A 55,626-nucleotide genomic window follows, 5' to 3' on the forward strand; every position below is an offset into this window, starting at 1 on the left:
AGGTTACCCACGTGTTACTCACCCGTCCGCCGCTAACATCCGGGAGCAAGCTCCCTTCTGTCCGCTCGACTTGCATGTATTAGGCACGCCGCCAGCGTTCGTCCTGAGCCAGGATCAAACTCTCCGAAAAAGTACAAAACCGAAGTTTTGTTTTTCGCCAGTTTGACTGACTACCTATGAAGTATCATAGGATTTTTTTATAAAAACTCGAATTAACAGGTACGTTTTGTCTTGTTTAGTTTTCAAAGATCATCTTCGTTATCGCTCGTAAGCGACTTTAATATCTTAACATTTTTCTTCGGTTGAAGTCAAGAACTTTTTTCATTTTCTTTTTTCAACCTCGTTGCTGTTTTGCGGCAACGAATAATAATATACCATCTGGATTCTTTTCTTGCAATAGTTTTTTTAAAAAAAGTTTCATTTTATGAAAAATAAAAAGCGCCACAGATCAAATGGCGCTTTTGTTGATGTATTAACGGTTTCTCATTTGCGGGAAAAGCAGTACATCTCTGATTGATGGAGAATTTGTTAGTAGCATGATTAATCGGTCGATACCGATTCCTAGTCCGCCTGTTGGCGGCATGCCATATTCTAATGCTTCAACAAAATCGTCATCCATGAGATGCGCTTCGTCATTTCCTTCTTCACGTTCTTTTAATTGAGCTTCAAAACGTTCTCTTTGGTCGATTGGATCATTCAGCTCGGTGAATGCATTTGCATGCTCGCGACGCACGATGAATAGCTCAAAGCGGTCCGTGAAGCGCGGGTCTTCAGGATTTTTCTTAGCTAATGGAGAAATCTCGACTGGGTGCCCGTAAATAAAAGTAGGCTGAACCAGTGTTTCTTCTACTTTTTGCTCGAAGAACTCATTGATAATATGACCTACTGTCATGTTTTTTGTGATTTCAACACCGTGATCAGCAGCATGCTGTTTTGCTTCTTCTACAGACATCTCTTGCCAGAAGTCTACACCTGTCGCTTCTTTGACTGCTTCAACCATATGGAGTCTCTTCCATTCAGGTTTTAGATCAATTTCATCTTCTCCATATTGAATCGTTGTTGTTCCTAGTACCTCTTGAGCAATATGAGCAATCAAGTTTTCCGTTAGGTTCATGATATCTTTATAGTCTGCATATGCTTCATACAGCTCAATCATAGTAAATTCCGGGTTATGACGAGTTGAGACTCCTTCATTACGGAATACGCGGCCAATCTCGTATACTTTCTCTAGACCACCGACAATTAGGCGTTTTAAGTGCAGCTCGATCGCAATACGCATATAAAGCGGCATATCAAGTGCATTGTGATGAGTAATGAAAGGACGAGCTGATGCACCACCAGGGATGCTATGCATTGTTGGTGTTTCAACTTCTAGGTATCCTTTTGAATCTAAGTATCTTCTCATTGATTGAATGATTTTGCTTCGCATGATGAACGTCTGCTTACTTTCTGGATTGACAATCAAGTCAAGGTAACGCTGACGATAGCGTTGTTCTACATCTTTTAGTCCGTGATATTTATCAGGGAGCGGGCGAAGTGCTTTTGTCAGAACCTCAAAGCTAGTCGCTTTAATTGAAAGTTCTCCTACATTCGTTTTAAATACGGTTCCCGTCACACCGATAATATCGCCTAGGTCCGAGCTTTTGAATAATTCGTAAGCTTCTTCTCCTACACTATCTTTACGCACATAGATTTGAATTTGTCCTTCTAAGTCTTGAATGTGTGCAAAGCCAGCTTTCCCTTTTCCGCGTTTTGTCATCATACGGCCAGCAATTGTTACTTGAGCTGCTTTTTCTTCTAAGTCTTCTTTTGAAAACTCGTCATATTCAGCAATAATTTGTGCAGATTGATGAGAACGGTCATATCGTTCACCGAATGGATCGATACCCTCTTCTCTCATTTTATTCATTTTGTCACGTCTTACTTGGAATTGATCATTTAATTCTTCGTTATTAAGCCCTTCATTACTCATTTATATCACTCCAATAATGTATTTTGCAGAGAAAAGCAGAAAAACTGCCAGTACGTGCACTAGCAGTGAGCTACAAAAAGAAAGATAGTCTTATCCTACTTTTATTCTTTGAAGCTCTTTTGCCTCGGCTTCGATCGTAAAGTCATCTAGAACTTTTACAAGCTCCGCTCTCGTTTCACTTTGATTGATTTGGTTTCTTACATCTGCATTGCCTCGGACACCTTTTAAGTACCATGCTGCATGTTTTCTCATTTCTCTGACAGCCACATGCTCGCCTTTCAGGTCTATGAGTCTGTCTAAGTGAAGTTTGCACACAGACATTTTCTCACGCACATTAGGCTCTTCTTTTAGTTCACCCGTTTCTAAATAATGAACCGTCCGGTAAATCATCCACGGGTTTCCTAGTGCGGCTCTTCCGATCATGACAGCATCTGCACCCGTTTCATCAAGCATACGTTTTGCATCCTGAGGGGTTTTGACATCTCCATTGCCGATGACTGGAATGGAAACAGATTGTTTGACCTCTTTTATAATATCCCAATTCGCTGTTCCTTCGTACATCTGTACACGTGTCCGTCCGTGAAGCGCAACCGCTTGTCCACCTGCTCGTTCAACAGCACGGGCATTTTCGATAGCGAAGATATGGTCTTCGTCCCAGCCCATTCTCATTTTCACCGTAACAGGTTTATCTACAGCATCTACAACAGCAGAGACCATTTCATAAATCTTGTTTGGATCAAGTAGCCATTTCGCTCCTGCATCACATTTCGTAATCTTCGGCACAGGACATCCCATATTAATATCAATAATGTCCGCCGTTGTATTCTGGTCTACAAACTTGGCCGCTTCTACGAGCGTGTCCTTTTCTCCCCCAAATATCTGAAGGCTCAACGGTTTTTCACGTTCATCAATGTACAGCATGCCCATCGTTCTGGCATTATTAATCAAGATCGCTTTGTCACTGACCATTTCAGCGCAGACTAAGCCCGCTCCAAACTCTTTCACCGTGAGTCTGAAAGCAGAGTTACACACACCAGCCATTGGTGCGAGCACTACTTTGTTTTTAATTTCGATATCTCCGATTTTAAACATCATGTCCCCTCCTTTCTTCTTCAAGAATTGGTGAAAGTTCTTCCACCGTTATATTTAAAGCATCTGCTATTTGACCAACCATTTGGTTTGTTGGTAATCGATTGCCTCGCTCAATTTCCCCTAAGACAGAGACAGAGATGCCCAGTCTTTTGGCGAACCCTTCCTGAGTATACCCTTTTAGCTTTCGGTATGCACGAATTCTTCTACCCCACATGTCTTTTTCCATATGCTTACACCTTCTTGGTCTGTTACGGCGTTTATCTGGGCTTCGCCGATTTCTGGGCAAATCTCACTCATCGGAACAAGAACGAATAAACGTTCGTACATTCTAGGATGCGGCACTACAAGTTGTTCTGTTTCAATATTTTCACGATTATAAAGTAAAATGTCAAGGTCAGCTGTCCGAGGACCCCACCTCACTTCTCTTGTTCTGCCTAACTCCTTCTCAATGTTCTGAGTCAGTGATAGAAGTTCTTCAGGACGAAGCGAGGTGGAAATCTTCACAGCCATGTTCAAGAAGTCATCCTGATTCTCGTAGCCTACAGGTGTTGTCTCATATATAGATGAAATGGATTCAACTTGAACACCTGGATATTCGTGAAGTTTTTTGACAGCTTCTTTTAAGTAGGTTTCCTTTTTTCCTATGTTTGAGCCTAAAGCGATATAAGCTGTATTGTTCATGCGCGTGATCTCGTCATTTCAATGGCAACGGACTGATAGTGTCCTGGAATTGGCGGATCTGGTTTGATTACTTTTACTGTACATTCTTGAACTGTCGGAAAGTCCTTTAACACTTGATTTGCAATTCTTTCTGTCAGCGTTTCAACGAGGTTCACTGGGGCCCCTTCTACAATATTTTTGCAGATGTTGTAGAGCTCAGCATAGTTGATGGTCTCATTTAGGTCATCCGTTTGTCCTGCCTTACTTAAATCCAGTGAAGCTGTTAGGTCCACACGAAAGCGCTGGCCTAGTTTATTCTCTTCTGCAAATACACCGTGATAGCCGTAAAATTCCATTCCGTTTACATATACTTTATCGATGATAAGCGCCTCCTTTATTCAGCATGGCATCCATCATTTTTGCCATTCTTGCGATTTCTTTTACATCGTGCACTCGGACCATCGCGCTGCCCTTTTGAATCCCAAGACAGACCGTCGCACCCGTTCCTTCAGTACGTTCTTCAGGCGGCAGGTCTAAAACTGCACCGATGAATCGTTTGCGGGATGTTGCTAGAAGCAGCGGATACCCTAGGTGGCAAAAATGTTCAAGTTCATTCATGACCATGAGGTTGTCAGTTTTATTTTTCGCAAATCCTACACCAGGATCTAATATGATCATGTCATCACGGACACCCGCTTGTTTCACAATGTGAACACTTTCTTTCAGATCTGCAATCATATCTGAAATCAGATGGGTGTAATTCCGCTCTGGTCGATTGTGCATTAAGATGATTGGCACGTTGTGCTTCGCTGCCACATGCGCCATTTGAGGATCAGCTTTCGCCCCCCATACATCATTAATGATTGAGGCTCCCGCTTTCACTGCCTCATCTGCGACATGGGCTTTATACGTATCAATAGAAATAGGTATGTCCAATTCTTTTGTGATCTTCTCAATGACAGGAATGACCCTTGAAAGCTCCTCTTGCTCTGAGACAAGTGCCGCTCCCGGCCGAGTCGATTCACCGCCAATATCAATAATATGCGCCCCATCTTCTATGAGCTGCGTTGCATGAGCTAGCGCTTTATCAATTTGATTGAATTTTCCTCCATCTGAAAAAGAGTCCGGTGTGACATTTAAAATGCCCATGACCAATGTCTTTTCTTCATAACTAAGGGTATGGTGCTTGGCTTGTATGATTTTAGGCTGCTTTATCAATTGTTGTGTCATTGTGTCCACCTACTCTTTATGTTCTAGACGTTCTTTTGTATATTCTGTTCTCAGCTTGGTCGAAATCGTTCGGTTGTGGTTTTGCAGGACGGTGTCTCCGATATTTTTAAAAGGCACAATTCCCTGAACCGAATTGGTCATCCACGCCTCATCAGCTGAGAGCAAGTGTGAGAGTGGATATCTTCCTTCTATTAGTGGAATCCCCGAAGCTTGCAGCGTTTCGATACAATATCGACGGGTAACCCCGTTTAAAATGCCGGTATCAAGTGAAGGTGTATAGATCACATCTTTTTTTCGCCAAAATAGATTTGACGTAATTCCTTCTGCCACATCGTCTTCTTTTGTTAAAAAGATCCCTTCTACAGACGGATCGTTCCCTACTTCTCTTTTCGCCAGCAGGTTGTTCATGTAATGATGCGACTTGAGCCGTCTTGGACCTTCCGGTGTGTTTCTTCTTGTATCAAGAATGATTCCCTGTTTTTCATCTACTATTGATTCTGGCCGGAATGGGGAGATCATCACAAAAACAACAGGCTCCTCATAAGGGTCTGCAGAAAATCCATTGCCTCTGCCCGCAGAAACATTGAAGCGGATCCTCGCATGACCGTCCGTTATTTGGTTTTGATTGAATAATGTTTGAATGATGTCGAGTACAAATGGTTTCTCTATTGTGGATTCGATGCAAAGGTCACGCAATGATTGATTGAGCCTTTCAAGATGCCAGTCTAACAAGAAGACTTGTCCTGCTAGAGAGGTAAATGTTTCGAATACACCGATGCCATATAGAAAACCATGATCAAAAGGAGAAAGAGTCGCGTCTTTCTCCTCTATATACTGACCGTTCAGGTAAATGATCATGCGTTTACTTCATTCCCCTTTTTACGATAGGTTTCAATGAAATTTCTGAGCATTTCTTTACCGAAGGACGTCATAATCGATTCTGGATGGAATTGAACACTTTCAATCGGAAGTTCTTTATGGCGAATGGCCATGAGTTCGCCTTCCTTTGTGCTCGCTGTTCTGACAAAGCACTCCGGTAGCGTCTCGTCTTTAACAATTAATGAATGATATCTCGTTGCGACGAGCGGATTTTGGAGTCCCGTGAAGACACCTTTGCCGTCATGTTCAATCTCTGATGTTTTCCCATGCATTAACCGCTCCGCACGAATGACATCTCCACCAAATACTTGTGCAATGGATTGATGACCTAGACAGACACCGAAGATCGGAATCTTCCCAGCAAAATGTTTGATCGCTTCCATACTAATTCCTGCTTCATCCGGACTGCAAGGTCCTGGAGAAATCATCAGAAAGTCTGGCTTGAGCTCTTCGATTTCTTGAATAGTGACTTGATCGTTTCGTTTTACAATCAGTTCTTCCCCAAGCTCACCTAAATACTGAACCAGGTTGTACGTAAATGAATCGTAATTATCAATCATTAATATCATACTCTGCTCACCTCTAACTCAAAATAGTCTCTTCTTTGCTCAACTGTAATGCTTTTTTCACTGCATAGGCTTTTTTAATCGATTCTTTGTATTCGTGCTTTGGTACAGAATCGATGACAATGCCTGCACCTGACTGCATGAAGGCTCTGCCCCCTGTACAATAAGCCGTGCGAATGACGATATTAAAATGCATATCTTGATTGAATCCAAACCAGCCTATAGATCCAGTATAAAGCCCACGCCTTGTCGGCTCAAGCTCTTCTATGATTTCCATTGTTCTCACTTTTGGCGCACCTGTAATTGTGCCGCCTGGGAATACAGCTCTCATGACATCTACTGCATCACAATCATCACGCAGCTCCCCTTGGACATTTGATACAATGTGCATCACGTGTGAATATTTCTCAATGGCCATAAACTCGTTCACCTTGACTGAGCCATAAGTAGACACTCGTCCAAGATCATTCCGCTCAAGATCAACGAGCATCACATGTTCTGCGCGTTCTTTTTCATCTTCAATGAGTTCTTTTGCCAGCGCTTGATCTTCCGCATCATCCTTGCCTCTTGATCTTGTGCCAGCGATCGGTCTTGTTTCGAGCTGAATGCCTTTTTTCTTAATAAGCAGTTCTGGAGATCCACAGACAATTTGGAAATCTGGCGTGTGCAGATATGACATATATGGAGATGGATTCACGTGACGTAATGTTTTGTATAAATGATATGGGTGGGTATGAAGCTGTTCATCTTGTCTAATCGATAGGTTCACTTGGAACACGTCACCGCTGGCGATATATTGTTTAATCGTTTCTACAGCTTCCCCGAAAGCTTCTTCAGTAAAAGGTGCAGCAGGTACACATTCCGAAGAAGACACATTGACAGGTGAATGTGCTGATTCTTCTGATGTGCTTGTCCAGCTTTGCTTTAATTTTTCGAGTCTTTGATGAACTTCACTGACAGGTTCGTCTCCTTCTGTATGAGTCATCAGCCAGAGGACGTCTTTATTATGATCAAAGACAGCGACATCATTGAATACGAGGAAATACAAATCAGGCGTCTTCAAATCATCGATGGACAGCATTTTAAAATGCTCGATATATCTTGCGTAATCATAGCTTAAAAATCCAATCGCTCCACCTTGGAAGTCAGGATATTCATCGTTCGTTTCGGTTTGTAGGGTTTGAAACCAATCAGCAAATGCCCTAAAAGGATCTCCCTCTTTGAACAACACCTCATTCTGATAATGGATGGTGGTCATCCCGTCCTTCCCTTTCGCTTTAGCGATCGGATGAATGCCGGCAATACTGTATTCTCCGCCACGTGCACTTTCAAGAAGGACGTGATGTGATTCATGAGCCGTTAATTGTTCGTATCGTTTCAAGAATGCATCTTTCGTAAAAGGAATTTTGATGCCCATCGGCCTACGTTGTGTCATGTTATCATCCTTTTTCATTTTCATTAATCTTATTGTAATGCAATCCAATTTATTTAGAAAATAGTATTTGCTTTCCATCTTCAGAATTCATAAAAAAACCCCAGCAAATGCTGGGGTGTATTGTTTAATCAAATTGATAAAGCGGCGTACTAAGGTAACGTTCACCGTTACTTGGAATAATCGCTAGAACTTTTTTCCCTTTACCAAGCTTCTTCGCTGTTTGAAGCGCTGCATAAATGGCTGCTCCTGAAGATATACCACCAAGGATTCCTTCTTCTTTCGCTGCCTTTCTTGCAAGTTCAAATGCATCTTCGTTTTTCACTTGGATAATGCCGTCATATACTTCTGTGTTCAAGATAGATGGAACAAAGCCTGCTCCGATGCCTTGAATTTTATGCGGACCTGGTTTCCCGCCTGATAGTACAGGAGAATCTGTTGGTTCTACCGCATAAAGCTGAATAGATGGAATGGCTTCTTTCAGGACTTCACCAGCACCTGTAATCGTACCACCCGTACCAACTCCTGCAATAAATGCATCAAGTTCGCCGTCAAACTGTTCAAGAATCTCTTTCCCTGTTGTGCGGCGGTGAATCTCAGCGTTGGCTTCATTGCTGAACTGCTGAGGCATGAAGTATCCGTGCTCTTCCGCTAATTCTTCTGCTTTTTTGATGGCACCTTTCATTCCTTCTGCACCCGGTGTTAAGACAAGCTCTGCACCGTAAGCGCGTAAAAGGTTGCGGCGCTCCTGACTCATTGTATCCGGCATAACTAAAATCGCATTGATTCCTTTTGCAGCCGCGACCATCGCAAGACCGATTCCTGTGTTTCCGCTTGTTGGCTCAATGAGTGTGTCACCAGCTTTTAATGTACCTTTTGCTTCAGCATCTTCGATCATCGCTAACGCAATACGATCTTTTACACTGCTGCCTGGGTTCATATATTCAAGTTTCAAGTAGACATCCGCACTGTCTTCATCTACTAAACGGTTTAATTTAACGACTGGTGTATTTCCTATTAGTTCAAAAACTGAATTTGCAATACGAGCCATCACTAACACCTCTATCTCCGAGTAATTTTATTGTATTAATATTAAATTATCAATTTCGAAAAATTTTGTCAATGCTTTTAGTCCTGCTCTCCATCGTAAAACCATGTGACTTTTGCTTCTTTCCACAGGGTTTTGACATTCGCCTTTTCACCCAGATCTTCCATGGCGATCTGCCTTTTGATCTGATCTTTGACTTCTTCATAAGAGAAGGAGCGGCCATTTAATTTTTCTTTTAATTGTATGATGGCATAACCATTTTTAATCTCGATCGGCTCTTTCGTCCATTCATCTGGCTTAAGCTTTTGGGCTTCTTGTATGTATAGGGCTGGAATGCTTTCTTGCTCTTCTGTGACAAATCCAAGATCTCCGCCGTAAGGAGAGGTATATCGATCGGTGGATCGTTCAGCTGCTACAGCTTCGAAACTAGATCCGCCCTTTAAATCTTTTAATACACTTTGTGCCTCGTCTTTTGTTTTCACAACAATGTGGCGAATTCGGTATGAGTCATCATATTGATACAAGTCTTTGTTTTTTTCATAAAAGGATTTGGCTTCTTTTTCAGAAACGACCGCATCTCTCGTTAGAAGCTGTTCTAATAAAATTTGATAACGAATCTGCTCTTTCCATTCCTTTTCGCTTGTATGACCGTCTTCGTAGAAATTATTAGATACCGCTTTCAGCATCAGCAGCTCACGATTGATCTCTTTTGAAGATACCTCCAGTTTGTTTTCTTTCGCAAGCTGATTGACTACCTTCTGATTGATCATTTGTTCAAGTGTTGCCTTTCCGTAGCGGTCTTCCATTTTCTTTAACCATTCTTGACGTGTGACTTTCTCTTTCCCAATAGAAGCAATTTCTTCACCGCTCTTCCCATTTGAAGAAGCCTGCGACATTTGTGATTTTGTTAATACATATGCAATGACAACGGCATTAATCATGAGCAGAACGAGGATAAATGTCCATACCACTCTTGCTTTCAGTCTCATCTTTCGTCTCCTTTCCATTCTAAAAAGAAAACCCGCTGCTTAGAGCTTAGCGGGTTATTTCTTCACGTAGCTCTTCTAGCTCTTCTTTTGTAAATACATACGTTTCGTTACAAAAATGGCATTGAGCTTCTGCTTGTCCGTCTTGTTCAATCATATCCTCAATTTCGGCTTTCCCTAGGCTGATAATACCGTTGGCAAACCGTTCTTTTGAGCAGTTACAAGAAAATTCGACAGGTACAGTTTCTAAAATTTGAGGTTTTTCACCGAGCACTTCTTCTAAAATTTCTTCAGGAGTCATCCCTTTTTCAATCAGTTTAGAGATTGGTTCAATGGTTGATAATCTCTTTTCGAGTCTTTCGATGACTGCATCTTCTGTTCCAGGCAGCAATTGAATGATGAAACCGCCTGCTGCAAGGATCGAGTTATCTGGATTGACAAGAACACCCACACCTACAGAGGATGGCACTTGTTCAGAGGAGACGAGGTAATAAGTAAAGTCATCTCCAATTTCACCTGAGACAATTTCTGTTTGCCCTGTAAAGTGGTCTTTCAGTCCGATATCTTTGACAACACTTAACGTTCCAGATGTTCCAACAGCACGTCTAACGTCCAGCTTCCCATGTTCATTTAAATCAAAGTGAACTTGTGGGTTTGAGACATATCCGCGCACCTGACCTTTTGCGTTTCCATCCGCAATGATGGCTCCGATCGGCCCACCGCCTTCAATTTTGACAGTTAATTTATTCTCGCCTTTCAGCATGGCTCCCATCATGACAGTCGCTGTCATGGTTCTGCCGATTGCAGCTGAAGCAGTTGGCCACGTATGGTGTCTTCTCTGCGCTTCGTTGATTGTATCTGTTGTGTTCGCAGCATACGCACGGACTTTCCCGTCATATGCTAACGCTTTAACTAAATAATCCATTTTGATTAAACCCTCCTATAATACACCGACACGATTGCGTTCATAAATTAATTGAAGTCCTTTTAATGTGAGGAACGGATCGACAATATCAATACAGTCTGATTCATTTCCAATCAATGTAGACAAACCGCCTGTTGCAATGACTTTCGGTGTTTGTTTGGCTTGCTGCTTCATCCGTTTCACTATGCCCTCGACTTGACCAACATATCCATAAAGGATGCCGGATTGCATCGCACTGATGGTATTTTTTCCAACAATGTGATCTGGACGGACAATTTCAATTCTCGGCAGTTTTGCCGCTCTTGTATATAAAGCCTCTGTTGAGATGGTAATACCAGGTGCAATCGCCCCACCCATGTATTGTTTCTGTTCATTGATATAGCAGTAGGTTGTGGCCGTTCCAAAGTCTACCACAATGAGAGGCGCCCCATACAGGTGAATGGCCGCCACTGCGTTCACAATTCGATCAGCGCCGACTTCCTTTGGATTATCACACATAATGTTTAATCCAGTCTTCATGCCAGGCCCAACGATTTGAGGAGTAATGTGAAAATACTTTTCGCACATTCTTTCCAGAGCAAACATCATTGGCGGGACAACAGAAGAAATGATAATCCCTTCTATCTGGTCAAACATCAGCCCTACATAGTCAAATAAGGATCGGATTGCCATACCAAATTCATCTTCTGTTTTATGACGGCTTGTTTCAATCCGCCAATGGTAGTTCAAATCGCCATTATGATAAACACCTAAAACGGTATTTGTGTTTCCTACATCTATCACGAGTAACAACTTCATCACCACTTTGAATAGTGTCTCAAAAAGAGCATTTTTCGACTTTCTATCATACCATACACGAATTGAGTTCCATTTGTAAACAATTCGAAACCGATCCATTCATGAATCGAAATAAAAAAAGCTGCCGGTGAGCCCGACAGCTTTTTATAGAAGGAGATTAAATCTCCTCGTCTTCTTCTTTTTTCTTGATGTTCACTTTCACATCATCGTTTTTCTCTTCGTCATCTGCGTATACACGCTCTGGAAGCTTTCCAGTATCGTAAAGAGATTTAATTTGTTCAGCATCTAATGTTTCCACTTCTAGAAGAGCTTGTGCGATGATTTCTAGCTTATCTTTATTCTCAGTGAGAATTTGTTTTGCACGTTCGTAGCTTTCTTTGATGAAGCGCTGAACTTCTTGGTCAATTTCATAAGCGATCGCTTCACTATAATTCGGCTCGTTGTTGAAATCACGGCCAAGGAATACTTGACCTCCTTGTGCTTGACCGAATTGTAGAGGACCAAGTTTATCAGACATACCGAACTCTGTGACCATTCTTCTTGCAATGCCTGTTGCACGCTGGAAGTCGTTGTGAGCGCCTGTACTTACTTCACCAAACGTAATTTCCTCTGCAACACGACCGCCGAGCAAGCCGACGATTTTATCAAGAAGCTCTGGCTTCGTTTGGAAATAACGGTCTTCTCTTGGAAGCATGACCGCATATCCGCCTGCCTGACCACGAGGAACGATCGTTACTTTATGCACCATGTCAGCTTCGTCAAGGACAAGTCCAATGACGGTATGACCTGCTTCGTGGTACGCCACGATATTGCGTTCTTTCTTCGAAATGACACGGCTTTTCTTAGCCGGTCCAGCAATGACACGGTCAGTTGCTTCGTCGATATCACGCATATCAATTTTCTTTTTGTTTTGACGGGCAGCAACAAGTGCTGCTTCGTTTAGTAAGTTCTCAAGATCTGCCCCAGAGAACCCTGGTGTTCTGCTTGCAATGGCTTTCAAGTTGACTGTATCATCAAGCGGTTTGTTTTTCGCATGAACCTTCAGTACTTCTTCACGGCCAATGACATCTGGGCGGTCAACCGTAATTTGACGGTCAAAACGTCCCGGACGTAGCAATGCAGGATCTAGGATATCTGCACGGTTCGTTGCAGCAATGATAATAATCCCTTCGTTGGCACTAAAACCATCCATTTCAACAAGAAGCTGGTTAAGCGTTTGTTCACGCTCATCATGACCACCACCAAGACCTGCTCCACGCTGACGACCCACTGCATCAATCTCATCAATAAAGATTAAGCAAGGTGCATTCTTTTTCGCATTTTCAAACAAATCACGTACACGTGATGCACCGACACCGACGAACATCTCGACGAAGTCAGAACCACTGATGCTGAAGAAAGGAACGCCTGCTTCTCCTGCAGATGCTCTCGCAAGCAATGTTTTACCTGTACCTGGAGGTCCTACTAGTAAAACCCCTTTAGGGATTCTTGCGCCAAGCTCCGCAAATTTACGTGGATCTTTTAAGAATTCAACCACTTCTACGAGCTCTTGTTTTTCTTCATCCGCACCGGCAACATCTTTAAATTTCACACGTTTCTTCTCTTCTGTGTAAAGCTTCGCCTTACTCTTACCAAAGTTCATGACACGGCTTCCACCGCCTTGAGCTTGGTTCAATAAGAAGAAGAACAGGATAAAGATGATGATGAATGGAATGATGGTTGTCAGAACTTGCAGCCATCCATTTGTTTCAGGTGCTGGTTCTACTTTTACATCTGTATTCTTCAGTGCACTGTAAATCTGGTCAACACCTTGACCATCTGGAACATGGGTAATGAAGTATTCATCTTTCTTCGCGCCATCTAATTGACCACGAATTTCATAAACCCCTCTTACAGGCTGGATGGAGATACTCTCCACTTTTCCCGCACTTAAATTTTGCGAAAATTTGCTGTAAGACATGTTCTCAGGCTTTTGATTAGGGGATCCTAACCAACTGACAACCCCTATCACAAGTAATAAAATAAGTATATAAAAAATCGTATTACGAAAAACCCGATTCATTCCTTACCTCCTCCCACAGTAAGCACAACTATGTTCAATAGTATCATAGAAAATCATTCCAACACAACCAATAACCTCATGTAAACGTGTGCTCATTAGCCTTCGTAAACAGATGGTTTTAACACTCCAATATACGGGAGGTTTCGGTAACGTTCGGCAAAATCCAATCCATAGCCAACAACAAATGCATCTGGTACTTCAAACCCAACATAATCTGCTTTGATGTCTGCTTTGCGGCCGCTTGGTTTATCAAGCAATGTCACAATTTTAATGGAGTTTGCTTTACGGTATCGGAAAAGCTCTACCAGATAACTCAAAGTTAACCCACTGTCGATGATATCTTCCATAATTAGAATATCTCTTCCTTCAACAGAAGTATCTAGATCTTTGATGATCTTCACTTCTCCAGAAGATACGGTAGACTTTCCGTAGCTAGATACATCCATAAAATCAAGCTCTAAATATGTATCAATGTGTTTGATCAGGTCTGCCATGAATGGAAGAGCCCCTTTCAAAACACCAATAGCCAGGGGAAATTTACCATCATAATCGCTGGTTAATGTTGCACCCAGTTCTTTCACTTTTAGCTGGATCTCTTCTTCTGAGATCAAAATCTTTTCAATATCTTGTTTCATGCTTTTGCTTGCCCCCTACAAATTTTCGTGCTGTCTATATTGTAATACAATGAGATCGCTGTTTGTCATATCAATTTCTTCAAAAACGGATTTTTTCAGACCTGGGATCCAGATGATTTGATGATCCGAGTCAGTGACGATCGGCCAGCTGTCTCTTTCTGCAAGAGGCACTTTTTTATCAATAAATATATCTTTCACCTTTTTTGATCCATTCATCCCTTTAAGTTTGATTCGATCACCGTTTTTTCGTGAGCGAATGATCAAAGGAAGACGAACATGATCTTTTTGAAGCAAGAAAAAATGGTTTCCGTTCCGTGCATCCTTCGGAACATGATTTGATACCAAGATAGACTGTCCATTCGGGAGAAAAAGTTCCTCGCCTAGCTCACCTTTTAAATGATGAGTATATGACTGATCTATGACAAGCGATCGTTCAAAGGTAAACATACAGTGATCATAAGATTTGACAGCTTGTAAACCTTTTGGCAAATCTAATGATCCAGACGGTTGATCAGTATGAGATAACCAGTCCAAAGTCCCTAGAATATGCTGGTTTGAAAACGCTGATTGAGTGTTTTCATAAAGATAGTTTAATATTAGTTGAATGCCTCTTCTTTGTAAAGGCAAAGGCAGGTCAAGCAAAGGCTTCGTTTTGATCTCAATTTGCTTAGGCGTTTGATTCGTAATGACTTGATGCATTTGATCCTTTGTTAATGCCTGCAAGTACTGCTCATCCTCAGTCAGCATGTCACTTACAAACTGAAAGCTTTCATGCACATGAGGTGCCTCTTCTTTTAACACGGGAAGAACGTGTCTTCTGATCCGGTTTCTCAAGTAGTCATCGGTGTGATTGCTTTGATCAATGACATAAGGAACTTGTTCTTTTTCGCAAGCAGTGAGTACATCATCCTTAGAATATCCAATCAGCGGACGAATCAGCCACCCTTCTTGAAAAGGGCGCTTTGCTTGCATACCTGCGAGTCCTATTCCAACAGTACCCCTTGTCAGCCTCATCACCATTGTTTCTACTTGATCGTCTCCATGATGTGCAAGCGCTATAAATTGAGCGTTGTACTGTTCCATCAATTGACGAAAGAAAGCATATCTGCACTCTCTTGCAGCTGCCTGTTTGTTTAAGCGGTTTTCTTTTGCATATTGGGTGACCTGTATACGAGCCGATTCAAAAAGGATCTCATGCTCTTTACAGTACGCTTCAACAAATGCCAAATCAGCAAAGGATTCTTCTCCTCTGAACATGTGATCTACATGGGCTGCAATCAGCTGAAAGGAACCTTTTCGACGTTTGTTTAGTTCATGCAGCAAGAGCATAGAATCTGGTCCGCCAGAAACCCCGACAATGACTGTCGTATTTTCAAGGAAAACATCATGTTTTTTCAAAAAAGATTCAATTCTATTCACAACTTCCTCCTCACAAAGAGCAGGTAATTTAAAGATATACATATCCTATCACTTTCATTAGCTCCAAGCAAAGAAGAAGCCTGCTTTTTTACAGCTCTATAATAGGAATAAAACCACATAGGCACAGTAAAGAGCGAGCACACTGCATAAGATGAAAATGGTTTCAAAAAGCCCGCCTGATTTTTTGCGTACTGATGTTCTTTTCGCAGCAGCAACTCTTGATCGTGAAGGTGCGACCTGTTGATGTTGGGGAACAGCTGGCTTTTGCCTATTTTGCTGTGATGGCTTCTTTTGTCGTGATTTTCTTGAAGCAAGTAATTGTCCTTCTTTCAGCATCGCCCTTTTCATGTCTGCGGCTGATTGATATTTGCCTTGGAGAGCCGCTTTCAACACCCTCTCATATCGCTTTAATAAAGGATGTCCTTCAATCGCTCGATAAAGCTGCTTTTCTGGTTCTGCCCCTTTTTTAAATTCTTTTTTATAGGCACAGTTCACCATGACCATACTTAAAGCAAATAAATCATAAGAAGGTTCTGCTTTTCTTGTACCGAAGCCCCAGTAGCCGCGGTCAAAAAACTCGGTGTATTCCTTAATCGCCCTTCCTGCCTTCGTTGTTCCTCCAACATCAATACATCGAATCGTAGCTGGGGGGCCTGAAACGATGAGATTATCAGGCTTCAAGTCACCGAAGATCCAGCCTTCCTTATGTAAGTGAGCAAGGTTAGACAACAGTTGAATCATGAGAACGACGATCCATTCATCGCCTTTTTGTTTCACAAATTCAAGCAGCAATGGCCCTCTGACATACTCCATGACATAAAACGACCGTTTCTCTGACATTCCAGGATAAAGAGCATCATCCATATCATAAAAAGAAGGCCCCATGGTTTTCACAGGAGCCTTTGAAAAGGATTTTAATACATTGACTTCAGATGCAATGAGCATACTGTCATCACTCACTTTAAGGGCCACTTGCCCCTTTGACGATTCGGCCAGATAAACCACACCGTTCGCCCCTTTTCCCAGCTCTTTTACAATGCGGTAATGTTGGTGATGCCACTTTCCTTTTATCATTGTACCTAATGGGATGTTAGAAGCCGAATTCATCATGTTCTTCCTTCGCTTCAAGCAGCCCTTTTCGTGAACGAACTGATTTGAAATGCTGGAGTGCTTCTCGAATTGCTGGTCCTGTCGGTGTAATTCCTCCTGTTGTCAGCTTCGGGAAAATCGATGATAACGAATCGAACCGAGGCGTCCAGTTCAACACAATTTCTGCATCTGAGTTTTTCCCGGGAAATACACACATCCCAAACTTATTTTCACCAATTCTCGAATTTAGACTAATAGAGAGATCGATGAGTGCTTCTTTGACCGTTGGCAACTTCGGTTTCATACTTGCACTCGTATCCACAAGCACAAGCACTTGAAGATGAACCGTCTCACCGAGCTCGTCCACAACCTCCATCACTTCTCCACGCTTATCTGGGGGAAGTTCTTCAATTTCAGTATCTTTGCCAAGAATTTGCTGCAATTCTTTATTCACAACACCTTGTAACGTTTGCGTCATCGCCTTTTTTGTCACCATTTGTACGGTTTGAGACAATTGCTGAACGTAGACAACCTGATGAATGCCTCCGCCTGCTAGAGCAATCCCCTCTACTTCTTTCATCGCTTCATGATCGTGTCTGTTCTCTTCCATAATGCCAATGACATTGACTGTGATCCCTTGCTCCTTTGCCAATGCGGCAATCGCAAGTGGGTCTTCCCCATGATTTGAGCAGCCATCTGTAATCAGTAAGATTTGGTTTACGTGACCTTTTCGCATCTTCATTCCTCCTGGGATTGTAACTGAATGCTTATAACCCCATCATCGCCAGAAGAAATTCATATTATACGATATTTCAAGAAATCTCTTGTTTCTGAAGATAGAATGTACCTGTCGGAATGGATGCCCATTTTGGTGTATTGTGGTCGATCCTAATGACGACAACCGTCATATCGTCATCAATTTGACCTGCTCTTGTGCGAATGACCTCCTCCATTAATAAATCAGCAATCTCTTGCGGATCTTCTGTTTTAAAGCTCTTCATTTTTCGTTTGACCCACAAATCATGATTTTCGATATGCTTTGGTCCTTCAAAGATACCGTCGCTCATCATGATAAGGAGATCTCCTGCCTTCATCTGTTCACTCACCACTTCTACTTCAAATTCATCAATAATGCCAATAGGCAAGTTGCTGGCCTGTACCTTCATCACTTGATCACCACGTTTAATAAAACTTGGAGTGGAGCCAATCTTGAGGAACTTACAGCTCGCATCCTGTAAATCAATGATGGATAAGTCTAATGTGGAATAGATTTCATCTGTTGTCCGTAAAGATAAAATGCTATTAATTGTTTTAATCGCTACTTTTTCATCAATACCAGACGCCAAAATTTTTTCTAACAGCTTGATCGTTTCATTGCTTTCAAAATGGGCTCTTGCTCCATTTCCCATCCCATCACTAATAGCTGCGGCATATTTACCTGCACCCAGCTCCATCATGCTGTAGCTGTCTCCAGATACTAATCCTCCGCCTTTCGCTGCATGTGCTACACCTGTAGACACTCGATACGATTTTGCAGAACCGAATACAACATGACAATAACCTGTTGGATGCTCCGCACACTGCTCTGCTTTGACTAAAACTTGTTCTTCTAAAATATCCGAGAGCATTGGAGCGATGATTTTTTCGCATTCCCCATGACCTTGGCAATAGGGAATTCTCATCTCTATATCAACATTTCCCTGTTCTAAGCTATAAATTTCAACTTGCTGAATTTCAATTCCAAAGTTCTGAAGTGCTTCTATCATCTGCTCTTCCTGAATAAAATGCTGCTCTCTTTCTCGTTTTATTTCCCGGGAAAAATCCTCCATGACTTGTGAGACACCCATAAGTTGTTCGGCCACAAGGCGCCTGCTGTCTTGGACCTTTTTCTTTAAGGTCTGATTTGCTTTATAGTAAGCTATCTCCTCTTCAATCAATTCTTCTACATGCTTTGATTTTGAGCAGTGCTGACTGAATTTCTTTTTCAACTTCCGGTTATGCTCGTACGTTTTTTCATCAGATTCATGCATAACTTGTTTCATGAGTTCATAGGTTGTATCAAAGTTCTGCACCCAGCATTTATTTTTCTTATAGCACGTTTGACAGGAACGTTCTGTGATCGTACTTAAAAAAAGATCTACATCCTCTTCCTGCTTCTTTTCCTCAGGAATGGATTCGTAAAATGTCGCAAAACTCTCAGACAGCGCATGAAATACATTAGAGAATTGATCTACCTTTTTTGCTGTCACGTCTCGTACTTTTCTGGCATATTGCTGCTGTTCCTGTACATGCTCTACCGTACCAGGAATATATTTTGCCACCTTGGACGTTACTGACTGTGGCGTGAGCAAAAACAGTGCAACTGCGATGAGTGATTCATATAGCGTGGTCATTAGCCCTGCTGACCCTTCACCGTAGAGGGAGATTAGTAAAGAACCCACAATCAAGCCGATGGCGGCTCCTGCTTTTTTCCCCTCTTTTAGTAATCCGCCTAATAAGCCTGAAAAGGCAAGCAGACTCATCTGATAAAGGTTGCCGATGTTGGCGAGACCAAGAATTAATCCAGTTACAACACCCACTGTACAACCAATACTCGCTCCTCCAATAAAGGCAAAGCTCAGCACTACATATCGTGACAAAATATGCTCTGCCTGCATTCCTTGAAATGTGATCCCAGCCAGACCTGTTAAAACTGAAGCGATTAATATCATAAAGCAAATAATTTCTTCAACCTTTAAAGAGTGTTTGATTTTCCTGACTGTAAAAATCGGCAAACTTTGAAGAAATATCAGTGTCAGAATGAAGGCAAGTCCAGCTTCAACCCCTGCCATCACATAGTCATAGCTTTGAACCGCACCCTGCTCGAGGTATACAAAAGCTCCCCTGGTTATCAGCATTGAGAGCACAATTACAACCGGTAATGTTTTCACCGGGTCTTTGATGATGAATGAAACGACCTTTGACATGAGAAGGAACACGATCAATGACGCAAACACGAATAATGCATTTTGAGGTGATATCGTCATCGCCCCAGCGAGTAAAGCAAGACAAGCAAGCATCGCTTTATCCCTTTTAATGAGCAGCATGGACCCAAAGAAAGGCAATGCAAACGGCATAATTTCAGATAAGATAAAGGCTCGTCCCAATAAAAAGCCCAGAACAACATAAATAAACCCTTTATAGAAAAAAAGAGAATGCGTATGATGAAGAAACAGGTTTTTCATCTTTTTTAACCCTGCACTGATTCTTTCAAACCCGGCTCCCGTTAAATCAGTTCTTCTTTCTAGTTTTTCCATCTTTTCATCCCCCACCTGATATTCGTTGCTTGTCATTATAGCGAAGGTGAAAAAGAAATTTTGTCAAAAGAAGTTGTCGTTTCCATAAAACGTTCGACGCTTTATTTGCCAAAAAGGCATACTTTCTTGAAAGTCGATGTCTTTCATCAGAATTTTACGAAAGCACAAAAAAACAGCTTTCCTATAGAAAGCTGTTTTGAAGATGACCCGTACGGGATTCGAACCCGTGTTACCGCCGTGAAAGGGCGGTGTCTTAACCGCTTGACCAACGGGCCTTGCTTATTGTTCTTTTTAAAAGGATAGCGGCGGAGGGGATCGAACCCCCGACCTCACGGGTATGAACCGTACGCTCTAGCCAGCTGAGCTACACCGCCATAATGTAAAATGCGCTAAGAAGCACAAGAACTATAATACAAAGGATTCGCTTGTCCGTCAATAGAAAGTTTTAAATTAAATGGCAAATGCACAAAAAACGTTGAATTTGTATTAAAAAAAGCACCCGCTAAACAGCAGATGCTTTGTTGTGAAAAATATATAGAAAGCAGCAACAAGTTAACCTCTTCTTGCTCCGCGCCCCCCACGTTTTGATTCCGTGTTACGTTTTAAAGATGTTAAGCGATCTTCGCTATCTTTTAAGAATTTGTTCATTTTTTGCTCAAACGATTCCTTCGGACGGAAATCATTTCTGCTCGGTCTTGATTGTTGTTGTTGAGGACGATCTTTTGCTTTTTTAATGGACAAGCCGATTTTACCGTCTTTTTCAACGTTAATCACTTTCACTTCAACTTGTTCACCGACTTTTAAATGCTCATTAATATCTTTTACATAGTTATCGGCTACCTCACTGATATGAACGAGACCAGTTGAACCGCCTGGCAACTCCACAAAAGCTCCAAAATTTGTAATGCCCGTAACTTTCCCTTGTAACTTGCTGCCAACTTCAATCGACATAAAAAAAGTGCTCCTCCTTAGACTTATAAAAAAATCTCATTTGTTCAATTATACATAAACTGAATTTTAAGTGTCAACAAGGCTAATCGCTCTTATTGCCCACATCAAAGATTTTTTCGCCTTTTTTAGACATATAATAGTCCCGTCGTGCCAGTTCGAGTACGTATTCTTTGCTTTTCAGCTTTTTGATTTCATCAGAAATATCTTCCTGCTTTGTTTGTAATTGCTTCAATTCTTTTTCAAGCGCAACCTTCTTCTCTTCTTTTTCTTTCAATGCAGACGATTGCGACCAGAGGGCACTTGTTACCAAAACAGCAAACATGAGCACAATGACTCCAAACACGGTAAGCCTTCTAAGGAGTCCCCGGCGTTTGCGTTTTAGGCGCTGCGCTTGCTGTTCCATTTGTTTTTGATAATCATTTTGAATTTGTGCGATATTTCTTTTTCTCTCGTTCAAGGATGAAGGCCTCCTCTCTTACTTTGTCCAGAATTGTTTCCATTTCGTTTTCATGGTACGAGATAATTTCTTGATCCCTTGTAAAATTCCTGCTCCTTTTGAGAAAAACAACCTCATTGATGTTCGCCATTTTTCGGGAATTCGATGAATAATGGTTACATTGAGTAACCAAATAAGCGGATAACAAACAATATACAGCACCTTCCACACGAGTCGAAACGCAAAACGAACAAGGCGTAAGAGCGAGTGGAACAAGAACAGAAGAGCACTTATGATCAAACCGACGATCCAGCGAATGGGCTGGAAAACCATCGACATGATCAGCCTTTTCAGGAAGAGAACAGTCTGATAAATACACCTCATCACAAACTTGAGGATGTTCATATACAGCTGTTTCATCAATGCCTGGTACATCGAGAAACCTAAAGCAACAGCTAGAAAAATATAAAGTCTGAATTCTCCCTCATTGGTTAGCAGCAGGACATAAAAGAATAACAGACCCTGCACCACCCAAAAAAGGAGGTCGTGAATGACCAGCAGCCATTTTGCTGTTTTTTCCCGGTTCACAAACAGCTTGTACGTATCCAGCGATGCGCCCAGCCAGATGCCCATCGCCGCCATCGAAAGCATCGTATAAAACTGGACCGTCAGTGTCATTTAAACAGCTTGCTAAAAAATCCTTTAGCTTTCTCCCCGTGCTGCTCATCTACATAGATTAAGTCAAAGACACGCCCTTTAATGGACACAACGCCCTTTTCTACATCTAAGTTTTTCATTTGCAGATTTTCTCCGCGAATGGCAAGGACTCCCATGACAGTCTCAAGCAGAAATTCTTCATTATCAAAGCTCTCGACTTGTTTGACCCCGGTAATATCTAAATGCTTTCTGTTGCGCATTGTGACATGATGCTCGGCTTCTGATGACAACTTCGTGCCTTGAGGTTGATTATAATATTGATTCATTTATACATCCCCCATATCTCATACTTGCATTGTTACTGCATTGTATGTGACAGGCGGGACATTTAGAACAAGCCCTATTCTGCTGTTTTCTCTTCTTTTAGCACAGTATACATGCCAGCAGCTTCTTCTTTTTTCGTTGTGTCTTTTAACTCGTTGACTTGAACAGTCACAAGCTTTTGGCCAAAGCGAATTTGAAGCTCGTCCCCTTCTTTCACGTCAGAGCTGGCTTTCGCCTGCGTGCCATTAATGGAAATTCTCCCTTGATCGGCTACTTCTTTTGCCAATGTTCTTCTTTTGATTAAACGAGACACTTTTAAGAATTTATCTAGTCTCATGTATGTTCACCTCTTTCTATGCGTTTAGCATCGTTCCACAGATCGTCCATTTCTTCTAGGGTCAAGTCCTCTAGTGAACGCCCTATGTCCTTTGCTTTTTGTTCAATATGCTGAAAGCGCCGCATGAATTTTGTGTTTGCGGAAGAGAGGGCGGTTTCAGGCTCTAGGTGATAAAATCTGCCGATGTTGACGAGAACAAATAAAAGATCCCCAAATTCATCCTTCATCTGCTTTGTTGCACCTTCATCCGTCTTATCTGCCACTTCCACAAGGAATTCCTGCTTTTCTTCTTCATATTTGTTCCAAATATCTTCTACTTCTGTCCAGTCGAAGCCCACTTTCGCTGCTTTCTTTTGGAGCTTATAAGCTTTTGTTAAAGCTGGAAGAGTCGTTGGAATGGATTGCAAAATAGAAGCTGCACGCTCCGGTTTTTCCTGCTGCTTGATTTTTTCCCAGTTGGCGACGACATCTGATGCTTCAGACACATCCGTATCACCAAACACATGCGGATGTCGTCGAATCATTTTTTCTGTGACATGCTGGATGACGTCATCCATTGAGAAGTAACCATCATCTTCACCAATTTGGGCATGGAGTAAAACTTGCAGCAGTACATCTCCGAGTTCTTCAACCATATGATCTGGATCGTCTTCATCTATGGCTTCCAGCAGCTCATAACATTCTTCAATTAAATATGGTTTGAGCGACTCATTCGTTTGTTTTTGATCCCAAGGACAGCCGCCAGGACCTCTTAATGTACGAATGACTTCACGGAAAGTGTCAAATTGTTGATAGAGTAGCTTTTCATCTTGGATTGGAGGCACATAAACACTCGTTAAGTTATTTATCGACACATCTCGATCAAGTTCAAATAAAGGAACACCTGTAATCTGTTCCTGACTGCTTCCAGCTGCCGTTACGATAAAGACTTCATAATCGTCAGGTAGCTTTTCCATGAGGGTCAGCTTCACATTCGAGGCTGTCATCTGATCATATACCTGACAGATCAGCACATGCTGGGTCAACTTCAGATCATCCGCTCTCATATCCCCTGCGTCAACGAATTGCAGCCCTTCAATTGGGTCAATCTGTAAGGAATTAAACGTCGCATCCAAAAAGCTTTGTCCACCAGCGACGTACACCTCAACCCCGCGCTCCTTCTGTTGTGAAACAAGAAGCTGCACTGTCTTTTCCGCTACAAACGGGTGACCTGGTACTGCATACACAATATCTTTCCCCTCAGCCTCTTGGAAGAGAATGTCTGTGATTTCCTCATACACTGCATCAAACTGATCATGCTTTTCATATATCTCATCAAAAAAGGTCAGAGACGGGACCTCCTGCATCAATTCTGCGGTGAGTGGATGATCCTGCGTTCTCATGTATACTTCTTTCGCCTGCTTCAGCTGCTTATATACACCGAGCGTTAGCTGATCCATGTCGCCTGCCCCAAGACCAACGACTGTAATCTTACCTACCATTTCGATTCCCTCTCATCTGTTTAAAATATAAAATCTTTTCTCCTAATGGAATGAGTCTCCATTCCTCTTCCGTAAATACGTCTAGCTTAAGAATACTATATAAAAAGGCGAAACCACCAATAAAAACTGAAGTCAGGCTCTCTAAAACAGAAAACGGTCGTTTCTCAAAGGGAATGATCCAAGAAAACAATGCCTGATATCCAATTAAAACGACAGCCATGAATGCTGCTGATAAAAGAATTTTCACTGGGAATAGCTCTCTTATTGAAATCCACCCTTTATGCTTCAAATACACCGCATTGAGCGCAGCGGCGGCGAGAAACCCACAAACAGTCGACCATGCGGCTCCATAAATGCCGAATAACGGGACAAGAGCCAGCGTCAGACCCCATTTCACCAGTACACTGATCAGGACCACAACAGCCGGGTACACGGTATGTCCCAGACCCTGAAGTAAAGCGGTTTGCGTAATCGCCATTGATGTGAAGGCAATGGATATGCAAAATATTTGCAGCGCATCTGTCCCTAAGTCATTACGAAAAAGCATAATGTTCACAGACGATAAAATACATATAAGACCGACAGCTGAACCAATCCCCAGCACCGATGTTGCCTTAAACGATGTACGTACTTTTTCACGAATTGCTTCATGCTGCCCTTTTCTTAAGGCCGACGACAAAAACGGAACAAGAGACGTCCCAATACTAATTGCAAACACCGTCCCGAGCTGCAGGAACGGCTGACCTCGGTCATATACGCCTTTTGCCGCCTTTGCAGCTGCTTCACTCAGTCCCTCACTGCGCAGTAGCGCATACAAGTGAAAAGCATCGATCATTTGCATCCATAGGATCAGCAATCCACTCACACAAATCGTCAATGTATAAAGCACCAAACTCTTCAGCACATCTTTTTTCCGCAGTGTAGCCTGTTTTAATGTCTTGCTCGCTGACGACCGCTTCCGATAGGTCAGCCAAAGGAAAAGAAGCAAAATGAGTGAAGCCGCACTTCCAGCTATAGAAGAGAACACCGCACCCGCTCCTGTTTCATAAAGCGAATAGCCATGTCTCACAAAATAGAAAGATAAAACAAGCAGGACGCCTACTCTGATGAGCTGCTCAGCCAATTGAGAGACCGCAGTGGGGAGCATCAGCCCATCACTCTGAAAAACACCCCTCAGAATCACGGTAAGCGGCAGAAACAAAAACACAAACGAACTCATCTGGATGAGCAACATTAATTGACTGTCCGCCATGAGATTCGCAATTGTGCCTGCTCCTATGTATAAACAAAGAAATAAGACCGAGCTCAGCAAAGTGATATACACCAAGGATACCTTTGTAATGATTCGGCGATTCTCCTCACCATGCTCGCTCAGGAGCTTGGACACCATCACAGGAAAACCAGTGGTGCCGAGCATGATCGCAATGCCAAGAAAGGGATAGACCTGCTGATAAATATAAAAACCTGTGTCTCCTACGATATTTTGAAAAGGGACACGATATACGGCACTCAGTACCTTTGATAACAAGCCTGCGATGGTTAAAATCACCGCACCTTGGAAAAGCCAATGCGGCTGATTTACAGCATTTTTCATGGATGACTCCTTTATGTTCAATCAAAAAATATACCTGCATTTAAACGCACTCATTATATCATACGTGACTGGCAAGCCGTTTCTTTCTAAGGAGTAGACGATACATTCATTGTTTTGTTTCATCCCATATAAAAAACGCCGACAAAATCAGATGATTTCATCGGCATTCTTTCGTTTTATCAAAATGATATAGATTTATTAGACCTAATGTTCCATTTGACGGGCTAAGAAGCCAGCTGCCGTTTCTGCCGCTTTATGCTCCACTTCTCCCATTGAACGCTCTTTAGAAAATAAGACGACGGCGCCAATTGGATCTCCGTTTGCAACAATAGGTGCAATGGTATAAGCTGATACATCATCATCAATACCATCCACAAGCTGAATTTCTTTCTTGCTGTCCTCTAATACAGAATTACGCTGATCCATTGTTCGTTCAAGTAAATCACTAATGGATTTGTTTAAATACTCTTTTTTTGAACTACCGGATACAGCAATATACGTATCACGATCACAGATGAGGATAGAATGACCCAAACTGTCGAATAATGCATCAGCATATTCCTTCGCAAAGTCTCCTAGCTCACTAATCGGTGAATACTTCTTCAAAATGACTTCTCCATCGCGGTCGACAAAAATCTCAAGTGGATCTCCTTCCCGGATGCGCAATGTTCTGCGAATCTCCTTCGGTATAACCACTCTACCTAGATCATCGATGCGGCGTACAATTCCAGTTGCTTTCATTCACTGCTGCCTCTCTTTCGTTTGATGATGTGTTGGGTGAATGGAACAAAAGCGTCCACTTTATGCAACATTCACCACTTGACCCTGAGATTAGTATCCGTCACATCAAACGTAATATACACGAGAGACCAACAAAATTTTATGAAGATGGAATGGTTTCTTTTTTCACATCTTGAAGACCTCGAAGCATACGAAGAATGACTTCAAGCCACTCCTCCGTTTTCTTGCCTTTTGTTTGGACAGAAATAATCAGCTTGCTGCCTTCCATGCCAAGACCGATATCACGTCCATATTGACTGCCAAGCTCAAATAATTTTTGACCATCGATGTCGCTGCTTGCTTTTTCATCGAGAGTGAGTCTAACAATGCCTTTCTCCATCTTGATCAACTCGACACGTTCCTGCACAGCGTACACCTTCATCGTCGCAATCGTGAACAAATCAGCCACTTCTTGCGGATATTCTCCGAATCGGTCAATCATTTCATCTTGAAGCTCTTTCCGCTCTTCTATTGATCCAATCGCTCTAAACTGTTTATACATCTCGATCTTTTGTTTGCCATCAGAAATATAGCTATCTGGAATGTAGGCATCAATTTGGAGATCAATTTCCGGCTCAAATTTTTCTTGAGCAGTCGTATCGCCTCTTCTTTCTTCAATGGCTTCTTTCAGCATTTGAGAGTAAAGGTCGAATCCAACAGAATCAATAAATCCATGCTGCTGTGCACCAAGTAAGTTCCCTGCTCCTCGAATTGTTAAATCACGCATCGCAATTTTAAAGCCTGATCCAAGCTCAGTGAATTCTTTAATGGCTTGAAGTCTTTTCTCAGCTACTTCAGAAAGCACTTTATCTTTTCGATAAGTGAAATAAGCATAGGCCACACGATTCGAGCGCCCAACTCGTCCTCTTAACTGGTACAGCTGCGAAAGCCCCATTTTATCAGCATCATGAACAATGAGCGTGTTCACATTTGGTATGTCTACGCCCGTTTCGATAATGGTTGTACTAACGAGTACATCCGATTCACCTTCTAGGAAATTAATCATCACGGATTCCAGCTCGTTCTCACTCATTTTCCCGTGTGCGTAGCTTACTTTTGCGTCTGGAACAAGCATCGAGATTTCATCTGCTTTTCGTTCAATATCCTCCACTCGGTTATAAAGGAAGTACACTTGACCGCCTCTTGCCAATTCTCGCTCAATAGCTTCTCTAACTAACGCACCATTGTACTCGACAACATAGGTTTGAACTGGGAAACGGTTCTCAGGTGGCGTTTCAATAACAGATAAGTCACGTACGCCAAGCATCGACATATGAAGCGTACGAGGAATTGGCGTTGCCGTTAACGTCAGCACATCAATATTGGCTTTCATTTGCTTAATTTTCTCTTTATGCGTCACACCAAAGCGCTGCTCTTCATCGATAATTAACAGTCCTAAATCCTTGTACACAATGTCTTTTGAAAGAAGACGATGCGTCCCAATGACCATATCAATGGTTCCGTTTTTCAGCCCTTTTAAGGTTTCTGTTGTTTCTTTTCGTGTACGGAAGCGGCTAAGCTGAGCGATTTTAACAGGATAGTCTTGGAATCTGTCCATAATCGTGTCAAAATGCTGCTGCGCTAAGATCGTTGTTGGTACAAGCAGTGCCACCTGCTTCCCGTCAGCAATAGCTTTGAAGGCCGCTCGAATCGCCACCTCTGTTTTTCCATAGCCCACATCTCCACAAAGCAGACGATCCATCGGGCGCTCCCGCTCCATGTCTTGCTTGATTTCATGAATCGAGCGAATTTGATCATCTGTTTCTTGGTAAGGGAATGCAGATTCAAACTGGCGCTGCATCTCATGGTCAGGCGAGAAGGCATACCCTTTGCTTGCTTCACGTTCTGCGTACAGCTTAATCAGATCATCTGCAATGTCCTGCACAGATGATTCTACTTTTTTCTTCACGCGTTTCCAGTCGCTGCCGCCTAATTTGTATAGCTTTGGTTCTTTTCCTTCTGACCCTACATACTTCTGCACCTGATCAATTTGTTCAACAGGGACATAAAGCTTGTCGCTTCCTTGATAATGAATATTTAAATAATCTTTATGAATGCCGCCAATTTCAAGCGTTTCAATTCCTAAATACTTACCGATCCCGTGGTTAATGTGCACCACATAATCGCCCACTTGCAGCTCTGAATAGCTTTTGATTCGCTCTGCGTTTGTCAGCTTTTGCTTACGTGCCTGCTTCTTCACACGTTTCTTGAAAAGTTCACCCTCTGTAATGACAGCAATTTTGGATAAAGGTAGTTCAAAACCGGTTTGAAGCTCACCTTGTAAAATATATACTTGCCCGCTGACAAGCTCAGCATCAGGTTTAGCAAGAGCTGCTTCAATGTCATAATCATGCAAGACAGATGACAACTTCTCTGTCCGCTCTTCATCCGCACCTAAAAAGACAACCGTATAATTCTGCTTTTTGTAGCGTTCAATTTCACTTGCAAGCACATTCATCTGGCCGTGGAAATTCTGCATTTGCTTACTAGATACATTGACGATATTTTGCGGATTGGTCTGCTGAACATGTCTCAAAAATAAGGAATAGTACAGAATCGATCTCGATTGCTGATTGAACAGCTCTTGAAATGGGAAGGAAAGGGCTAGATCATGCAGAATATTCCCTTCTTCCAGCAGACTAATTGTCCAATCTGCTTCTTCCTGTTCAAGCTGTTCTTCCATCTCCTGAATTCTGCTGATTTCATCTAGAATGATAATCGTATCCTGCGATGTATAATCTAGCAAACTAGCAGGCTTTTCATAGAAATAGGACAGATACTTCGTCATTTCTTGTGTCACAATACCTTCTAGCAGCTTCTCACGATCAGCAGAAATATTCTGATGGAGCAGTTCTTTTTGTTTATCCGAGTTGAATTTCTTTAAGCTACTGGCAAGACCTTCGTCAAGCTGTTCAATCGCTCTCACTCGTTCAGGCCCTCTTACAATCAGCTCTTTCGCCGGGCCAATCTTGATTTCTTGAAGTGTTTCCAATGAACGCTGCGTGTCAGAGTGGAAGGACCGAATAGAATCCACTTCTGTATCAAACAGCTCTATACGGATCGGGTGGTCTTCCGTTAACGCATAAATGTCAATGATTCCTCCGCGCACACTAAAGTCTCCGGGCGCAGCGACCATGGACGTCCGGTCATAACCGATTTGCACGAGTTGTTTTGAAAACGCCTCCAAATCAATTTCTTCACCAACCTTTAAATGGATCTGACTCTCCTTCCAGAGCTCAACAGGAGGAAGCATTCTACGCACTGCAGCTGCTGGGGTCACGACAATCGGATTTTCTCCATTCGCGAGACGATTCAATACATCAAGACGCTGCGCTCTAAGCTCAGGGCTTGCCACAGCAATTTCAGATGCAATGAGTTCATTGACAGGATAAAGAAGGACCGAACGATCTGGCATCACACTTGCTAGATCATCTGTGACCTTCTGCGCTTGATATAAGTTATGTGTCACAATAAACATCGGCCGCTTTAATTCGTCTGATATGGCGGCTGTAAATAAAGATCTGACGGAGCCTGATAGTCCGGCGAGCAGCTGTTCTTTTAACCCTTCTTTTAGTCCGTTAAAAATGGACTGAAAATCATCACTTTGTTTGATAAATGATTGTATATTTTTCATTTGGCTCCTCCTCCCTGCTTGTTTAAAACAGAAAAACGCTTTGGTCTATTATCTACACCAAAGCTTTTTATTGAATAAAGGTATGATACTGATGGTAATCAGGATTTCTTTCGAGCGCCTCTTGGCAATCCTCACAAATGGTTTGTACATGTAAATCACCATTTTCCCTATAAGAAATCATATCGTTTCTTTCCTCATTTGTTAAGTGATGAAATCCAAGTGCTTCACTTTGGACAGCGGATTCATCTAGACTGCCAACCTTTACACCACAGTGCCGGCAGTAATAGTGCAAAGCCATACGTGATCCTCCCATGCTGAGATTTTATGATCAGTATGTGCTTTGCTTATCATTCTTATACCTTCTTGTTAAAATCATTCATCACTTCTAAAAATGGCTTTGTTAAAGCCGCTTCACAAGCTTCAACAGATGCTTGAATAGCAGATGAGATATCAGGCTGTTCTTCCTCTGAGAAGCGTCCTAGTACGTAATCGACGACCTTCATGCCGTTTTGTGGACGGCCGATGCCGATACGGAATCGGTCAAACTCAGGTGAACCTAAATGCTGAATCAACGATTTGATTCCGTTATGTCCGCCTGCACTTCCTTTAGTACGCAAACGAATCCGGCCCGTTGGCAAATCAAGATCATCATAAATGACCTTCAAATGTTCAAGGGGAATATCATAGTAATCCATCAGCGGACGCACACATTCCCCTGATAAGTTCATATATGTAAGAGGCTTCACAAGTAGAACCTTTTGCCCCGAAACAAACCCAGTTCCATATTGTCCATGGAATTTTGATTGATTTAATGGGATGTCCCATTTTTTTGATAGTTCATCTATTGTCATAAACCCGACGTTATGTCTTGTTTTTTCATATTCTTTTCCTGGATTACCCAATCCAACGAACGCAATCATGAAACCAATAACCTCCTTTGTCGCACATGCACACGCCTAAAAAATGAGCCAATGTGATTGCCTCATGCAAAACGTATGAATTCTTTTCATTCTAGCACAAAAGACGTAACCGCGGGAGGGTTACGTCTCTAATTGACCAGTTATTCTTCGCTGTCATCTTTTTCTTTAATGGCCTCAGGCTCTTGCGTTTCCTCTTCACTATCTGGCTCTGGAACCTCTGATTGCTGAGGCGGTAAGATCGAAGCAACAACTTCTTCTGGATCATTATTAATTTGATACGTAGACTGAACAGACAGATCACCAACTGTTAGTACGTCATTTACTTCTAAGTTTGTAATATCAGCTTCAATATTTTGCGGGATATCCTTTGGTTTCGCTGTAATGGATAGCTCAAATAGTGGCTGCTGAAGCACACCGCCATCCTTTACACCTTTGGATTCGCCAATGAGTTGTACAGGTACATCTGCGTCAATTTCTCGCTGTAAGTCGACCACTTGGAAATCAGCGTGGACTAGCTCATTTTTCAACGGATCTGTTTGCAGTTCTGTTACCATCACAGATTTTGTTTCACCGCCAACGTCTAATGTGATGATTGTGTTTTTTCCTTCATCACGTAATGTCTTTAATAAATCAATACTGTCTAATGAAACAGCAAGGTTGTCTGTATTTTTTCCGTATATGACACCAGGAACGTGTCCTGAATGACGGATTTTTTGCAGTGTGGAACGTTTGAAATCAGTTCTTTTATTTGCTTTTAAAGTTGCCATATTCAGCACCATCCTATTTCTTTTTTGTCACTACTTTCATAAATACCCATAACTGAATCATTTTAAACATGTTTGCCTTTCATTTATCACAGCAAAAAGACCCCAAGCTGATGCCTAGGGCCTTTTCCAATTAGCTGAAAAGGTAGCTCACAGATTCTTCTTCATGTACACGGATGATGGCTTCTGCAAGCAAAGGCCCAACTGAAAGCGGAATGAATTTTCCAACTTTCTTGTCATCTGTTAAGTGAATACTGTTTGTCACAACTAATTCTTTAATTTTAGAGTTTGTAATACGTTCTACTGCTGGTCCAGACAATACTGGGTGAGTACAACAAGCATAGACTTCAGCCGCCCCATTTTCCACAAGTGCATTTGCAGCAAGTGTAATCGTACCAGCTGTATCAATGATATCATCGATGAGAATCGCCGTTTTGCCTTCAATGTTCCCAATGATGTTCATCACTTCAGCCACGTTCGGCTTCGGACGACGTTTGTCGATAATTGCGATTGGTGCTTTCAGGCGGTCCGCCATTTTGCGCGCACGCGTAACACCACCGTGGTCAGGAGACACAACAACGATATCATTCAAGTTTTTCTGTTCGAAATAGTTTGTTAAGATTGGCACAGCCATTAAGTTATCGATTGGAATATCAAAGAAACCTTGGATTTGCGGCGCATGAAGATCAAGTGCAATGACACGTGTAGCACCTGCTGTTTCAAGTAAGTTCGCAAACAGCTTCGCTGTGATTGGCTCACGAGGTTTCGCCTTACGATCTTGACGTGCATATCCGTAATAAGGGATGACAATATTGACCGTTTTCGCAGAAGCGCGTTTTAGTGCATCTACCATAATGAGTAGCTCCATAATGTGCTCATTGACTGGCGCACTAGTAGATTGAATGACATAACAATCACAGCCGCGGATACTTTCTTCAATATTGATTTGGACTTCACCGTCACTAAAACGTTTAACAGAGCTCTTTCCTACATCAACTCCGATACGATCGGCAATTTCTTTGGCAAGTTCAGGGTTTGAATTCAAAGAGAATATCTTTAAATTCGCATCAGCATAACGATTAGACATGGTAAACCTCCGGGTATTTGGATTATTTTTTATGAATATTTTTCACATAATCTTCTTTATTGACTTGTCTTGCTCTAGCAATAGACAATGCATCCTGCGGTACATCTTCTGTAACCGTTGAACCGGCTGCAACATATGCCCCTTTTCCGACAGTGACTGGTGCAACGAGATTTGAATTACAGCCAATAAATGCGCCATCTTCAATCTTCGTTAAGAATTTGTTCTTCCCATCATAATTAACTGTAATAGATCCACAACCAAGGTTTACATCCGCTCCGACCTCTGCATCTCCAATATAGCTGAGATGAGACGCTTTGCTTCGGTCACCGAAAACTGTTTTCTTGATTTCGACAAAATTCCCGATCTTCACTTCATCGCCAATTTTCGACAATGGGCGAATATGAGCAAACGGTCCAATTGTCACATCTACCCCAACTTCACTATCGCAGACAACAGACTGCTTAATGACTGTCCGATCTCCAATTACGCTATCAACAATTTCAGTGTTCGGACCGATTGTGGCATCTGCACCAATCTTTACATTCCCTTTGATGACCGTCCCAGGATAAATCATTGTATCTTCACCGATGACTGCATCGGGCGAGATATACGTGTTCTCAGGATCAATCAAGGTTACACCATTCTTCATATGCTGATGATTAATACGTCGCTTCATGAATTGCTCTGCTTGTGATAGAGCGATACGATCATTGACTCCAAGTGTTTCTTCAAAATGTGGTGTTTGATACGCTGCAACCGTCTGTCCTTCATTCTTTAGAATTTCAATGACATCCGGCAAATAGTATTCACCTTGTGCATTTTCATTTGACACTTGCTCAATCACACGGAAGAGATCTTCATTTGAAAAGCAATAGGTTCCAGTATTAATTTCATTCACTTGACGTTCAGCATCATTTGCATCTTTATGCTCGACGATTTTTACTACAGCACCTGTTTCATCACGAAGAATACGTCCATAACCTGTTGGATCATCCGCATGTGCTGTCAAAATCGTCACTTTCGCTTGTTGTTTTTGATGCTCGCTTAACATGGCTTCCATTGTTTCCGCTGTCAATAATGGTGTATCTCCACAAATGACAATGGTTGTTCCCTTTTCCTGCGCGAGGAACGATTTAGCTTGTTTGACGGCATGTGCTGTTCCCAGCTGTTCTTCTTGAAGTGCATATTCACTTCTGTCCCCAAGCTGCTCCTTGACGTCCTCAGCTCCATGACCGACAATCGTCACAAGCTTGGCTAAAGATAGCTTTAACGCTTGATCTGCCACATGCTCGACCATTGGCTTTCCGCAAACTGGATGAAGTACTTTGTATAACTTTGACTTCATTCTTGTTCCTTTTCCCGCTGCTAAAATCACTGCGAACCGCTTATCCATTGATTGGCCTCCAATATCCCTATTATCCATAGAAAAATATATCCTAAATAAGGACTGATTTCAAGGATACAAGAGGAAGTACATTAATTTTCTAATGGTTGAAACTTAAAAGAATCATGAGGAAAAACGCAAAAAAGACAGCATTTAAAAGAAAACATTCATTTTCTCTTAAAGCTGTCTTTTTAGGTTCACATATCTTTAAGAAGCTCCAGCTTCTTCATATTCAATTGTCTCTTCCTCTTCGCCTAAGCGATGATACTCATTTAAAACAGCATCTTGGATTTTACCCCGAGTGCTTGAATTAATTGGATGTGCAATGTCGCGAAACTCTCCATCAGGCGTACGTTTGCTAGGCATTGCAACAAACAAGCCATTGTTTCCATCAATCACACGAATATCATGAACAACAAATTCGTGGTCCAGCGTGATGGATGCAATCGCCCTCATGCGACCATCGGTATTCACGCGGCGTAATCTTACGTCAGTAACTTCCACAGTAGTTCACCACCTTTTCCCAATATAAAAGCATTAATTAGGTATTCAACGATTGTGGTGATTCTCCTGCTCTTTTTTTAAACTTTTTTTGAAATATCGGGATATTTATACATTTTTTGTCATTTTAATGACGGCGCTTACATCGGTTGCGTGAAAAAAGACATCATGACGATGCCTTTTCATACATATAATGAAACCAAACGGCCTCCAAAGAGATGGTCTGTTTATTTCACTAATGCCACAACTTCAATTTCTACAAGTGCATCTTTTGGAAGTCTGGCTACTTCTACACATGAACGAGCTGGCTTATGTGTATGGAAGTATTCACCGTACACTTCATTCACTTCAGCGAATTGTTCCATATCTTTAATGAAAACCGTTGCTTTCACGACTGTTTCAAAGGAAGCACCCGCTGCTTCAAGGACGGCTTTAAGATTATGAAACACTTGATGTGTTTGTTCTTTAATATCTCCATTCACAAAATCTCCAGCTGGCGTTAATGGAATCTGCCCTGAGCTGTAAAACATGTTATTGACGATAATCCCTTGAGAGTAAGGTCCAATGGCTGCTGGCGCGTTTTTGGTTTGAACAACTTTTGTCATATCAATCTCTCCCATTCAAATACATGTTTGATCAAAGCTTAAGCTTTCGAATGAAAAAATTCGTGGAAATTGCCTTCATTGATCTCAATGATTTTCTGTTTCATATCAATGGTTGAAAGCTTTAAAAGCGATACATATTCATCGACAAGGCGTTCATCTACGCCTTCATCTTCTAATAAAACACCGATCCCTGCAACATTTGCATTAAATTCCTCTAGAAGATTCATCATGCCATTAATGGTTCCGCCTGCTTTCATAAAGTCATCAATAATCAACACATTGGATCCTTTATCTAAGCTCCGCTTTGCAAGTGACATGGTTTGAATTCGGTTAGAAGAACCTGATGCATAATTAATACTCACAGTTGATCCTTCTGTTACCTTATTATCTTTTCTAACGATTACAACAGGCACATTTAAATATCCTGCAACAGAATAGGCAATCGGAATACCTTTCGTCGCAACAGTCATGACAACATCAATCGGTCGATCCGCAAAAATGGTCGCAAAAAGCTTACCGATTTTCGCAAGAATCGATGGATTGCCTAAAACATCAGTTAAATATAAATAGCCGCCAGGAAGCACACGTTCAGGAGTTGATAATGCCTCTCCGATATCGTTTACGACTTCGTCTGCTTCTTTTAGATGAATCTTTGGAATATATTTCACTCCGCCAGCAGCGCCAGGTACAGTAAGTAAAGTCCCTATTCCCTGCTGTTCGAAGGTCTGTTTGATAATCGTTAAGTCTTCACTAATAGAGGACTTCGCAGATTGATATCGCTCTGCAAAAAAAGTTAAAGGTACTAGTACGTGCGGGTGGGTTAACAAATAATTTGTTAAGTCCACCAATCTGCCGCTTCGACGAAACTTCATGAACTTACCCCCAGAACCCGAATAATTTATGAATAATATAACTTAATATACGGATTTAATCAAGGGCATTTTGTTCGCCGATCATGCGGACAGCGTAAACCTGATCACAAAATCCTCTCAGTCCGTTATATATTCTTTGTACCTTCGATTCATATTGAATCAAGCCAAATACAGTTGGCCCGCTGCCGCTCATTAATACAGCATCTGCTCCGAAACGCTTCATCTGTCTCTTAATCATATCGACTTCTGGATACATCTTTAATGTCACAGATTCCAACACGTTACCGAGTGAGCCGCACATCTCTTTATAATCTTTCGCTTCAATTGCTTCAATCATACGCTGTACATTTGGGTGTTCTACTTTGCTTGCGTCATATTGTCTGTAGACCTCAGCTGTAGATACCCCAATCACCGGCTTCGCTAAAATCACCCAGCAATGCGGCGGTGTCGCAATGTGCTTTAGTTTCTCTCCACGTCCTGTCGCTAGCGCTGTCCCTCCGTGTACACAAAAAGAGACATCTGAGCCGATCTCCGCTCCAAGCTCAGCTAGTTCATCTAACGTGAGATTTAACTTCCACAAACGGTTTAAGCCGCGAAGCGCTGCTGCGGCATCACTGCTGCCTCCAGCTAAACCTGCTGCGACGGGAATTGCTTTTGTGATGACAATCGATACGCCTTTTTGAATACCGAATCTTGTTTTTAATAATTTAGCTGCCTGATAAGCCAAATTCCGTTGATCATCTGGCACAAAACGATTATGAGATGATACACGGATTTCGTCTTTGTCCAGCTCCGTCAGCTCTAGTCGATCTGCAAGATCTATTGTTGTCATCACCATCTCCACTTCGTGATATCCATCCGGTCTTTTTCCATGAACATCAAGTGAGAGATTAATTTTTGCCGGTGCTTTTTCTAAAATACGCAAACATTTCACCTACTTCTCCATCTAAACATAAGTATCAATATTGTATCACATTTGATGGATCTGATGAATATTGGCTTTTGCCCCCAGCACACTCACTTTTTCAAGCAAAAAAGACCAGAGACACGCGAGGTATCCCTGATCATTTCTTTATCGTTGATTCTCTTCTTGAGCCATGTGCTGTTGAGCTAATTCAATGGCACGCTTGACCATATTTCCTGCGTCACGCGCACGAATCTCTCCCCAGCCTCCATTTTTGACGGTATCATAAAATCCAAGATCCTTCGCCAGCTCGTATTTGAACTCATCTGACATAATGCCTCGGCGTCTACCCAAACGAAACAGCCCCTTTGGTCGAGAATTCGAATCATCGCCACTCATTTGTGGCTTTCTTATTTTGCATCGATTCCCGCCTTTTACCCCTTTCAAATAATGGACAGCCTCCCATACAGAAAAAAAGGCAAAACAAAAAGCAGTAAACAAAAAGTTCACTGCCCATTAATAGGCGACTGAGCTAGCGGTATCATCGAACGTTAATTCGACCGTCTCAGTCAGTATATCTGCATAACTGTAAGAAACTCTTTCAAACGAATTCTCATCTTGATCTAATTGAATCACAAAAACAGAAGGGTACGTTTCAGCTAAAATGCCCGAACGCTCAATTGTTTTTCGGCGGCCTCCGTTAGCCTTTAACGTCAAACGTTTACCTAAGTTACCATCAAGCGATCTTTTGATGTCGGACAAAGTCTTCGCCATTGCATCCACCTCACTGAGATAATTATACAACAACGGCCCATTTTTGTCAAATAAAAATTAAATTATATCAACCAACACGAGCCATTGTCAACAAAATAATTTTGACAAACTTCTACCTTTTCCCCTCCCTATTTTTCTCAAATTCCGGTGAATTATGTATTCATATGAAATTTCTTTTTGAGCATAAAAAAAACCAGACTGAAATCAGTCGGGTTATGTCGATTCATGGTCTCTTTTATATGGCATACCTACCCTTAAAACACCCCTTGTTTCAATTCCTCCGAGACCTTTTTCTCTCGTCAGCGTATTTCGGAGCACATCCCACACGTTGATTCGATCTACAAATGGAGTGAAACTAATTTTGGCAACAATATAGACGGGGTCAAGTGCATGAATGTTGACACGTGAGGGTGAGCTTGCAAAATTAGCACCTGCTTGAATTAATGATTCAAAATGAGATTGGCAGGCACCTGCAAAGATCACGAGCTGATCTAAATGCGGAACCTTCCTTCTTGCCTTTTGAACCGTTTCAACGAAATGACGAGAATGACGATATGCACCGATATCGTGTACACCGCCCTTTTGTTTAGAATACGCATCATGTCCTGTGATGACCAAAATATCAGGCCGATATTGATCAATTAATGAATCAATCATGCTTGGCATTTTCTTCTCGTGGCAATGCACACCATACACAGGTACACCGATTCTTTCATATACATCTAAGCATTTCTTTAAGTATGAAGCATCTCCATCTAAATGCAGAACCTTTCCGGGCATATGAAAATACTGCTCCTGATGCTGATATTGTCCAGACGTATAATACTCTTGTTTTTCACGAAGCAGCTGATAATCTTGCCTGAGTAAGTCGAGCGATTCGTTAATTTTCCGTTCATCGTCCTTCTCTCTTGTCAGCTGCTCCTCTTTTTGAATCAAGACCAAATCTGACATCTTCGCATCGGCAATCAGCCTCACTTCATTCCCATGCAAAATGGCGGTGGCTTCGTGCTGGTCTGTCTCATCAATTCGAATGATACGAAACATAATATCCATCTGATAGGATGCCCTCGTCACCATATCTCCTATTTGAAATTGCATGCTTTTCACTCCACAATCAGGCTCTTATCCTGTTGGTATCGTCTTACGCTACACTTGTTCTTCTTTCAGGTGTGTTGTTCTTTCTAGCCTATGCCTGAACAGGTGAAGTGGTGAAAACCAAAAGAAAAAAGCCCTTATGAGAGGGCTTTGCAGTCTAGGAAGAACGAGCACTGGCACGGAGTGAATTTGACATTCGTGAGCACCGGAGCGCAGGACTGACACCGAATGCGAGGGTTTGTCTACACGCTGAAAAGCCCTTATGAAAGGGCTTTGTGTAAGACATTGGACAAACGGGCAAATTCATCGATTGACAATGATTCACCACGGCGTTTCCCATCAATCTCAGCTGTTACAAGGGCTTCTTCAATGATGGCTTTATGTTTCTTGCCATCTGGCAGATTGTTCATCAAATTATTCATCAATGTCTTCCGGCGCTGGCCAAAACTCGCACGAATCAGTTGAAAGAAAAACGTATCATTGTCTACTGAGACCGCAGGCGTTTCACGAACAGTTAGTTTGATTACCGCTGAATCCACATTTGGTTGTGGGACGAAAACCGTTTTCGGCACAACCATGACCGTCTTCGCTTCTGTATAAAATTGCACTGCAATCGACAAAGAGTTGTATTCTTTTGATGAAGGAACAGCAGCCATGCGATCTGCTACTTCTTTTTGCAGCATGACAACGATTCCTTTCAATGGAAGGTTTTCTTCAAGCAATTTCATAATAATTGGTGTCGTCACATAATAAGGAAGGTTTGCTACGACCATTACTTCTTTACAGTCAGCAAACTGTTCTTCAATCACCTTTCTTACATCTGCCTTCAATACGTCTTGATGAATAATGGTGACATTATCATATGGAGAAAGCGTATCGTTTAAAATCGGCAATAGGCGCTGGTCGATTTCAAAAGCCGTGACTTTCTTTGCCCGTTTAGCGAGCTGTTCAGTCAACGCACCGATACCAGGGCCAATTTCAATCACACCGGTCTCATCCGTAATCTCTGCATGATCGACAATGCGATCTAAAATATTCGTATCAATTAAAAAGTTTTGCCCTAAGCTCTTTTTAAAAGAGAAACCGTACTTCTTCAGTATTTCCTTCGTTCTGATGGGCGTCGCAATATCTTTATTCATCGGCTTCCTCCTGCATAACGGTCTTTAAGGCCGCAATAAAATCCTCTTTCGTTATTTGGAACATGTGAAGACGCTTTTGCAGCTGCTTCGCATTTGTATATCCTATATTTAAAAGCACACCTAATCGTTCGCGGCGGCGTTTTGAAGCTTCGCCTCCGATAAGGCCTGCGTCAAATAAATCGTCTAACGTAATCTCGCTTTCTGATTCTTCCATTTCCTCATGGACATGTGCAAGGCATTCTCGAATACTATCCAAGGAAGCATGCTCGACACCAATTCCTTTGTCCCGCTTCGCTTTCGCAAGGTGTTTTGGTAAAAAGGCGTGCTTACAGCCAGGGACAGCCTCTGCGATGGTTTTACGGATCTTTTCCCCAGGGAAATCAGGATCAGTTAAAATGATAACCCCCCTCGTCTCCTGAGCAAGACGCACTTGTTGAATGACTGTATCGCCAATGGCAGATCCATTCGTTTCAATCGTATCTGCATCAACTGCCATCTTTACTCTAGCAGTGTCGTCACGACCCTCCACCACAATGATTTCTTTTATTTTCATGTATTCCTCCGCTTGCAAAAACAATCTACATTTTTTTGTCAAAAAATGAAACCTTCCATGCTGTTTTTGCGTCTAATTAATTAGAAAACAGTGCTTCTATTATAACCAAAAAAACAGAGGGTGCGCAAAGCCCTCTGTTCATATAAATGATTTGATGTGTTTATTTGAGCACTCTAATTTTCACTCGTTTATTTCCCCATTGATAAGCTGCCGACTTACTTGGGACGAACACATCAATTTTATTCCCTTTTATAGCAGATCCAGTGTCTGATGCAACGGCATACCCATAGCCTTCCACATACACTTTAGAGCCCAGCGGAATGACACTCGGGTCAACTGCTATGACCTTCGCACCTGGATTTGCTTTTAAATTAAAGCCTGTAGACGTTCTGCCCGTACATCCAGCACAGCTCGCTGTATAGGCTGTAGACGTCACATAGAACTCTTTTCCTGAAGATTCATTACTTCTTGAAACCGCAGGTGACGCTTTAGGTTCCTTCTTGGACACTTGTGTACCAACGGCCACTAAACGATCCTTACTGTCTTTTGCAGTAACCTCTTTAATTAATTCTTTAGACACCACTTTGCCGTTTTCTTTCACAATGGCATAGTGCTTCTTTAATTTACCTTCTTCACCTTTTTCAAGCACCTTCTCTTTTCCTTTTTCAAGAGATCGATCCTTTTTATGTTTGGTATCAAAAGCAATTTTCTCTTCCACTACATCGGTGACTTTTTCCACCCGAGTGATCTTCACATCTGCGCTTTTTTTAGAAAGGTGACTATGTAACGCAGGTTTGATCTTATCGTGCTTCTTGAGCTTCAGCTCTTGTTGCTTTAAAAAGTCAGCGACCGTAGTCGAAGTGGTCCACACTTTCTTATCCTTTCCTCCATCGTTTAAGCTGACCTGGAAGGCCTGCTGAACCACAAGATCCATATTCTTTTTAATCTTGTCATTCTTTCCTGGAGTGACTTGGTCGTGCTTCCCAATATCTATCTTCTCATTCTTCAATAATGCTCCAACCGTCTGATCTGTTGTCCATATCGTTTTCTCTTTCCCATCTAGGGTGAGATGAACCGGTATAGCCGCATCATACACAATGTTCATGTTGTCTTGAATCTTTGTATTTAGACTTGGAGAGATATGATCCTCCGCCTTGGTCCTTATTCCAAGGTCTGAAAGCAGCTGTGCTACTGTCTCTTCATGTGTACGAATTGTCTTCTCTTTGCCATTGATTGAAATGGTAATAGACTGCTTAGTGAGCTCATGCGCACCGTAAGCCGTCCCAGTTCCAGCTAAAAGCAAGCAAGCGACTAGAAATAAAACCTTGCCTTTTCCTAGCTTGACAGAAAACAGATTTTTCATTTTTTGTACGATGAAAAACGCCTCCTTCTCCTCGGAGAGATTATATAGAGTATCTCAAAACCTGTCAACCCTTCCACCCACTGTACAAAAATGCTCGATTGTAAACCTATTATGGGAGATTTTTGGAAGGAAGGGAAGAAAGACTTATCGACAACTTATCCTATGAGGAGGCGCAAACGTGTAGAACTTTTTCGTTATGTTTCACAATTGGACAAGCTTAAACAAGGATTGACATCATATACTGTCAGTTTATACGGAAAACTTTTTTCGCATTTTCTGTTGTCAATGCAGCAAGCTCTTCAAAGCTTATTTCTCGCAATTCAGCAATTTGTTCTGCGATATATTTCACATAGCTCGGCTCATTTCGTTTCCCTCTAAATGGCGCTGGAGTTAAATACGGGCAGTCTGTCTCAATCAGAAGACGATCACTTGGAATATCCTTTACAACTTCTTTCGGTTTTTTCGCATTTTTAAATGTCACAGGTCCACCGAATGAGATATAAAAGTTCATTTCCATACACGCTTTTGCAATTTCGAGGCTGCCAGTAAAGCAGTGCATAATTCCTCCGACTTCTGCCGCTCCTTCTTCTTTTAAGATCGTCACTACATCTTCCGTAGCGTCACGGTTATGAATGATAATTGGCAGATTCACTTCTTTTGCAAGAGCAATTTGACGTCTAAAGACTTCTTTTTGCACATCTTTTGGCGACTTGTCCCAATAGTAATCTAGACCCATTTCTCCAATGGCAACAACCTTTTCATGCTGAGATAATTCTTTGATCCAAGCCAAATCTTCATCTGTCATATCAATGGCATCAACAGGATGCCAGCCGATGGCTGCATACATAAAATCATATGCTTCAATTAGCTCCATCGCTCTCGTAATGGTTGGACGATCAAACCCGACCACTACAATCTTCTCTACCTTTTCACTTTTGGCTCTTTCAATCACCTGCTCTAAGTCTTCATTATATTGTTCAGCATTTAAGTGGGCATGTGTATCAAATAACATGGTTGATTGCTCCTTTCGACAATTCTTCTGAAAAACAAAAGGTGTTCGACGAAATGTTACACGTGGAACACCTTTGTTAAATTATAAAATTTTCGTTCCATTTGCTAGAGATTGATCTACTTCAAGAACCTGCAATTTACCACCAGTTTCTCCAGTTAAAATCATTCCCTGGGAAATTTCCCCTCTTAGTTTAACTGGTGTGAGATTCGCTACGCAGACGAGCTTCTTCCCTACCAATTCTTCTGGTTGATAATGCTTGGCAATCCCTGAGACAATTTGTCTCTTTTCAAATCCAAAATCAAGCTGAAGCTTTAACAGACGGTCAGCTTTTTTCACTGGTGCTGCTTCCAATACTTGTGCTACACGAAGGTCAACTTTCGAAAAATCATCGAAGGCAATTTCGGCACCCAGCTCAGGTAATTCAGTTTCTTCTATTTCAACTGTCTCTTCTTCTACCTTAGGCGCACTTCCCTGCATCTTCTCTTTAATGTATGCCACTTCTTCTTCAACCTCTAAACGAGGGAACAATGGCTCACCTTTTTGTACCGTCGCTTTTTGGATCGCACCGAAAGAAAGAATGCTTTCCCAACTTTTGAGTTTCTCTTCTTCAATTCCAAGCTGGAAGAAGATTTTCTCAGGTGTTTTTGTTAAGAATGGTGTTAACAATACAGCTGTGATTCGAAGTGATTCTGCTAAATGGTACATCACAGAATGCAGTTCTTTTCGTTTTGTTTCATCCTTCGCTAATACCCAAGGAGCTGTTTGATCAATATATTTATTCGTTCTGCTGATTAATGTCCAAACATTTGAAAGAGCCACCGAGAATTCGAGGTTTTCCATCGCTTCTTCATAGGCTTTCACCGTTTGTTCAGCTACAGCTTTTAGTTCCTCATCAAACTCATTGACTGGTCCCTTATAGCTGCTTAATGTACCGTCGAAGTATTTTTGCACCATCGCCACTGTACGATTAAGCAAGTTTCCTAAATCATTGGCAAGGTCATAGTTTACACGTTCCACGAATCCTTCTGGTGTAAACACACCGTCTGCACCAAATGGTACTTCGCGTAGCAGATAATAACGAAGAGCATCAAGACCATAGCGATCAATTAACGTAACAGGATCTACTACGTTCCCTTTTGATTTAGACATTTTGCCATCTTTCATGAGCAGCCAGCCATGTGCAAAAATTTGTTTTGGCAACGGCAGATCAAGTGCCATCAGCATAATTGGCCAGTAAATTGTATGGAATCGTACAATTTCTTTCCCGACTAGGTGTACGTTGGCAGGCCAATATTTTTTATATTTTTCATCTTGATCGGTTCCGTAGCCAATCGCTGTTAAGTAGTTGAATAACGCATCAATCCATACATAGATGACGTGCTTCGGATTATTAGGTACTTTAATGCCCCAATCAAAGGTTGTTCTTGATACAGCTAAATCCTCTAACCCCGGTTTAATGAAGTTATTAATCATTTCATTCTTTCTTGATTCAGGCTGAATGAACGACGGGTTCTTTTCGTAATAGTCTAGTAAGCGATCTGCATACTTACTCATACGGAAGAAATATGATTCCTCTTTAATCAATTCAACAGGGTGTCCACTGTCTGGGCTTTTCCCTCCAATGACTTCCCCTTTCTCATTTCGCTCAACATCAACAAGCTGTGTTTCCGTATAGAATGTTTCATCAGGAATACTGTACCAGCCCTCATATTGATCTAAATAAATATCTCCTTGATCAAGCAGCTTTTGAAAGACTTGCTCAATGATTTTCGTATGTCTTTTTTCCGTTGTACGAATGAAATCATCGTTTGAAATGTCGAGTTTCTTCCATAATGATTTAATGTCAGCAACGACCGGATCTAAATACTCAATCGGTGTAATATTTTGTTCTTCAGCTTTTTGCTGAATTTTTTGTCCGTGCTCATCAGTACCCGTTAAATACATCACATCATAGCCTTGCAGACGTTTATAACGAGCCATGGCATCCCCTGCCACTGTCGTATAAGCATGTCCAATATGTAATTTTCCGCTCGGATAGTAAATTGGTGTAGTCAGATAAAACGTTTTTTTCTTTTCCGGCATGTCGGAACCTCCTGCTTGTGTGTAAATGTCAAAAACTCCCGCCCAATGGACGAGAGCGGTCATCATACTTCATTAAAATGTGTCAGATCATTTCATTATGTTTTGCACTTGTGCTTTCTCTATGATACCATCTTAGCCTTTAAGATCAAGCATATATACATAGAACAGATTGAAATGAACGAAAAAGATGAGTTTTTCGAAAAAAACGACAAACCCGTCGACATTTTGTCGAATATTGTCGTATGAAATCTATTTCCAGATTTACAATTGGCTAAATTAGGGCAAAAGTCTTGTTAATCTGTTATCGTCATTTTTCATATTTTTATAGATAAATTCTGAAAAATCCTTATACACCGGTAGTTTCAAGGTCCTTTGACTTTAAGAGTCATATTTTACAAACAATAGTAAACAAAATGATTGACGATTTATGGAAACCTTGTTATGCTAGGAATGTAAGGAATTTGTCGAATAATGACGAAGATAATATTATATTAAGAATAAGAACTTTTTGGGAGGAGAATGAAGATGAAATCTACAGGTATTGTACGTAAAGTTGACGAATTAGGACGCGTGGTGATTCCAATCGAGCTTCGCCGTACGTTAGGAATCGCAGAAAAAGACGCTTTGGAAATTTATGTTGATGATGAAAAAATTATCCTAAAAAAATATAAACCAAACATGACTTGCCAAGTAACAGGTGAAGTATCAGACGATAACCTTAAACTTGCTAATGGTAAATTAGTTCTTAGCCGTGAAGGTGCAGAGCAAATCATTAACGAAATCCAAAACCAACTTCAATCACAAAAATAAGTTTTATATAAAAAGGTTCTTGCACCGTTTGCAAGAACCTTTCTTTATTGTTCAATATGATACGCATCATAGATCGTCCGCTTTGGCACACCACGTTCGACCGCAGTACGTTTAATGGCCTCTTTTGACGTTAACCCTTCCTCTATGTAATGGATCACGTGCTCTTTTTCAGATAAAGAATTCCACCAAGCTTCTTCATTCAGTTCTTCTTCATCCTGATCATTTCCTTGTACGACGAGACAGAACTCACCACGGATTTGTTGTTCTGTCACCCAAGTCAGCGCGTATTCTAAATCTCCACGAATAAACTCTTCAAATTTCTTTGTCAGTTCTCTCGTAATGGCAATATTCCGGTTCCCCCACACTTCTTTCATCACAGTCAGCGTTTCTTTTAACCGATGGGGCGCTTCATAGAAAATAATTGTTTCTTGGCGTTTCTTCAATGCTTCCAGCTGTTTTTTCTTTTCCTTTTTTTGACGATCAAGAAAACCGTAAAAGAAAAATGGCTGTGGTGCGATTCCTGACGCAATGAGCGCCGTAAGTGCTGCGTTTGCACCAGGTAACGGAATGACATAGCCTCCGATGTTCGTAAAGTCTCGAACCACTTCGGCTCCTGGATCAGAGATCGTCGGTAAACCGGCATCGCTCACGAGTGCAATGTTCTTTCCTTCTTTTAACCATTCGATTAACTTGTGCCCACTGCTATCTTTGTTATGTTCATGATAACTCGTTAATGGGGTATCAATTTCATAGACATGACAAAGCTTTTTCGTTTGTCTCGTATCTTCTGCGGCAATATAGTCTACATCTTTTAACGTTTGTATCGCTCGAAATGTCATATCTTCTAAGTTTCCAATCGGGGTTGGTACGAGATAAAGAATACCCATTTCTGATTGACCATCAAAGCTTTTCTGTGTCTTTTTCATGTGCCGCCTCCTTTTTGATTCGCTTTTCTTCTATATACATGTCCTTTTTTCGACGTGTCCACGTTTTGAAACGATATTCTTGTTGCATGGCTTCTCTTTTGGTTAAAAAGCATTCGTGGTAATAGAGTTCCACTGGCCGTCTAGCTCTCGTATACTTTGCACCCTTCCCACTATTATGGGCAGTCACCCTTTTTTGTAAGTCATTTGTATACCCAGCGTACAAACTGCCATCTGCACATTTCAATACATAGAAATAATGACTATGCTTCTCCATACAGTATCGTCCTGATTTCTTTTGTATACTCTTGGTCTTCTCCATAAACAAAAAGCGGCGGGAGGATTTTCAAATCCGGCTTTCCATCTTTCATCCCTTCCACTAAAATGGTATTCGCTTCTTTTCCCTGTTTGGGATATACAAATTGAATTCGTTTTGGCTCAATTCGGTATTTCTTCATCATTTCAACAATCTCAAGCAGCCGTCCAGGGCGGTGAACCATTGCCAGTTTGCCTCCTTGCTTTAACAAAGTGGAAGAAACACGAATGACATCTTCTAATGTACAATGAATCTCATGACGTGCAATCGCCAAATACTCATTTTCATTGATTTCATCCTTAGAAGGAGTCTTAAAATATGGCGGATTACAAGTAATCACGTCTACTTTGTGGTTTCCGTACCGTTTAGGCATATCATTTAAATCACCATGGATCAACTCAATCTGCTGCTCCAGTTGATTATGCGCCACACTTCTCTTTGCCATATCAAACAGACGTTCTTGAATTTCAACCCCTGTAATAGAGGCTTTAGATCTCGTCGAAAGCAGCAATGGAACGATGCCATTTCCCGTACAAAGATCAATAATCTCCCCTTTTTGAATCGGCACATACGCAAATTTTGCTAATAACACTGCATCCAATGAAAAGGCGAACACCGTTTTACTTTGAATAATTTTCATATCTTCTGCAAGCAAGTAGTCTAAACGTTCATCTTCTCTTAACGAAACCATGATGTATCCTTTCTTTTCCTGTGAAAAAGGCTCCCGATTCAGCGGAAGCCTTTTCTCATTTTTTATTTAAAAATGACAGACAGAACAAACAGTCTCCCTCTTTCCGAATGCTCCCATAATGTACATTACAAATATGGAAGCCCTCCTGATATAAACGAGCTAGGTTATCATGACCTTCTCCTATATCAGAATGACTTGGCTTCTGGGCAGAATCATGCTCTGCCTCAGACGATTTATCTCGATCGGATTGATCCAGACGTTCACGCAAGTGCTGATTCTCCATCTGCAGCTGATGATTTTCTTCAATCACTTCACCGATATGATTTTTCAAATCACCTAGCTGGCGATAAAGAGAACCGATTTGTTCTTCTAAATTAATCACCGTATCAAATAGTTCCTTTTTATCCAAGGTGGCACACCTCGTTACTCAGTTGTTTGTGCAGATACAACGCCTTCTTGTATTAATTCTTCCCAAGTATATTCTATCACTTTTTCTTGCCCGGTTAATTCAACTTGCAAAATTCGTTCTAAAATATTAAGCCCTACTACCTTTGCAGAGCCATTAGACGTCTGAATCGTTTCACCGATGTCCGGTAATTGTTCTTTTGCTGTTTCGTACTCATCATTCTCATATTTCAAGCAGCACATTAAACGGCCGCAAAGCCCTGAAATTTTGGTAGGGTTTAACGAGAGGTTTTGATCTTTTGCCATTTTAATGGACACAGGTTCAAAATCTCCTAAGAAAGTTGAACAGCAAAGCATACGTCCACACGGACCAATGCCGCCTAGCATTTTCGCCTCGTCTCTTACACCGATTTGACGAAGTTCAATTCTCGTCTTGAAGATAGATGCAAGATCCTTGACCAGCTCACGGAAATCTACTCTGCCATCCGCTGTAAAATAGAAGATGACCTTGTTGCGGTCGAATGTAAATTCGACATCGACCAGTTTCATTTCCAGGCCGTGTTCACTTACTTTCTGAAGACATGTGTCAAAGGCTGCCATCGCTGCTTCTTTGTTCTCCTCAACGATGAGCCGGTCACGTTCATCTGCGACGCGAATCACCTTACGTAAAGGGAGAACCACATCGTGTTCATCTACTTTTTTATTGGCGATGACCACTTGCCCGTACTCAACACCTCTAACCGTTTCTACAATGACACAACTATCATTTTCTATATGAAATCCATTAGGATCGAAATAATAGATTTTGCCCGCTTTTTTAAAGCGAACACCAATTACGTTGTACAAGCTTATCCCTCCTGCAACATCAACACCAATTGCTCCATTAGCCCTTGGGCATTCACGTTGGATTGAAGTCTCTTTTTCGCTTCTAATACAGCAAGGATCTGATTCGTCACCATTTGCTGTGTGGAATGCAGCGCGTGCTGCTTCATTGTCTGGAATAAGTCTTGATAAATGACTTTATCTTCATTTCCTATTTGAATCGACAATACATCACGATATATAAATAAAAGCATATCAAGACCAGTTTCTTGAAGGTCTTTCTCTTTGAAAAAAGGCATCCATTGATCTTGTATATAAAAAAATGCATGTTCTTTTCGCTGGTGTAAGACTTCATACAATTTTATCACTTTCGCTCTAGACTCTGCAAACTGATCATTTCGACTTAATTCGAGTGCTTCTGCTAAATTATTGGTTAAATTCGACAAAAGCCTTGCGAGATCCTGAGACACGCCTTCTTGTAAAAGCTGCTGCTCCAAAGATTGCGGCTGCAGCGGCTGAAAGCTAAGCATCTGACATCTTGAAATAATCGTATCCAGCATTTTATGCGATTGTTCAGTGATTAAAACTGCCATCGTTTCCCGGTTGGGCTCCTCTAGGAACTTTAATAAACTGTTCGCAGCATTGACCGTCATTTTGTCCGCATGGAGAATGATATACATTTTCCGATGCGATTCTACGCCTGCTTTTGTAAATTCCTCCTGCAAAGCCTGCACTTGCGCCTTCTTAATTGATTGACCGTCAGGTTGCACTAGATGTAAATCTGGATGGTTGCCAGACTGAATTCTTTTGCAGTTTTGACAGGACTCGCATGGTTTCACTCCTGCTTCCAAACAAAAAAAGCTCTTCGCTAAAAGCATCGCAGCATCTAGCTTTCCTGTCCCTTTTTTTCCTTCAAATAAGTAAGCATGAGCCAGTCGGTCTTTATCAATACTATTAAAAATCAGCCGCATGACGCGCGGCTGTAGATCATTCATGTCATCCCAGCTAATTGCCATGTTATCACTCTCTATGTGTAAAGGTTAATCAATAAACCTTTTATTTCTCCAATACGTTCAAGCAAATCAATCGAGGGTTTCTCTTGATTCATCATATCCTCTGTTAACTCAATCAGTTTTTCATCTAATGCTTTGACTAAAGCGAGTGTTCGCGTGTTGCCATAAATGTCAAAGCTCCTTGATGTCTCTATATTTAATCCATTATCGACTGTTTCTTTTACAAAGCGTTTCACAAGTCCTTTAAACCTAGCCAAATCTTTAAGGTTTCGTGACTTTGTCAGTTTCTTGCCGAAGACTTCGATATCGCTCAGCATGACTGTCAGCTGCTCTAAACGCATTTTACCGCTTTGTGTCTCCATCGATGATTTAAACGATGCTGAAGTTTGGCTTCCTTTCATCGCTTGAAGTTCACGCTTTTCTAAAAGCAGCCGCATATCTTGATTAATTTTCACAGCAACCCATCCTTAAAATTGATGAAATTGTTCAACTGGCAGAATAAAGACGGTAGCTCCACCAACTTCAACCTCAACAGGGTATGGTACATATGAATCTGCATTTCCACCCATTGGTGATACAGGCGCGATCATTTGATCACGTTTACGGCAATTTTCCTTGATTAGCTGTAACGCTTTATCCACTCGGACATCATCGCAACCAATGATAAAAGTCGTATTCCCAGACTTTAGAAATCCACCAGTCGAAGCTAATTTTGTCACGCCGAATTGATGTTCGGTCAATATTTTCAATAACTTGCTGCTATCTTGATCCTGTACAACGGCAACAATTAATTTCATTTGATTGGCCTCCTTCATTTTAGGCACAGGTGACATGCCGATGTCTTCCTCTATATTATAACAACGATTGGGAATGAGGTCATATTTGATTTTTCTTTAATGTGTCCTGAATCAGCTGAAACACTTCATTAAAGACATCCTGAACAGGCTGAGACGCATCTACTACACGGAATCGTTCTGGTGATTGCGCAATCAGCAGCTCATATCCTTCTCTGACCATTTGATGAAAATTCAGTGTTTCCATGTCTAATCGATTTTTTTCTCTTCCTTGATTGGCATCAATTCGCTTTAGACCTTCCTCTGGTGTAATGGAAAAGTAAATGGTCATTTGCGGCATCGTGCCATCAATGGCAAAATCATTAATGGATTTGACTTCTTCAATCCCAAGCCCTCTCGCATAGCCCTGATAAGCAAGGGAGCTGTCGACAAAACGATCACATAAAACAGTTTCCCCCCGCTTCAATGCCGGTTCTACTTTTTCAGCCAAATGCTGCCTTCTAGCTGCTGCATAAAGCAATGCCTCTGTTTTTGCGTCCATTTTTGTATTTTTTTCATTTAAAATGACTTCACGAATTTGCTCTGCAATGTCGATGCCTCCAGGCTCACGTGTCGCCATCACTGCATATCCTTGACGTTCCATTTCTTCGTACACTTTTCGAATCACTGTCGTTTTTCCAGCACCCTCAGGCCCTTCAAACGTAATAAACATACCGCTCATAGTGTCTCCTCTTCTATATAAACATATAATTTTCTCTGGTGAATCACCTGACTTGCTTGCACATGAACTTGATGCCCAAGCAAACGGCTTAACGTCGCAATTTGATCTGATTCAATCGGTTCTCCTTTAATCATCAAAGGAATGCCAGGCGGATAGGGAATGACCGATTCTGCACTAATCCGGCCAACTGCTTTTTCGAATGGAACAGCTTCTACATCTCGCTTTTGCTGATCGTCCTCTAAGAAGAGCGATCCCGTTTGAGGCTCTTTTTTTACAAGCAATGAATCACTTTGCTGAAGAGCCTGCTCTATAGCTGTAAAAGGAATGTCCTTTGTCTGCCTTAGACCAAAAACGAGTAAGACTTGATGTTCATCCGCAAGTTCTGGGTGAACCTCCACCGACTCAAGCACCTTTTTGAGTTCATAGCCTGTCAGCCCTTTTGTTGAACGAATGACACATTTTAATGGATCCATAGGTAAAGAGTTAGACTCAACCACTTCGAGATTGGAGATCATATTGAACTGTGCTTTCAGCTTTGCCAAGTCTCTCATGATTTCGTCCATTAACCCTTTTCCCTTCAACTCCTCCACATAAGCTCTCGCCACATCTAACGAAGCCATAATTGGATAGGAAGGTGAACTGCTTTGAAGCATCGTTAATAACGTCTTTATCCGCTTCACATCAATTCGGTCTCCTTGAAGATGGAGATAAGACCCCATCGTCATTGCCGGAAGGGTTTTATGTGCTGATTGTACCACCACGTCTGCTCCATAGGAAAGGGCAGATGGAGGAAAGGCACCGCCTAATACAAAATGAGCACCATGTGCCTCATCAACTAATACAATGATGCCAGCTTCATGACACATTTGAATGAGCCCTGATAAATCAGCTGCATGTCCGTAGTAGTTCGGATATGTCAAAACGATTGCCCGGCAGTTAGGATGTGTCGCCATAGCTTGTTTGACTGTTTCCTCCGTCACATGAGTTGGGACGTGCAAGTGCGGATCACTCTCAGTTTCTAACATAATAGGCGTCGCACCCGCAAGCTCAATCGCATGGAACACAGACTTATGACAATTTCGCTGAACGAAAATGCCCTCCCCAGCCTGACACGCAGACATCACCATCGCCAAATTGCCAACGGTTGTGCCATTCACAAGGAAAAAACTTTGTTTAGCTCCATATAGCTTTGCCAATAAATCCTCTGCCTCTTGAATCACCCCAGTCGGATGGTGAAGATCATCTAGACCTTCAAGTTCTGTCACATCCAGCTGAAGAATGGATGCATAATAGGACCGTGCCTCATCAAAAAAGACATCTCCATTGTGATGTCCCGGAACGTGAAAAGAATAGGGCTTCTTTTCCGCATGTTGTGATAATGCTGTATATAAAGGTGTTTTCAAACAAATCGACCCTTTTCACTTAAACGATATCTTATATCTATTATAACGTTCAAACAAGTGAACTGAAAGATGGATTCTCATTCCTTTATTGGTTTATGATTCACCAGCTTCTGCTCTGCCTCATGCATGCTACTTTTTAATTGAGCTCGTTCTTGGCTCCCATGTTCTTTTACCTGCAACGTTTCCTGCAATGTTTCGGCCAATTGACGCTGAACCTTTTTCAACGTATCTATAGGCGTTAAGGATGCATCTTCAAGCAGCTGTCCTTGCTGCTTCGATACCTGTTCATATGTTTGCTGGATACGCTGCTCAAGCGCTGAATTGGCTCGCTGCTGAATATGATTGAACGCAATCGACATTTGGTTGATCCATAAAGGAATTGATGCGGAAACAGTTGATTGAATATGATTGGCTAATGTATGGTTTGTATGCTGAATCATTCGAATTTGGGCATTACATTGCAGTGCGATTTGACGGCTCAACAACAAATCATACTTCCGTTCTTTTAATCTCTCCATATATTCTTCTTCATCGACTTCCCGACTCATCAATTGTTCCTCTAATGTCCGATCATGTGACTGTGATTCTGTTAGGGCATGTTGCTCTAACAGCGACAATTTTGCTTCAACTGCTGCAACCTGTAACGTCATCTCTTGAAAGTATGATTGATTTTCTTCAAATAAACGCTCCAATAACTTATGGTCCGAAATTAACACGCCTCTTGCGTAACGAAGCCTTGCTGACAATCTCTCTATCTGTGCTTCTGCTTGTTTAAAACGAGATATGATCTCCTGAGTAGAACGCTTTCCTCGCTGAAATAACCTTAAAAAAAAGCCTCGCTTCTTTGGCAATAAATCCCCTGGCTCCACTAAATGCAGTTGCTGTAAAAAAGCTTCTAGAACGTCTCCGATTTGGTCAATATCTTTTTTCTCCACATATTGCATCATTTGTTTTGATTGTTCTAACAATCGTTCCTGCACACGTGTGCCATAGAAAAGCAGTTTTTGTGGATGGTCAGGGATCTTCTCAGCTCGCTGTAGCGCCTCCTGCTTTTCCTCATCAGATAAGGTATCAAACACCCGAAACGGAAGATCTGTAGTAGATGGGGCTGGTGGTATGACTGGATCTTCTGGTTTCATCGAGTTTGACTCCTTTCGTGTCTATTTTTTAATCATTTTATCGGCCACTTCAAGTTCAATATGAAGTGCTTCTATATCTCTTCCTAAAACTTGCTGTAAATCATTCGTTAATTGCTTTTGCAGTTCAGTCAGCGTGACTCGAGTTTGGCTTAATGTCATTTCAAGCTCATGGCTACGATTCGGCTGATTATACAGCAGTGCATATTTCTCAGTTAATTCAACAACAGAATCCAAACTCTCAAAATAAAACCGCTGTGCATCATAAAACCGGTTCGGTTCCTTTTTTGTTATCGTATAGATGCGTCGTGCAAGCCGAAGAATTTCATAATTATGCTTGATCGTCTGTACGTTCTTCACAGCAAATAAAGCTTTCTTCAAACGAACCAGCTTTTGCCCAGCTTCTTTTAAGTGCTGTTTAATATATACATAATCACTGCGAGACAGTCCGTGTTTCTTCAAAAACAACTGGAAGGCAGCCCATCGGCTTCCTGCAAACATCACACCCCACCCAATCATCGCATACAGTATCGACAATCCAACATGATGATGGAAAACACCAATACTGACAGTTAAAATCACCAGCGAAAAAAGAGTAGAGAGAACGGCCCATACAAATGTGTAAAAAATTGATTTCATGTTCATCGACTCCTATGAATAATCAGGCTCTCTGTTTATCTTATTATTTATTACGGTTGATGTCCAAACTAAGTTCCAAAAAACAGGCCCAATCCCCGATTGCCCATAAAAAAAGACCATCTAATGGTCTATGAATACAAAGGCGGCGTATGAAGATTTTTAAGCTTTCTTACATAATCAGCATAACTAGGATCCGAGGTTGATGTAGAAATTAACTTCCGTTCACAATCTCGGCATAAAAACTGATGATATAAATAAATTCCCTTTGTTTTTTTCTCTTCACAAATCAAACAAATTGCTTCTCGCTCTTTTTTGCTCATTGTGACACCTCCACTTATAGCTTCAGTATGCCCTAGTGCTTTCAATTGTATACAAAATTAAGAATGTTTTAGATGATAGTTTAGTATATGTATCCATGCCAGATCGAGTGTTTGTTCCTTTTTTAAAATACAAAAAAGACCAGTTCCGATTGGAACTGGTCCTTTGAAAAGCTTGGCGGCGTCCTACTCTCACAGGGGGAAACCCCCAACTACCATCGGCGCTGAAGAGCTTAACTTCCGTGTTCGGTATGGGAACGGGTGTGACCTCTTCGCTATCGCCACCAAACCTAATGGA

58 protein-coding genes, 2 tRNA genes, 2 rRNA genes and 1 pseudogene are annotated in these 55,626 nt (G+C 41.6%); 1 reads left to right on the forward strand and 62 read right to left on the reverse strand.

What is annotated here, in order from left to right:
- The 48 genes and pseudogenes from EBQ12_RS18665 to metG all read right to left on the reverse strand — a co-directional run.
- Window positions 1–130, reverse strand: a 16S ribosomal RNA gene (locus tag EBQ12_RS18665); the annotation flags it as partial.
- 342 nt (window positions 131–472) lie between these two features.
- Window positions 473–1,972: a lysine--tRNA ligase gene (gene lysS, locus EBQ12_RS18670; RefSeq protein ID WP_025206611.1), complete on the reverse strand. Its 1,500-nt coding sequence runs from the start codon at window positions 1,970–1,972 to the stop codon at window positions 473–475.
- A gap of 90 nt (window positions 1,973–2,062) precedes the next feature.
- Entirely contained in the window at window positions 2,063–3,064 is a 1,002-nt protein-coding gene (gene dusB / locus EBQ12_RS18675) for a tRNA dihydrouridine synthase DusB (protein WP_125590990.1), read from the reverse strand.
- Window positions 3,057–3,290, reverse strand: a complete 234-nt coding sequence (locus tag EBQ12_RS18680) for a helix-turn-helix domain-containing protein (protein ID WP_008341798.1) — start codon at window positions 3,288–3,290, stop codon at window positions 3,057–3,059. The genes dusB and EBQ12_RS18680 overlap by 8 nt, the downstream gene beginning before the upstream one ends.
- The gene (gene folK, locus EBQ12_RS18685) at window positions 3,242–3,745 is read right to left on the reverse strand and encodes a 2-amino-4-hydroxy-6-hydroxymethyldihydropteridine diphosphokinase (RefSeq protein ID WP_125590992.1); all 504 of its coding nucleotides are present in this window, start codon (window positions 3,743–3,745) and stop codon (window positions 3,242–3,244) included. The genes EBQ12_RS18680 and folK overlap by 49 nt, the downstream gene beginning before the upstream one ends.
- Entirely contained in the window at window positions 3,742–4,104 is a 363-nt protein-coding gene (gene folB, locus EBQ12_RS18690; RefSeq protein WP_125590994.1) for a dihydroneopterin aldolase, read from the reverse strand. The genes folK and folB overlap by 4 nt, the downstream gene beginning before the upstream one ends.
- Window positions 4,097–4,954, reverse strand: coding sequence for a dihydropteroate synthase (gene folP / locus EBQ12_RS18695; protein ID WP_047946846.1), 858 nt, complete (start codon window positions 4,952–4,954; stop codon window positions 4,097–4,099). The genes folB and folP overlap by 8 nt, the downstream gene beginning before the upstream one ends.
- 9 nt (window positions 4,955–4,963) lie before the next feature.
- Window positions 4,964–5,812 carry an aminodeoxychorismate lyase gene (gene pabC, locus EBQ12_RS18700; protein WP_125590996.1) on the reverse strand — a complete coding sequence of 283 codons (849 nt, stop codon included), beginning with the start codon at window positions 5,810–5,812 and terminating at the stop codon, window positions 4,964–4,966.
- Window positions 5,809–6,402: an aminodeoxychorismate/anthranilate synthase component II gene (gene pabA, locus EBQ12_RS18705; RefSeq protein ID WP_008341810.1), complete on the reverse strand. Its 594-nt coding sequence runs from the start codon at window positions 6,400–6,402 to the stop codon at window positions 5,809–5,811. Before pabA ends, pabC begins: the two co-directional genes overlap by 4 nt.
- A gap of 13 nt (window positions 6,403–6,415) precedes the next feature.
- On the reverse strand, window positions 6,416–7,834 hold the full coding sequence (locus tag EBQ12_RS18710; protein WP_125590997.1) for an anthranilate synthase component I family protein: 1,419 nt from the start codon (window positions 7,832–7,834) through the stop codon (window positions 6,416–6,418).
- 124 nt (window positions 7,835–7,958) lie between these two features.
- Complete coding sequence (cysK, locus tag EBQ12_RS18715; protein WP_017359310.1) at window positions 7,959–8,882, reverse strand: cysteine synthase A; 924 nt, start codon at window positions 8,880–8,882, stop codon at window positions 7,959–7,961.
- 77 nt (window positions 8,883–8,959) lie between these two features.
- A complete protein-coding gene (locus EBQ12_RS18720; RefSeq protein WP_035391546.1) occupies window positions 8,960–9,868 on the reverse strand; it encodes a peptidyl-prolyl cis-trans isomerase in 909 nt (302 codons plus the stop codon).
- A gap of 46 nt (window positions 9,869–9,914) precedes the next feature.
- Window positions 9,915–10,790 (reverse strand): Hsp33 family molecular chaperone HslO, encoded by an 876-nt coding sequence (hslO, locus tag EBQ12_RS18725; protein WP_007496169.1) that lies wholly within the window; start codon window positions 10,788–10,790, stop codon window positions 9,915–9,917.
- A 15-nt stretch (window positions 10,791–10,805) separates the two neighbouring features.
- Window positions 10,806–11,582, reverse strand: a complete 777-nt coding sequence (locus tag EBQ12_RS18730) for a type III pantothenate kinase (protein WP_008341820.1) — start codon at window positions 11,580–11,582, stop codon at window positions 10,806–10,808.
- A gap of 163 nt (window positions 11,583–11,745) precedes the next feature.
- Window positions 11,746–13,650, reverse strand: coding sequence for an ATP-dependent zinc metalloprotease FtsH (gene ftsH, locus EBQ12_RS18735; protein ID WP_007496173.1), 1,905 nt, complete (start codon window positions 13,648–13,650; stop codon window positions 11,746–11,748).
- A gap of 95 nt (window positions 13,651–13,745) precedes the next feature.
- Window positions 13,746–14,285 (reverse strand): hypoxanthine phosphoribosyltransferase, encoded by a 540-nt coding sequence (gene hpt, locus EBQ12_RS18740; RefSeq protein ID WP_007496175.1) that lies wholly within the window; start codon window positions 14,283–14,285, stop codon window positions 13,746–13,748.
- Window positions 14,282–15,704 (reverse strand): annotated as a pseudogene (gene tilS, locus EBQ12_RS18745) (tRNA lysidine(34) synthetase TilS). The gene hpt and the pseudogene tilS overlap by 4 nt, the downstream one beginning before the upstream one ends.
- A gap of 96 nt (window positions 15,705–15,800) precedes the next feature.
- Window positions 15,801–16,811, reverse strand: coding sequence for a serine/threonine protein kinase (locus EBQ12_RS18750; protein WP_125590999.1), 1,011 nt, complete (start codon window positions 16,809–16,811; stop codon window positions 15,801–15,803).
- Window positions 16,795–17,529 carry a vWA domain-containing protein gene (locus EBQ12_RS18755; RefSeq protein ID WP_125591001.1) on the reverse strand — a complete coding sequence of 245 codons (735 nt, stop codon included), beginning with the start codon at window positions 17,527–17,529 and terminating at the stop codon, window positions 16,795–16,797. Before EBQ12_RS18755 ends, EBQ12_RS18750 begins: the two co-directional genes overlap by 17 nt.
- A gap of 76 nt (window positions 17,530–17,605) precedes the next feature.
- Complete coding sequence (gene spoIIE, locus EBQ12_RS18760) at window positions 17,606–20,089, reverse strand: stage II sporulation protein E (RefSeq protein WP_125591002.1); 2,484 nt, start codon at window positions 20,087–20,089, stop codon at window positions 17,606–17,608.
- Between the two features lie 203 nt (window positions 20,090–20,292).
- A tRNA-Glu gene (locus EBQ12_RS18765) sits at window positions 20,293–20,364 on the reverse strand.
- 25 nt (window positions 20,365–20,389) lie between these two features.
- Window positions 20,390–20,463, reverse strand: a tRNA-Met gene (locus EBQ12_RS18770).
- A 178-nt stretch (window positions 20,464–20,641) separates the two neighbouring features.
- Complete coding sequence (locus EBQ12_RS18775; RefSeq protein WP_003217901.1) at window positions 20,642–21,040, reverse strand: S1 domain-containing RNA-binding protein; 399 nt, start codon at window positions 21,038–21,040, stop codon at window positions 20,642–20,644.
- A gap of 82 nt (window positions 21,041–21,122) precedes the next feature.
- Window positions 21,123–21,497 (reverse strand): FtsB family cell division protein, encoded by a 375-nt coding sequence (locus EBQ12_RS18780; protein WP_007496186.1) that lies wholly within the window; start codon window positions 21,495–21,497, stop codon window positions 21,123–21,125.
- Window positions 21,498–21,515: 18 nt separating this feature from the next.
- A complete protein-coding gene (gene yabQ / locus EBQ12_RS18785) occupies window positions 21,516–22,154 on the reverse strand; it encodes a spore cortex biosynthesis protein YabQ (protein ID WP_007496188.1) in 639 nt (212 codons plus the stop codon).
- Window positions 22,151–22,459 carry a sporulation protein YabP gene (yabP, locus tag EBQ12_RS18790; RefSeq protein ID WP_007496190.1) on the reverse strand — a complete coding sequence of 103 codons (309 nt, stop codon included), beginning with the start codon at window positions 22,457–22,459 and terminating at the stop codon, window positions 22,151–22,153. Before yabP ends, yabQ begins: the two co-directional genes overlap by 4 nt.
- A 74-nt stretch (window positions 22,460–22,533) precedes the next feature.
- On the reverse strand, window positions 22,534–22,794 hold the full coding sequence (locus tag EBQ12_RS18795) for an RNA-binding S4 domain-containing protein (RefSeq protein ID WP_008341839.1): 261 nt from the start codon (window positions 22,792–22,794) through the stop codon (window positions 22,534–22,536).
- Complete coding sequence (gene yabN, locus EBQ12_RS18800; RefSeq protein WP_125591004.1) at window positions 22,791–24,275, reverse strand: bifunctional methyltransferase/pyrophosphohydrolase YabN; 1,485 nt, start codon at window positions 24,273–24,275, stop codon at window positions 22,791–22,793. Before yabN ends, EBQ12_RS18795 begins: the two co-directional genes overlap by 4 nt.
- A complete protein-coding gene (locus EBQ12_RS18805) occupies window positions 24,265–25,869 on the reverse strand; it encodes a putative polysaccharide biosynthesis protein (protein ID WP_125591006.1) in 1,605 nt (534 codons plus the stop codon). Before EBQ12_RS18805 ends, yabN begins: the two co-directional genes overlap by 11 nt.
- 204 nt (window positions 25,870–26,073) lie before the next feature.
- Window positions 26,074–26,610 carry a stage V sporulation protein T gene (gene spoVT, locus EBQ12_RS18810; protein WP_007496196.1) on the reverse strand — a complete coding sequence of 179 codons (537 nt, stop codon included), beginning with the start codon at window positions 26,608–26,610 and terminating at the stop codon, window positions 26,074–26,076.
- 139 nt (window positions 26,611–26,749) lie between these two features.
- On the reverse strand, window positions 26,750–30,283 hold the full coding sequence (mfd, locus tag EBQ12_RS18815; protein ID WP_008341846.1) for a transcription-repair coupling factor: 3,534 nt from the start codon (window positions 30,281–30,283) through the stop codon (window positions 26,750–26,752).
- A 67-nt stretch (window positions 30,284–30,350) separates the two neighbouring features.
- Window positions 30,351–30,581 carry an anti-sigma-F factor Fin gene (fin, locus tag EBQ12_RS18820; protein ID WP_003217967.1) on the reverse strand — a complete coding sequence of 77 codons (231 nt, stop codon included), beginning with the start codon at window positions 30,579–30,581 and terminating at the stop codon, window positions 30,351–30,353.
- A gap of 55 nt (window positions 30,582–30,636) precedes the next feature.
- Entirely contained in the window at window positions 30,637–31,203 is a 567-nt protein-coding gene (pth, locus tag EBQ12_RS18825) for an aminoacyl-tRNA hydrolase (RefSeq protein ID WP_007496201.1), read from the reverse strand.
- A 140-nt stretch (window positions 31,204–31,343) separates the two neighbouring features.
- On the reverse strand, window positions 31,344–31,970 hold the full coding sequence (locus tag EBQ12_RS18830) for a 50S ribosomal protein L25/general stress protein Ctc (protein ID WP_008341853.1): 627 nt from the start codon (window positions 31,968–31,970) through the stop codon (window positions 31,344–31,346).
- 130 nt (window positions 31,971–32,100) lie between these two features.
- On the reverse strand, window positions 32,101–33,054 hold the full coding sequence (locus EBQ12_RS18835; RefSeq protein ID WP_003217907.1) for a ribose-phosphate diphosphokinase: 954 nt from the start codon (window positions 33,052–33,054) through the stop codon (window positions 32,101–32,103).
- A gap of 22 nt (window positions 33,055–33,076) precedes the next feature.
- Entirely contained in the window at window positions 33,077–34,447 is a 1,371-nt protein-coding gene (glmU, locus tag EBQ12_RS18840; RefSeq protein WP_108611675.1) for a bifunctional UDP-N-acetylglucosamine diphosphorylase/glucosamine-1-phosphate N-acetyltransferase GlmU, read from the reverse strand.
- A 198-nt stretch (window positions 34,448–34,645) separates the two neighbouring features.
- Window positions 34,646–34,942: a septation regulator SpoVG gene (gene spoVG / locus EBQ12_RS18845; protein ID WP_008357439.1), complete on the reverse strand. Its 297-nt coding sequence runs from the start codon at window positions 34,940–34,942 to the stop codon at window positions 34,646–34,648.
- A gap of 224 nt (window positions 34,943–35,166) precedes the next feature.
- Complete coding sequence (ridA, locus tag EBQ12_RS18850) at window positions 35,167–35,544, reverse strand: 2-iminobutanoate/2-iminopropanoate deaminase (RefSeq protein WP_008341860.1); 378 nt, start codon at window positions 35,542–35,544, stop codon at window positions 35,167–35,169.
- A 38-nt stretch (window positions 35,545–35,582) separates the two neighbouring features.
- Window positions 35,583–36,416: a pur operon repressor gene (gene purR, locus EBQ12_RS18855; protein WP_008341862.1), complete on the reverse strand. Its 834-nt coding sequence runs from the start codon at window positions 36,414–36,416 to the stop codon at window positions 35,583–35,585.
- Window positions 36,417–36,471: 55 nt separating this feature from the next.
- Window positions 36,472–37,341 (reverse strand): 4-(cytidine 5'-diphospho)-2-C-methyl-D-erythritol kinase, encoded by an 870-nt coding sequence (gene ispE / locus EBQ12_RS18860; RefSeq protein ID WP_019743558.1) that lies wholly within the window; start codon window positions 37,339–37,341, stop codon window positions 36,472–36,474.
- Window positions 37,342–37,488: 147 nt separating this feature from the next.
- Complete coding sequence (locus tag EBQ12_RS18865; protein WP_017366434.1) at window positions 37,489–37,674, reverse strand: small, acid-soluble spore protein, alpha/beta type; 186 nt, start codon at window positions 37,672–37,674, stop codon at window positions 37,489–37,491.
- Window positions 37,675–37,836: 162 nt separating this feature from the next.
- Complete coding sequence (gene veg, locus EBQ12_RS18870) at window positions 37,837–38,094, reverse strand: biofilm formation stimulator Veg (protein ID WP_003217979.1); 258 nt, start codon at window positions 38,092–38,094, stop codon at window positions 37,837–37,839.
- 213 nt (window positions 38,095–38,307) lie between these two features.
- A complete protein-coding gene (gene yabG / locus EBQ12_RS18875; RefSeq protein WP_007496216.1) occupies window positions 38,308–39,192 on the reverse strand; it encodes a sporulation peptidase YabG in 885 nt (294 codons plus the stop codon).
- 257 nt (window positions 39,193–39,449) lie between these two features.
- The gene (gene rsmA, locus EBQ12_RS18880) at window positions 39,450–40,328 is read right to left on the reverse strand and encodes a 16S rRNA (adenine(1518)-N(6)/adenine(1519)-N(6))-dimethyltransferase RsmA (RefSeq protein ID WP_007496217.1); all 879 of its coding nucleotides are present in this window, start codon (window positions 40,326–40,328) and stop codon (window positions 39,450–39,452) included.
- The gene (rnmV, locus tag EBQ12_RS18885) at window positions 40,321–40,881 is read right to left on the reverse strand and encodes a ribonuclease M5 (protein WP_008341876.1); all 561 of its coding nucleotides are present in this window, start codon (window positions 40,879–40,881) and stop codon (window positions 40,321–40,323) included. The genes rsmA and rnmV overlap by 8 nt, the downstream gene beginning before the upstream one ends.
- Before the next feature lie 160 nt (window positions 40,882–41,041).
- The gene (locus EBQ12_RS18890; RefSeq protein WP_008341879.1) at window positions 41,042–42,244 is read right to left on the reverse strand and encodes a G5 and 3D domain-containing protein; all 1,203 of its coding nucleotides are present in this window, start codon (window positions 42,242–42,244) and stop codon (window positions 41,042–41,044) included.
- 244 nt (window positions 42,245–42,488) lie between these two features.
- Complete coding sequence (locus EBQ12_RS18895) at window positions 42,489–43,256, reverse strand: TatD family hydrolase (RefSeq protein ID WP_017359325.1); 768 nt, start codon at window positions 43,254–43,256, stop codon at window positions 42,489–42,491.
- 81 nt (window positions 43,257–43,337) lie between these two features.
- On the reverse strand, window positions 43,338–45,338 hold the full coding sequence (gene metG / locus EBQ12_RS18900) for a methionine--tRNA ligase (RefSeq protein WP_008341884.1): 2,001 nt from the start codon (window positions 45,336–45,338) through the stop codon (window positions 43,338–43,340).
- A 519-nt stretch (window positions 45,339–45,857) separates the two neighbouring features.
- Here metG and EBQ12_RS18910 point away from each other — a divergent pair.
- Complete coding sequence (locus EBQ12_RS18910; protein WP_087975202.1) at window positions 45,858–46,148, forward strand: AbrB/MazE/SpoVT family DNA-binding domain-containing protein; 291 nt, start codon at window positions 45,858–45,860, stop codon at window positions 46,146–46,148.
- A gap of 44 nt (window positions 46,149–46,192) precedes the next feature.
- Here EBQ12_RS18910 and rsmI read toward each other — a convergent pair whose 3' ends face one another.
- The 14 genes from rsmI to rrf form a co-directional block, all read right to left on the reverse strand.
- Complete coding sequence (rsmI, locus tag EBQ12_RS18915; RefSeq protein ID WP_008341890.1) at window positions 46,193–47,074, reverse strand: 16S rRNA (cytidine(1402)-2'-O)-methyltransferase; 882 nt, start codon at window positions 47,072–47,074, stop codon at window positions 46,193–46,195.
- Window positions 47,049–47,348 carry a GIY-YIG nuclease family protein gene (locus tag EBQ12_RS18920; RefSeq protein WP_048002281.1) on the reverse strand — a complete coding sequence of 100 codons (300 nt, stop codon included), beginning with the start codon at window positions 47,346–47,348 and terminating at the stop codon, window positions 47,049–47,051. Before EBQ12_RS18920 ends, rsmI begins: the two co-directional genes overlap by 26 nt.
- On the reverse strand, window positions 47,335–48,078 hold the full coding sequence (locus tag EBQ12_RS18925; protein ID WP_017359328.1) for a tRNA1(Val) (adenine(37)-N6)-methyltransferase: 744 nt from the start codon (window positions 48,076–48,078) through the stop codon (window positions 47,335–47,337). The genes EBQ12_RS18920 and EBQ12_RS18925 overlap by 14 nt, the downstream gene beginning before the upstream one ends.
- 55 nt (window positions 48,079–48,133) lie before the next feature.
- Complete coding sequence (yabA, locus tag EBQ12_RS18930) at window positions 48,134–48,487, reverse strand: DNA replication initiation control protein YabA (protein ID WP_007496228.1); 354 nt, start codon at window positions 48,485–48,487, stop codon at window positions 48,134–48,136.
- Window positions 48,488–48,501: 14 nt separating this feature from the next.
- Window positions 48,502–49,329 carry a competence/sporulation regulator complex protein RicT gene (gene ricT / locus EBQ12_RS18935; protein WP_024719352.1) on the reverse strand — a complete coding sequence of 276 codons (828 nt, stop codon included), beginning with the start codon at window positions 49,327–49,329 and terminating at the stop codon, window positions 48,502–48,504.
- Between the two features lie 2 nt (window positions 49,330–49,331).
- Complete coding sequence (holB, locus tag EBQ12_RS18940; protein WP_024719351.1) at window positions 49,332–50,321, reverse strand: DNA polymerase III subunit delta'; 990 nt, start codon at window positions 50,319–50,321, stop codon at window positions 49,332–49,334.
- 11 nt (window positions 50,322–50,332) lie between these two features.
- Window positions 50,333–50,773 (reverse strand): YaaR family protein, encoded by a 441-nt coding sequence (locus EBQ12_RS18945; RefSeq protein WP_008341898.1) that lies wholly within the window; start codon window positions 50,771–50,773, stop codon window positions 50,333–50,335.
- A 12-nt stretch (window positions 50,774–50,785) separates the two neighbouring features.
- Entirely contained in the window at window positions 50,786–51,115 is a 330-nt protein-coding gene (locus EBQ12_RS18950; RefSeq protein WP_012008640.1) for a cyclic-di-AMP receptor, read from the reverse strand.
- Between the two features lie 79 nt (window positions 51,116–51,194).
- On the reverse strand, window positions 51,195–51,833 hold the full coding sequence (gene tmk, locus EBQ12_RS18955; protein ID WP_007496237.1) for a dTMP kinase: 639 nt from the start codon (window positions 51,831–51,833) through the stop codon (window positions 51,195–51,197).
- Complete coding sequence (locus tag EBQ12_RS18960; RefSeq protein ID WP_125591010.1) at window positions 51,830–53,236, reverse strand: aminotransferase class I/II-fold pyridoxal phosphate-dependent enzyme; 1,407 nt, start codon at window positions 53,234–53,236, stop codon at window positions 51,830–51,832. Before EBQ12_RS18960 ends, tmk begins: the two co-directional genes overlap by 4 nt.
- Window positions 53,237–53,313: 77 nt before the next feature.
- Window positions 53,314–54,375 (reverse strand): toxic anion resistance protein, encoded by a 1,062-nt coding sequence (locus tag EBQ12_RS18965; protein WP_125591012.1) that lies wholly within the window; start codon window positions 54,373–54,375, stop codon window positions 53,314–53,316.
- 21 nt (window positions 54,376–54,396) lie between these two features.
- Window positions 54,397–55,011, reverse strand: coding sequence for a 5-bromo-4-chloroindolyl phosphate hydrolysis family protein (locus tag EBQ12_RS18970; RefSeq protein WP_017359333.1), 615 nt, complete (start codon window positions 55,009–55,011; stop codon window positions 54,397–54,399).
- A 128-nt stretch (window positions 55,012–55,139) separates the two neighbouring features.
- A complete protein-coding gene (locus tag EBQ12_RS18975; protein WP_017359334.1) occupies window positions 55,140–55,331 on the reverse strand; it encodes a sigma factor G inhibitor Gin in 192 nt (63 codons plus the stop codon).
- Window positions 55,332–55,501: 170 nt separating this feature from the next.
- Window positions 55,502–55,617 (reverse strand): 5S ribosomal RNA (gene rrf / locus EBQ12_RS18980).
- Window positions 55,618–55,626: the final 9 nt, after the last annotated feature.

The organism is Bacillus sp. 2B09, assembly GCF_003946835.1.
Taxonomy (GTDB): domain Bacteria; phylum Bacillota; class Bacilli; order Bacillales; family Bacillaceae; genus Bacillus; species Bacillus altitudinis.

Bases quoted from the DNA above. Each gene is read 5' to 3' on its own strand.
- folK (WP_125590992.1), bottom strand. From the start codon at position 3,745: ATGAACAATACAGCTTATATCGCTTTAGGCTCAAACATAGGAAAAAAG.
- pth (WP_007496201.1), bottom strand. From the start codon at position 31,203: ATGATTGCGTTCGTTGGATTGGGTAATCCAGGAAAAGAATATGAAAAA.
- EBQ12_RS18920 (WP_048002281.1), bottom strand. From the start codon at position 47,348: ATGGAGAAGCATAGTCATTATTTCTATGTATTGAAATGTGCAGATGGC.
- pabC (WP_125590996.1), bottom strand. From the start codon at position 5,812: ATGATCATTTACCTGAACGGTCAGTATATAGAGGAGAAAGACGCGACT.
- yabQ (WP_007496188.1), bottom strand. From the start codon at position 22,154: ATGACACTGACGGTCCAGTTTTATACGATGCTTTCGATGGCGGCGATG.
- EBQ12_RS18910 (WP_087975202.1), top strand. From the start codon at position 45,858: ATGAAGATGAAATCTACAGGTATTGTACGTAAAGTTGACGAATTAGGA.
- EBQ12_RS18925 (WP_017359328.1), bottom strand. From the start codon at position 48,078: ATGGTTTCGTTAAGAGAAGATGAACGTTTAGACTACTTGCTTGCAGAA.
- EBQ12_RS18755 (WP_125591001.1), bottom strand. From the start codon at position 17,529: ATGCGAAAAGGTCACGTAAACCAAATCTTACTGATTACAGATGGCTGC.
- metG (WP_008341884.1), bottom strand. From the start codon at position 45,338: ATGCCGGAAAAGAAAAAAACGTTTTATCTGACTACACCAATTTACTAT.
- hpt (WP_007496175.1), bottom strand. From the start codon at position 14,285: ATGAAACAAGATATTGAAAAGATTTTGATCTCAGAAGAAGAGATCCAG.
- ridA (WP_008341860.1), bottom strand. From the start codon at position 35,544: ATGACAAAAGTTGTTCAAACCAAAAACGCGCCAGCAGCCATTGGACCT.
- dusB (WP_125590990.1), bottom strand. From the start codon at position 3,064: ATGTTTAAAATCGGAGATATCGAAATTAAAAACAAAGTAGTGCTCGCA.
- EBQ12_RS18890 (WP_008341879.1), bottom strand. From the start codon at position 42,244: ATGAAAAATCTGTTTTCTGTCAAGCTAGGAAAAGGCAAGGTTTTATTT.
- EBQ12_RS18950 (WP_012008640.1), bottom strand. From the start codon at position 51,115: ATGAAATTAATTGTTGCCGTTGTACAGGATCAAGATAGCAGCAAGTTA.
- holB (WP_024719351.1), bottom strand. From the start codon at position 50,321: ATGGCAATTAGCTGGGATGACATGAATGATCTACAGCCGCGCGTCATG.
- EBQ12_RS18720 (WP_035391546.1), bottom strand. From the start codon at position 9,868: ATGAGACTGAAAGCAAGAGTGGTATGGACATTTATCCTCGTTCTGCTC.
- yabN (WP_125591004.1), bottom strand. From the start codon at position 24,275: ATGGTAGGTAAGATTACAGTCGTTGGTCTTGGGGCAGGCGACATGGAT.
- folP (WP_047946846.1), bottom strand. From the start codon at position 4,954: ATGACACAACAATTGATAAAGCAGCCTAAAATCATACAAGCCAAGCAC.
- cysK (WP_017359310.1), bottom strand. From the start codon at position 8,882: ATGGCTCGTATTGCAAATTCAGTTTTTGAACTAATAGGAAATACACCA.
- EBQ12_RS18975 (WP_017359334.1), bottom strand. From the start codon at position 55,331: ATGAGCAAAAAAGAGCGAGAAGCAATTTGTTTGATTTGTGAAGAGAAA.
- EBQ12_RS18680 (WP_008341798.1), bottom strand. From the start codon at position 3,290: ATGGAAAAAGACATGTGGGGTAGAAGAATTCGTGCATACCGAAAGCTA.
- purR (WP_008341862.1), bottom strand. From the start codon at position 36,416: ATGAAGTTTCGTCGAAGCGGCAGATTGGTGGACTTAACAAATTATTTG.
- EBQ12_RS18805 (WP_125591006.1), bottom strand. From the start codon at position 25,869: ATGAAAAATGCTGTAAATCAGCCGCATTGGCTTTTCCAAGGTGCGGTG.
- spoVT (WP_007496196.1), bottom strand. From the start codon at position 26,610: ATGAAAGCAACTGGAATTGTACGCCGCATCGATGATCTAGGTAGAGTG.
- EBQ12_RS18970 (WP_017359333.1), bottom strand. From the start codon at position 55,011: ATGAAATCAATTTTTTACACATTTGTATGGGCCGTTCTCTCTACTCTT.
- rsmI (WP_008341890.1), bottom strand. From the start codon at position 47,074: ATGAAAAAGACACAGAAAAGCTTTGATGGTCAATCAGAAATGGGTATT.
- EBQ12_RS18895 (WP_017359325.1), bottom strand. From the start codon at position 43,256: ATGTTATTTGATACACATGCCCACTTAAATGCTGAACAATATAATGAA.
- EBQ12_RS18750 (WP_125590999.1), bottom strand. From the start codon at position 16,811: ATGAATTCGGCTTCTAACATCCCATTAGGTACAATGATAAAAGGAAAG.
- hslO (WP_007496169.1), bottom strand. From the start codon at position 10,790: ATGGATTATTTAGTTAAAGCGTTAGCATATGACGGGAAAGTCCGTGCG.
- pabA (WP_008341810.1), bottom strand. From the start codon at position 6,402: ATGATATTAATGATTGATAATTACGATTCATTTACGTACAACCTGGTT.
- EBQ12_RS18835 (WP_003217907.1), bottom strand. From the start codon at position 33,054: ATGTCTAATCGTTATGCTGATGCGAATTTAAAGATATTCTCTTTGAAT.
- lysS (WP_025206611.1), bottom strand. From the start codon at position 1,972: ATGAGTAATGAAGGGCTTAATAACGAAGAATTAAATGATCAATTCCAA.
- EBQ12_RS18830 (WP_008341853.1), bottom strand. From the start codon at position 31,970: ATGGCAACTTTAAAAGCAAATAAAAGAACTGATTTCAAACGTTCCACA.
- EBQ12_RS18795 (WP_008341839.1), bottom strand. From the start codon at position 22,794: ATGAGACTAGATAAATTCTTAAAAGTGTCTCGTTTAATCAAAAGAAGA.
- EBQ12_RS18775 (WP_003217901.1), bottom strand. From the start codon at position 21,040: ATGTCGATTGAAGTTGGCAGCAAGTTACAAGGGAAAGTTACGGGCATT.
- rsmA (WP_007496217.1), bottom strand. From the start codon at position 40,328: ATGAATAAAGATATTGCGACGCCCATCAGAACGAAGGAAATACTGAAG.
- veg (WP_003217979.1), bottom strand. From the start codon at position 38,094: ATGGCGAAGACTTTGTCCGACATCAAAAGATCGCTTGATGGTAACTTA.
- ftsH (WP_007496173.1), bottom strand. From the start codon at position 13,650: ATGAATCGGGTTTTTCGTAATACGATTTTTTATATACTTATTTTATTA.
- fin (WP_003217967.1), bottom strand. From the start codon at position 30,581: ATGGCTTTGCACTATTACTGCCGGCACTGTGGTGTAAAGGTTGGCAGT.
- yabG (WP_007496216.1), bottom strand. From the start codon at position 39,192: ATGCAATTTCAAATAGGAGATATGGTGACGAGGGCATCCTATCAGATG.
- tmk (WP_007496237.1), bottom strand. From the start codon at position 51,833: ATGAGCGGTATGTTTATTACGTTTGAAGGGCCTGAGGGTGCTGGAAAA.
- spoIIE (WP_125591002.1), bottom strand. From the start codon at position 20,089: ATGGAAAAACTAGAAAGAAGAACTGATTTAACGGGAGCCGGGTTTGAA.
- rnmV (WP_008341876.1), bottom strand. From the start codon at position 40,881: ATGAAAATAAAAGAAATCATTGTGGTGGAGGGTCGTGACGACACTGCT.
- EBQ12_RS18710 (WP_125590997.1), bottom strand. From the start codon at position 7,834: ATGACACAACGTAGGCCGATGGGCATCAAAATTCCTTTTACGAAAGAT.
- glmU (WP_108611675.1), bottom strand. From the start codon at position 34,447: ATGGATAAGCGGTTCGCAGTGATTTTAGCAGCGGGAAAAGGAACAAGA.
- yabP (WP_007496190.1), bottom strand. From the start codon at position 22,459: ATGAATCAATATTATAATCAACCTCAAGGCACGAAGTTGTCATCAGAA.
- mfd (WP_008341846.1), bottom strand. From the start codon at position 30,283: ATGAAAAATATACAATCATTTATCAAACAAAGTGATGATTTTCAGTCC.
- EBQ12_RS18965 (WP_125591012.1), bottom strand. From the start codon at position 54,375: ATGAAACCAGAAGATCCAGTCATACCACCAGCCCCATCTACTACAGAT.